The following is a 57,671-nucleotide window of genomic DNA, read 5'->3' on the forward strand; positions in this document are numbered from 1 at the left end:
TTCGCCGTCGCCAAGCTGTGGACGGCGGGAATCGACGTGCCCAAGGCACTCGAATCGACGGACGTGACGTTCGGCTGGCCGGGGCTCGACGGTCAGCTCGTAGACGCCAAGGGGCAGGCCGTCAAGGCAACACAGTTCACGTTCAGCTGGCTTTCCTCGCCGGGGACGATGCTCCTGCTGACCGGGCTGATCGTCGCCCTCGTCTATGGAAAGAGCAGCTCCGGCGGAAAATACCCCTTCTCCTTCGGCAAGGGGATGACGACGCTATGGAAGACGGTCGTCGACCTCAAGCTCGCCATCCTCACCATCGCCGTCGTCATGGCGCTCGCATACGTCATGAACCTCTCGGGCCAAACGGTGGCCATCGGCACGTGGCTCGCCGCGGCGGGCGGCGCATTCGCCTTCCTCTCGCCCATCCTCGGGTGGGTCGGCACCGCCGTGACCGGTTCGGCGACGTCGGCCGGCGCCCTGTTCGCGAATCTCCAATCGACGGCGGGAGCAAAGGCCGGAATCAGCACTCAGCTGCTCTTGGCAGCCAACGAAATCGGAGGTGGCATCGGAAAAATAGTCAGCCCTCAGAACCTCGCAATCGCGGCCACGGCGATCAAGGAGCCCGGATCCGAATCGACGCTCCTGCGCAAAGCCGCCCCCTACTCGATCGCTTTCATCGCGCTGCTCGGCATGATCGTGGTGCTTGCTTCGAGTGGGACGCTGGGGTTCCTCATCACAAACTGACGCCAGGATTTCATCCGCACGGTAGGCAAGGGGCTTCCGCCCAGTCCAAGCCCCTCAACAGAAAAGGCAAACGTATGAAAATCGCACTGTTTTCAACGTGCATCGCGGACGTCATGTTTCCGCAGGCGGCGCAGGCGACCGTCCATTTGCTCGAACGTCTAGGGCACGAGGTCTACTTCCCCGAAGAGCAAGGCTGCTGCGGCCAAATGCACGTCAACACGGGTTACTATCCCGAGGCCATGCCGCTTATTCGCAACCACGTCAACACCTTCACCCCCGTGCTCGACGGGCAGTGGGACGCCATCGTCGCCCCATCGGGCTCGTGCACGGGATCGCTCCGGCATCAGGCGTCGCTCGTGGCGAGAGACCAGGGCGAGCCGCAGCTCGCGGTCTACGCGGAAGCGCTCGCCAAGAAGACCTACGATCTTCCCGAATTGCTCGTCAACGTGCTCGGAATGGTCGACGTCGGCGCCTATTTCCCTCACAGGGTCACGTATCACACCACGTGCCATTCCCTGCGGATGGCACGCATAGGCGACACCGCCACGCGGCTCATTGCCGCCGTCCGGGGCATCGACTACGTGCCGCTGCCCGATTCCGACGTCTGCTGCGGCTTCGGAGGGACCTTCTCGCTGAAGAACCCCGAGGTCTCGGCTGCGATGCTCTCCGACAAGATGGCGAACATCATCTCGACGGGCGCAGAGATCGTCGTGGCAGGCGACTATTCGTGCCTGATGAACATCGGCGGAGGCCTGGCGCGCTCCGGCTCCGGCATCAGATCGATGCATCTGGCCGAAGTCCTCGCTGGAACCGAGGAATCCCCCTGGTTCGCCCCCGCAACCAACACGAAGGTAGGTGCATGATGGGAGCCGTCTCTGATTTCGCCAAGAGATTCCGCCCCTCGACGTGGACGGAGAAAGACGCCGAAGAGGCGAAGCTCGGCTGGCATCCGGGCCACCCGATTCCCGACGATCCGCTGCAGTGGGGCGAGCATTTTCCCCGGGCTGCTCACGAGACCCTCAAGAACACCCAGATGCGGCGCAACCTCGGATATGCGACGGGCAAGATCCGGGCCAAGCGCAATCTGCGGGTCGAGGAAATGCCCGATTGGGAAGGCCTTCGCGAGGCGGCGTCGAACATCAAAAGGGCCGTAACGGCCGACTGGGTGAGGCTCCTCGAGCAATTCGAAGAAAACGTCACCAAGCGCGGCGGCGTGGTCCACTGGGCGCGCGACGCCGAAGAGGCCAACGCAATCGCGCTCAACCTCATTTCCGCCAAGGGAGTGGACGAAGTTGTCAAGGTCAAGTCGATGGCAACCCAAGAAATCAACCTCAACGAGCATCTGGAAGAGCACGGGATCAAAGCGTGGGAGACTGACCTGGCCGAGATGATCGTCCAACTCTCGGAAGACATGCCCTCGCACATCGTCGTCCCCGCGATCCATCGCAACCGCGCCGAAGTGAAAGCCATCTTCGAGGCGAGGATGGAGGCGGCTCAGGGTCTGAGCGACGAACCGCGCGTCCTCGCCATGGCCGCTCGCGCGCACCTGCGCAAAAAGTTCCTGACGGCAAAGGTCGCACTCTCGGGCGCAAACATCGGGGTGGCCGAAACCGGCACGGTGGGAATCTTCGAGTCGGAAGGCAACGGCAGAATGTGCCTGACCCTTCCCGAAACCCTCATCACGATCATGGGAATCGAGAAGCTCGTGCCGCGGTATCGCGACATCGAGGTCATCGGCCAGCTTCTGCCGAGGTCGGCGACCGGCGAGCGCATGAACCCGTACACGTCGTTCTGGACGGGCGTCACCGAAGGCGACGGGCCGCAGGAGTTCCACATCATCCTTCTCGACAACGGGCGCACCAACGTGCTGGCCGACGAGGTCGGGCGCGAGGCCCTCAAGTGCATCCGCTGCGCCGCCTGCATGAACATCTGCCCCGTATACCGCCACACGGGCGGGCACGCCTACGGCTCGGTGTATCCGGGCCCGATCGGCGCCGTCCTCACACCGCAGCTGCTAGAGGCCTACGATCGCAGCGATCCAGCGTCCAGTCTGCCTTTCGCCTGCTCCCTGTGCGGTGCGTGCGGAGACGTCTGCCCGGTCAAGATCGACCTTCCGAACATCCTCGTCCATCTGCGCCACAAGTCGGTCGAAGCCAACCGCGGCGGCATTCCGAACATCTGGGACGTGGGCATGGCCGTCTCGTCGAAGGTCATGCGTTCGGGCAAGGCGATGGAGGCCGCGGGCAAAAGCGTCCAGGCTGGGCGTCTGATCGCCGGACCCAACCTGAAGATCAGCCGCGTTCCGCTTCCGGTTGCGAAAGCATGGACGAGGGTGCGCGACGTTCCGGCGCCGCCCGCCCAAAGCTTCAGGCAATGGTGGAAGGCGCGCGAAGAAGAGGAGGGCGGACGATGAAGGCGGCCAAAAGCGCACGCGAGGAGATCTTCCGCCGAATCCGAGCGGCGGGACCCATCCCCGTGCCTGAGATTCCGCGAGACTATCGCACAAGAGGCGACGGATCGGACGTCGTGGCCGAGATGGAGGAGAAGCTCGTCGATTACACGGCGAAGGTCACCCATGCGGCCACCGCCGCCGACGTGCCGGCCGCCATCGCCGAGGCGCTGTCGGACGCGGCGAGCGTCGTCGTGCCGCCCGGGCTTGACCCCGCCTGGGCGGAGGCGGCCGCGAAGGGCCGCGAGATTCACGTCGACGAGCCGCCTTTGACCAATGCCGAGCTGGACCGGATCGACGCCGTCGTCACCGCCTCGCGCGTGGCCGTTGCCCTTTCGGGCACGATCATGCTCGACGGCGCGCCGGACATGGGCAGGCGCGCGATCTCCCTGGTCCCCGACACCCACGTGGTGGTGCTCAAGGCCTCGGACATCAAGGCGACGGTCCCCGAGGCCGTCGCCGTGCTCGGCGAGAATCCGACGCGTCCGACCACGTGGATCGCCGGCCCCTCGGCGACCTCGGACATTGAGCTGGTGCGCGTCGACGGCGTCCACGGCCCGCGCAATCTTCGCGTTATCATCGTCGACGATGGAGAAGACAACTCAAATAACTGACGTCGTCGCCTTCCACGGCGAAGGCCCGGCTTGGCATGCCTCGTGGGGCGGGCTGCGGATCGTCGACATGCTCGCGGGCGACATCCTCACGATCGGCTCAGACGGAAGCGTCGATCGGCTGCCGACCGGTTCGTCAGTCGCGGCCTTCGTGCGGCCTCGCGCGGGCGGCGGGTACGTCGTGGGCGTCGAGCGCGGTATCGCCCTGGCCGATTCGGCCTTCGGCGCGCCCGTCCCGCAAGCCGAGATGTGGGCGGACCCCGGCGTTCGCATGAACGAGGGCGGCGTCGACCTTTCGGGCAGGCTGTACGCCGGGTCCATGCCGTACGACAAGACCCCGGGCGGCGCCAAGCTCTACCGCATCGGGGCCGACGGCGCCGTCGACGTCGTGCTAGATTCCGTCACCACGTCCAACGGCATCGACTTCACGGCCGACGGAAGGTTCGCCTACTACAACGACACCGCCACGGGCGGAACGAGCGTATTCGACGTCGACGAATCGGGAAGCCTCGTCAACCGCAGACTTTTCCACGACGGCGACGGCGGACGGCCCGACGGCCTCTGCGTCGATTCCGAGGGCAATGTGTGGTGCGCGATGAACCGGGTCGGCAAAGTGCGCCTCTACTCCCCCGAAGCCGAGGTGCTCGGCGAGTGGGAGCTTCCCGTGCGCGGGGTGACGGCGGTGACCCTCGGCGGGGAGGACCTTCGCGACGTTTTCATCACGACGTCGCGCGAGACGGCCGACGAGCCGGGCGCGGGCGCAGTCTTCCACATGCGGGCGGAGGTCGCGGGCCAGCCGCTGCGCGCATTCGCCGGCTGAGCGAGCGGAGGCGGCGAACAGACGGACCGCACACGCGCCCACAGAGCGACCGCGCATGCGCCCCTTCAGGCCGACTGCGCGTGCGTCCGCAGACCGACCGCGCGCGGAGATTGGGATTGAAAGCGAGGACAGAATCGCCGTCATCAGCCTCGCAAGAAAACGCATGACGCCTCCGGACCCATGGCGTCCTCGCAGACTTGATGCGCGTCGTCGTCGCGCAAACGGGATCAAAGAAACGGGGCGCGGGCTGCCTTCCAGCAAAACCCGCGCCCCGCCTTTCGCGGACGCTGCGTTTCAGTGCGGAGGCGCTTCAGCGGCCGCCGCTGTCTGTTGCTTCGCCCTTACTGTCCGTTGCTGTCGCCCTCGGCGGTGATCCAGTAGCCGCGCTGCTTCCACACGGAGGCGAGGCCGTTGCCATGGACCCAGCCCTCGTAGTTGCGAGTGTGCTGTGCGATGGCGAAGGTCCGGTACGTTCCATACTCGTCGCTGACGACGTCAGCCTGCTCGGTCACGAATGCGGTGTGGTAGACCTTGCCGTTCGAGTAAGCCAAAGCCACGAAGGATCCGCGGTGGACGCGAGAGGCAAACTCGGTCCAGCTGGTGGTTCCCTGGTTGAGACCCCAGTGGCGGGCAAAGGCGTTGGCCACAGCCCACGAGTAGGTGTGCCTGGTGGAGTTGCCCCACGGGTGCGGGTGCCAGTAGGCGTCGGTGGGCTGCCCGCCGGCCGCGAGAATCTGGGAGGCGAAGTTCGTGCAGTCTGCGTGCTCGAAGTACTTGTACTGCTGAGTGTTCGGCGTGAAGGCGTACTTCTTGGCGTAGGCAACGGCCGCATCGACATTGGGAACCGTGAGCTTTTTCGTCTGAGGCTGCGTTGGGGCGGCAGGCGTTGTACTCGGGCTGGTCTGCTGCTGCTCGCCATTCGGAGCGGTCGGCGAAGCGCTCTGACTGGGCTGGCTCCCATCGGGATTGGACGGCGTTGCACTCGGGCTGGTCTGCTGCTGCTCGCCATTCGGAGCGGTCGGCGAAGCGCTCTGGCTCGGCTGGCTCCCATCGGGGCTGGACGGCGCCGCGCTCGGGCTGGTCTGCTCGCCATTCGGAGCGGTCGGCGAAGCGCTCTGGCTCGGCTGGCTTCCATCGGGGCTGGTCGGCGTCGCACTCGGGCTCGGCTGGCTTCCATCGGGGATGGTCGGCGTCGCACTCGGGCTCGGCTGCGACCCTCCAGGGTTCATCTTCAGGCCGCCGGTCATCGAATCGAGCTTCTGGGTGAGGGTGACGTTCTTCTTGGAAGCCGCCGGAATCGTGCTGTCCAGAATGCCTCCGGTCCGGATGATCGCCGAGACGTTCTTGGTCTTCGTCGCGTAAACGAGCTTGGGAAGCACCTGCTCCGTCTTCGCGTTGTCGGCGGGAGCCGCAAGGGTGGAGGAGAAATCGGCGACGGCGAAAATCTCATCCGAAGACACAGGGGTGTTCGCAGCCATGACCTGATCCGAAAGGGCATTGACGTACTGCGTGGCGGTCTGCTCCGAAAGGTCCGGGAGCTTGAAGTGCGCACGGATCTTTGCAATGGAGGCTGCATGTGTCGTTTTAAAGCGCGCAAGAGCCGCCGAGGGGTTCGTGTATTGCGGGGTCGCTTCGAGGGTGTATTCCCTCCCGTCAATGGCAAAACGGTAAGAATCCCGCGTGGTCTTGAAACCCGCAATCGAGCGGGCGGGGGCCTTCCTCGTGACCAAATATCCCCTCACGCCGTAGGACCTCTTGGGAGTGTTCGTATTGCCTTGGGATCCATCGGCCCCTCCTTGGGAATCGCCGGGCGAGCCTGCCGAGCTCCCCGAGTTTCCCGGAGCGGGCGTGGGATCCTCGCCTACGCGGAGACCGATGGATTTCCCCGCGGAGGAAGAAACCGGACCCGAAGCGCCGACGTCGGCGACGGCGGGGGCCACGGAGATCAGGGAAAGGAAAGAGGCGATCGCGGACACATGTCGAATCCTGCGTTTCATGTAGATTGCCTTCCGTTCAAAGGATGGTGGTGAGCTTTTCAGCCTTACCTGCGTGAGATCGTGATTTACTTGGCCTACCGCAAGGCGGCTCATGGACTTCAACCATTTCATGGATCGGAAAATGGATGAAGGGACTAAAGTCCTAGGTAGAGGATAAGCTGGAACACAAGGAAAAATCGGGATACGACATCGTTTCGCTAAGAGCGGGATACCACTTTTGATCGGAAGTAAGAGCTGAATATCGATCGAAATATTCGTTATTTATATGCACATCTTTCGGTACGGTTTCTACGACTGCATCCATTAACACATCAGAAAGTTCGGAACGACGCAATTGTCTCTTTCACACAACCTACTAGTTAGAAAAATTATTACGGCGCAAGTCCACGTCGATTACTTGCAAATACCCTCAAACGACCGCTTTGGCGTACTCAGGCATCGTTGTTGCCCGGGGAGCCCGATCAGGCGACAGGCTTTTCTTTGACTGCAATCCTTTGACTGTGAGCTCTTTAGACTCGGTCGCCGTCCGAGCCGCAGCTAGACGATTTCGTTGCGCCCACGCGGAGGCCGCTTGAAGCCGTCAGCAGAGTCGGCGTCTGCGCCTTCGACCTTGCTCTTCACCTTGAGAAGGGCTTCTTTGTAAGCGCCGAGCCGCAGAAGATAGTCCGATCGACCTTCGGCGACGCTCCGTGCCGCTTGTTCCGCTTTGCCTTCCAGACCGCCGCCCACGAAGGCGCCTGCACTCGCAGCGATCTCGCTTTCGCCTTTTGATTCGCGGACCTGTTCGACGGCGGAGTCAAACTTCCACAGCATCGAATCCACGACTTGAGGGTCGTACCGGAGCCTATCGACCATAGTCATTCCTTTCCCTTGGTTTGAGTGGCGACAAAAGAACTTGTCGGGGCGGCGCTGGGCGAACCAGGCGGGGAGTAGGGGGCCCACGTTTCGGGCGGATTGCCATCCTCATGCCGCCCAGTGGTTCGCAGCCGCTCCGGGACAGCCTCCGTCCCAGCTGGCCACCCTTCATACACTTCGCCTTTCGCGCACCCCGTATCTATGCGAACAAAACTCTTCACCCTGTACCTAATAAGGATGCGAGCTCCATCTGGGCGTGCAAACACAGCCGATTGCCCTCCGTTCTTTCCCGGAGCTTCCGTTTTTGGAGATCCGAATCCTAGAGGTTTCGCCAACTTGTACATACGGCTTAAGGCCGCCTTCCATTTCTCTGGCGTCAACGGCCCGGCAATGGCGAGGTCATATCTCTCCGAGGCGTACCCACTTGGGCAATGCACTCCGAAATTCTCACCGATCTGGGCATGAACTCGAAGCGGCTCCCATTCGCCGACGCCGAACTTTTTCGACAACATGTCGTAAAACGACAACAGGAGGCCGATAGTCTGACGCCGTTCCTCGACAATCGACAGACTGCTCACCCGTGTGGGCGTAACATCGCCGTTCACGTTCTCATCCTTTCCAGAGACACAGGAAGACAAAAATAGGAGAAGAGCCCCGACAAGGCCGCCAACTGTCGACGGAACACGGCGCATCGTCAACGCTCCGGGAAGTAGATGCCGTTGCCCGCGACAACGCTGGCGATATTCTTCACCGAGGTCCGCATCTGCCCGTTTTCGGCATTGTTCATGTATTCAGAGTGCCCTTTTGATCCGGAATAGTGCACACCGTCAGCATCGGTGGCTTTGTCTGTGCTGAAATGCTCGTAGTTGAGGTTATTATGAGGTTCCGGCGTGGACGGGCCGAAGCTCTGATGCCATCCAGACCACGCCACCTTGTCGTCTTCTGCACCGCCAATGCTTGTGTGACCGGGAACCATGTTGAGCTCCGAGTTCGTCACCGCCTCGAATCCCGGCGATCCGTAGGCGATAAAGTCATCTGGAGCGGTAGTCTGCCTAAGGGCCTTCCCCGCTACCGTTGATCCGTACGAATGACCCGTTACGACCATATGGGGATCGCCTGCATGAGTCGCCTGAAGCCCATCGCACAAACCTGCTAGCTTGCGCGCGCCGATATCCGCTTGTTTCGACCCCAGAACACTTCGATCGGGATTCAAGGACTCTCCCATCGACGGCGCATCGTAATTGAGGTTGTAGACCCCAGCGACTTTCTCGCCTGGACGCCCCGAAGCTCTCAGCTCTTCCCTGCTCGCATCAAGAACCGTATTCATATCCCTGATTCCTCCGCCCCATCGACCGTCACTTTGGACGATGCTTCCATAAACACTGGAGTTCATGCCCGGAGTGTGCACTTGCAGGTGCTTCGCATGATCGACGTCGCCAATCCCCACAGCAGCCCGCAAATGACCGTCCTTGGGAGAATCAAAAGCCATGAGGCTGTAATCGGCCGAGCTCTTGTCAAGAAGCGCATCCAGTTCGGCGGGGCTCTTAGGGCAGGGAAACTTCAGAGACAGAGCATTGAGCTCAGCTCTGCGCTGGAGCAACGCCCGCAGCTCTTTGCTGCGCCGATCAGGGCTTAGAGGATCGCTCTCGCTCAGCTCATGCCGAGGACCCTGCCGGTTCCACGGGCTGTTGTCTCTGACCTCTTTGGCAGCTTTCCTTTCCTCTCTCTGTTTTTCCTTTAGTTCGCGCTCGAGCTCCTCGACCCTGCGGTTGACCGCATCCCGCTCGGCCTCCAGACGAAGAACATTCGCCTTGTGCCTAGCCATGGTTGGAATGCCATCGAGATTGCCAATCCAGTCGGGGTGCTCCTTGATAATTTTCTTCTGATCCTCCACGGACATCGCCGTCCACCAGTCGTTGACCTCCTCAACGCCCCATTTCGAATTGGGTTTCTTCACGCCCCACCCGAAGATCTCAGGCTTTGGCCCCACCGCCATTTTCTTAATGTGCGCCAGACTGTCGTATAGATCGCCCGCCGCGTTAAGCAGGTCCTTCCCTTTCTGGAGGCAGACGTTGACGAACCTTTGAAGCCTGCGCCCCGGATCGGTTTCTTCGTTCAACAAACTCGCTCCGCTGGTCATGAGTTCGTCGAGGTTGATCTGACAATTGGGGTCAATATTGCGAACTTTGCCGTCGGATGTGAGAACTCCTCCTGCTGCGTGAATGATGGAGGAAACCTTCTTCGCTTGGATGACGAGCTTGGACACCGCCTGGGCAAGCTGCTCGAAATCGGTCTGCGCTTTCTGGTACGCCGCGCTCACATCCGAAGCATCGTCGGCCAGCGCCCTCCGCCTACGCATTTCGGCCTCGACGAACTCCCCCGAGAGATCGGCGTTGTTGATGTCAAGGATCTGATCACCCACATCTTTGTATCTCTTTGCCAGCCCAGACGCTTCCGAGGCGGCGCTATCCAGCGGCGCCCCACTCCACCGCTCGAGTTCGTGAAACGAGACCATGGACCTGTTTTCCTTCCAATGCGTGATGTTTCGGCTATGGCAAAGTCGCTTGGCTTAAGTATGCCACAGCCCGCGAAAAGGCGGGGGCGTTTTCAGAGTTTCAAAATATGAAACCGCGAAAACAATCTGTGGAATTTAATTCTGTCTCGCCCCCCTCTAAAGAGCGCCCTCTCAAAGCCGGTCTAAATCACTGTTCCGATTCCCGTAATTTCAAGGAGCCCATGACGCGCATCTCGACAGATTCGCAACTTTGGAATTATTCAAGAATTCTTTCGCTCGATGCGTCTCGGTTGTCGGGCCGCATTATGGCCCGCACCCGGGCACCGTCAAATGTCGGCGGATTCGCCTTCCCAGCGCGGCTCAGGTCCCGCTCACCAGAGCCGCTCAAACTCCGCCTCGCCAGCGCGGCAGGGCGCCAAGCGGGAAAACCGCATCCGCTCGGCGCCCCGCGCCATTCGTCAGAGGCGGAGGCGACGCGTCTTCGTCGCGAGCCGTTCCATTGCGTTCGGTGAGTTCGACGTCGGCCCATCCGACCAGCAACTCCCCGAAGCATGCACTCGTCGACAACCGCCCCTACTCCGTCAGCAGCTCCCTCGATGTGACCGTGCGCGTCTCGCGAGCCAGGACCATGACGAGCAGGGCGGTTATAACAAGCAGCGCCATGCCCAGGCCGGCGACCATGGGGACCGGCATCTCTGCATCCAGCCGCTCGACTCCCAGGGACCGAAGCAAACCCTCGAATAAGGGAATGGCGGTCACACTTCCGATCGCGATCCCGATCGCGCCGCCTATTGCAACGGGCGGAAGATAGCAGGCGAGCATTTGGCGCATGAGCTGGGCATTGGTGAATCCCGCAGCCTTGAGCACTCCGAAAGTGCGCCGCGAGCGCACCATCGCCGAACCGACCACCAGGCCGATCACCAGCATCGTCACTAACCCTGCCACGCCGAAGATCGCGAAGGACATCGTCTTGCTCATCGCGAGGTAGGGAGCGACGTAGGATTCGGAGATCGCATACGAGTTGACGACGTAGTCGTACCGCCCCTTCATCTCGGTTCTCACTTTGCCGACGAAGGCGTCGATGTTTTGACCTTCCTTGAGGACGGCGGTCGCGTACTTTGGCTGGTAGGCGGCGTTCATGCGCTTGGCGCCGTCGATGGTGACCGAGGCGACCATGCCCATGCGCACAACGGTCTGCGTCAAACCCGTCACGAGGTAAGTCGCCTTTCCTCCTTGAAAATCGACGGTCACTTCGTCGCCGACGTCCACGCCAAGGCTCTTCGCGAACTTGCCGCCAAGGGATATTTCATTGGCGGACTTCGGATATCTGCCCTTGTAGACGGACCGGCTGCCCTTCGAGGAGGGATAGGAATCGGCGACCGAAAGTGACACCGTGCGCCCGGACACGTCGGCGTTCCTGGTGTTGTCGAAGATCTGAACACGCTCGACTCCGGGCATCGCCCCCAAGTCTTTGCGCACGGCCTCGACCGAGCCGCCTTTCAGCACCGAGACGGTGACGTCCTGCCGGTCCCCGATGAAAATGCCGACCACCTTGCGGGAATCTTTGAACAGGGCCGAGTACAGTGCCACGGAAAAGACGGAGGCGAAAGCAACCATCGCGATCACAATGACCACCATGATCGTCTGAGCCCGGGCCTGAAGAGCGGACTTCACACCGAGCACGAGCGTCAGCGGCCCGCGGGCCTTTCGCAGGGGCAAATGATTGGAGTGGAATGAGTGTGTGGCCTCCCCGCCGCGCAAGGCCTCGACGGGAGGTATCTTTCGCACTTTTCTGGCGACCGCGAGGGCGGTGACGCCGACGACCGCCAGCATCGCTCCCGCTGCCGCGCCCACTCCCGCGAAGCCGACCTTCGGAGACCACTGCAATCCGGACTGGGACTCGACCAGCTGGCGTATCGCCGGGAAGAGGGCGACGCCGACCGCGGCCCCCGCAAGGGAAGCCGCCAAGGCGACGATCGCGAAGGGCAGAGCGAGCAGCCGGGCAATGTGGCCAGAACGGAAGCCGAGGGCCTTCTGCGTCCCCAACGCAGGCATCTCGCGGACGATGACCGAGCGGATGGCGAATCTGACAATGACCGCCACCACGGAGGCGACGATCGCCGCGAAAAGAATGAAGGAGAAAATGAGGACGTTGGCGGGGATCATCAGCACCGAAGAAAGCAGCTTCCACCCGACGCTCACGAGAACCGGGCTTGCAGTCCCGCTTTGCACCGCAGCCTTCGTCACCTTCGAAGAAATCTCGGCTGCGACGTCGTCCGCCTGCGACACGTCTTTAACGAGCGCCCTCAGCTGCCAGACGCGGTTCATTCCCGGAGCCGACGCCAAAGCGGCGGCCTCGGAGGCCTTCACCCGAAACTCGACCTGGATCGAGCCCAGCACGCCGCTCACAGGATTCTCGTGGAATCCCTGAATGTGATACCGATGTTTGACTTCGCCTACGGTTATCGCAAAGGGATCTCCGAGCTCGTATCCTCCGGCCGTCTTGAAGGAATACGGCAGCCATATGGGGTCGGCGTGACGCTTGGAATCCTCGGCCACAACTCCGCTTCGCCCAATGCGCGTGTCTTTGTCTTGTTCAAGGATCGTAACGGCGCTGATCTGCTCCTTGCCGTCGTACTCGAAGGTCGCACCTGCCCGCAGCGTCTGAAGAAGTATGTGATCCTTGACCCGGCCGTCTTCCCTGGCGATTCTCTCGGCGTCGCGGGCGCCTTTTTCGTTCTCGAGCAGGATGAAAATATGCTCGGTGTTGAGCTTGGCTGTGGCGTCGTCCAAAGTCGCCGGATACTGGAGGATCAGAACGGCCGCCAGGTGCAGCATCGCTGACGCGATGGCCACGAGCAGGCCGACGATGACGAACTGTCCGGCCGATCTGCGCAGGCTTCGTTTGAGGAACATGCGGCGCATTGTCACCACCCCATTTCCTCGAGGAACGCGGCGAGACGGTCGCGGCGGTCCTTGTCCGCGGTCTCGAAGGCGCCCAAGTTCAATTCGCCCTGGATCGTCCCGTCGCGCAGGTAGAGGATGCGGTCTCCGCGCAAAGCCGAGTTGAGGTCGTGGGTCACCATGGCCACCGTCTGGCCGGCGCGGTTGACTCGGCTGAAAAGATCGAGAATGCGCAGCGAGTTTTCGGAGTTGAGCTGCCCGGTGGGTTCGTCGGCGAAGACGACGTCGGGTTCGTTGACAAGGGCCCGGACGATGGCGGCCCTCTGGCCCTCCCCGCCCGAAACCATCCCCGGAAACTTCTTTCTGGTCGCCTCGTCGACGCCCACGAGGTCAAACAGCGCATCGACGCGGGCGGCCACGGCCTTTCGCTTGCCGACGAGCAGCCCCGGCGCCATCGCATTGTCCGTGAGGGACATCGAGTCGAGAAGGTTGATCTGTTGGAAGACGAAGCCGCAGTGGGTCCGCCGGAAGACCGCCAGCTTGTCCTGGCTGAGCTCTGTGAGGTCCTCGCCGTCGAACACCACGCTTCCCAGGGACGGCTTGTCCATGCCCGAAAGCGCGTAAAGGAGGGTGGATTTTCCTGCGCCGGAGGGCCCCATGATTACGGTGAAGCCGCCGCGGCGGATCGTCAGGTCAAGGTTCTTCAGCACATGCTGCTGGGTCCCCTTGTGCGAGAAAGTCTTCGAAAGCTTCTTCGTCACAATCACGTCCTTGGAGTGCGACGTTTTCCTCTCAGATTGCGCCGTGTCATTGTTCTTTTCGCGTACCGCATTGCGGTTCTCTGTTGCGCTCATGCTTCCAAGGTACGCAACAACCGATTACGAAGCCTTTTCGCAATTCTTAACTGTTTCTTAACTCTGCCGGCAAGATTCTAAACGGTGCGCGCCCCATATTTCAGCGCGCCTTGCCATTGCGCCCGGAGAGAAGGGCCGCTCGATCGGCAGAACCGAGCCTTGCGCCCCGCCCGCATGCCTCACCTGGCGAGCGGGATTTCAAGGACGACGGCGAAGCCGGGGTCGGCCAGGCGGCACGAAAGCGCCCCGCCCATGCGCTCCATGAGGCAGCTTGACGTGTAGAGGCCGAGTCCCTCGCCGGGCACCCCCTTCACGTTCGAACCCCGCACGCCCTTGCCCAAGATCGCCTCGATCTCTCCGCGGTCCACGCCCGGGCCGCGGTCGCGGACGACGATGAGAAGGAAGTGCTCGTCGACGCTTGCTTTTACTTCGATGGGCGTGCCGGCGTACTTGCGCGAGTTGGCGACGACGTTGTCGAAGACTTGCCGCATGCGCAACCGGTCGACGGAAACCAGGCAGTGCGGCAGGGAAAAGTCCCCCATCGCCTCGTCCGCGTCTGCCGCCCTCAACCACCTTTCTACGTCCTCGCTGCCGACAGGAACGGGGGCGACCCGAAGGGAGGCGATTTCCTCGCGGTTGGCCCGGGCGACGTCCGCCATGAGCTCTTCGATCTGACCGGCCTTCTGACGAATGACCTCGATCTTCTCGCGTTTGGATTCGCTGGCCTCCGTCGCCTCGAGGAGCTCCGCAGTGGCGGCGATCGAGGCGACAGGCGTGCGAATGTCGTGCCCCAGCTCGGCCACAAGCTGTTTCTTCGACTCCTTCGCCGCGGCTTCGGCCCTACGCGCCCGGCCGAGCTCGTCGCGCATGATGTCGAATGCCTCGGTGAACGGACCGAACACGTTGTTCCGATCCATCCGCAAGGGGACGTCGAGATTGCCTTGTGCCACCTCGCGCGCAAAGAAACTCAACTGTTTGAAGGGCCGCAGGAGGCGCCGCCTGGACACCGCGACGACGAGAAGGCAAAACGAGGCCACTGCGAGGATCGTTCCGCCCGCCAGCCGGAGCGCCGCCCTCCGGGCCTCTTCCTCCTTTTCCACCCATCCGTTGTAAATCCACATGCGCCCAACGTGCCTCCCTCCCGCGACAAGCTCGAAACCGACCGCGCCCGTCCGCATAGCGTCGCGATCGCCGTCGATCCTTCTGCCGCGCGAGTACACGAGCGATCCGTCGTCTCCAACGACGGTGACCCGGGGAAAACGCCGACCGGTCCGGGCGTCGGCCGCGCGGGCGTCGGGCCAGGACTTTTCGACCGCTTCGACGAGCTCGTTGGCGGGCACGACGTCGGACTTGAAACCCTTGGCGGGCTCGGAACCGAACAGAATCGCAAGAGCGGCGGCTGCCGCGACGACGACAGCGGCGACGGCGCCCTTCATCGGCCGCCCTTTCCCCGGCTGTCCGCTCCCTGGCTTTTTCCGCCGTTCGCCCTCAGGCCTTTCCTTCTTCGGCCGCCTGCTAGCCTAGCCGGAATCGCCGAGGCGTCCCGCGTCGTCACAGCGTTTCTCCGGCCTTCGCGGGCCTTTCTCCTGCTCTCGCGGGCGTTTCTCCTGCTCTCGCGGGCGTTTCTCCTGCCTTCAAGGACGCCCCGCCCTCGCGAAAACGGTATCCCCTCCCCCACACCGTGCAGATGTACGCCGGATTTTCGGGGTCGGGCTCGATTCGCCTGCGGAGGCGGCGCACGTGGACCGCCAAAGTGCCGTCGCCCGTGACGGCGCCGCCCCACACCTTGTTCAACAGCTCCCGTTTTTCGACGATCCTCCCCCGGTTGGCCACAAGGTAGGCGAGCAGGTCAAACTCCATCGCCGCGAGCTGGATCTCCGCGCCGTCGACGCTCACCCGGGAGGATTCGAGGTCGACGGCGAGCCATCCGTCGTCGTAGACGCCGGCCTCACGCCCGCCCCCAGATCCCGAGGCCGACCTCGCCAGAGCCCGCCGCACCTTCGCCACAAGGAGGGCCAGCGAATAGGGTTTGACGATGTAATCGTCCCCTCCCAGCGTCAGGGCGAGAATCTGATCGTCTTCGCCCGTGCGCGCCGAAATGAAGACGACCGGGGTGTCTCTGTCTTTGCGGAGCCTGCGGCAGAACTCGAATCCGCTGGCCCCCGGAAGGTTGACGTCCAACAGTATGAGCCGCGGATCCAGTTTCGACACGGCCGTGAGGGCTTCCTCGGCGCTGCCCACAGCGCGGGCCTCGATCTGCGACAAATTGAGGTACTCGACCGTCGAGGCCGCAAGCGCCGCTTCGTCTTCGACCATCAGCACATCGATTTGCTCCGCCATTCGTCAACCCTAAAGCCGCGCGGCGAGCCCGGGCAAGGCGCGCAGCTGGCCGACCGCCTTCGCCCTTCCCGCGGGGACAGCACGGCAGCGCGGCTACGGCGTTTGGGATGTCGGCAGCCTTCACCCTTCGCGCGGGGACAGTACCCTTTCGAGCGCCGCCGTCGAACGCTCGTACCTGGATTCGCCGGTGATGACGAAATCGACGATCGCTCCGAAGTAGCTGTCCATGAGCAGGCGAACGACGTCGGCCGTCGGCAGCGCCGGATCGACGACGCCGCAGGCCTTCCACCGATCGACCAGGACGGTGAGAGCTTTCCGAAACTCCGAGTGCCTGCGCCGCATGTCCTGGTTGAGGCCGGGGTTGCGAATGGTCTCCGCCCACGCGTTCACGGCCAAACGCACCGAGCGCAGCATCCATTCCGGGGGCTCTGCGCCGTCGGTCCGGCCCATCTCCTCGAATATCCGCAGAGCCTCGTCCGTGTGGACGTCGTCGGCGACGTCCTCGCCTCCGGAGGCTCGCCCGCCTTCGCCAGGCCTCTGCCTGCCCTCTTCGGATGTCTGTTCGCCTTCGTCGGGAGCGTCTTCCTCGTCACTTCGAAACCTTTCGCGCTCCACCTTCTCCATATGCTGCCAGAAAGCCAAGGCGACTTCTGCGTACACCTCCCTCAAGGAGGGAGGATTCTCACGTTTTGCGAGAATCGCGATTCTCGCAAACACGGCGTCGGTTCGCTCTTTGCACACCGTCACGATCAGCTCGTTTTTTCCGCCCGGAAAGTAGTTGTAGACGGTGCTCGTGGACATGCCGACGGCGTCGACGACGTCGTCCATCGAGGTCGCATGAAAGCCGTTCTCGGCGAAGCACGCTTCCGCGGCCACGACTATCCGCTCGCGTTGGCGCTTCTGGTGGCCGGCGCTGACTCTGGGCATGTTTCAAGGGTACCCTGACCCGTAAATCGAAACGAGCGTTGTTGCTAACGGCCTGCATGCGGCGTAAGCTCGCATGAGTAAAACGATCGTTTCGATTTGAAAGCGTTCACATGTCTGCCATCACTCAAGAGTCCACCGCCACAAGCGGCGGGAAAACCAAGAACAAAGCCGCGATCCTCACGAGCATCATCACAACCCAGCTGATGATCGTGCTCGACATGACGATCATCGCCGTGGCGCTGCCAAGCATGCAGAGCAGCCTCGACATGACCGACGCCCAACGCCCGTGGATCGTCACAGCGTACACGCTGGCCTTCGGCGGCCTCGTGCTCTTCGGCGGGCGCCTCGTCGGAATCATCGGGATCCGACGGGCCTACCCGATCGGCCTCATGGGATTCTCGATAGCCAGCCTTGTGGGCGGCCTGGCGCCGTCCTTCGCCGTGCTGGCCGGCGCACGCGCCGCCCAGGGCGTCTTCGGCGCCTTGCTCGCCCCCACCATTCTGGCCTTCATCAACAACTCCTTCGTCAATCCCAAGGAGCGCGCCGGCGCCTTCGCGCTCATAGGCGCCACCGGAGGGATCGGCGCCGCAGTGGGCCTCCTCCTGGGAGGGGCGCTGACCGACCTCCTCAACTGGCGATGGGCGATGTTCGTCAACATTTTCATCGCCGCCTTCGCTCTCGTCACCAGCCGCAAGACGCTCCCGCCTACTCACAAGAACAGTTCCGGGGCTTCGATCACGGACGACTTTTTCGGCCTCGTGTTGGGGTGCATGGGACTCTTCAGCGTCGTCTTCGGCCTCGACCGCGCCGAACGCACATCGTGGGGTTCGGCATCGACCGTCACGTTCATCAGCGTCGGCTGCGCCCTGCTTGTCCTTTTCGTCATCCGGGAAACGACGGCCCGCAAGCCCGTGTTGCCCCTGTGGATCGTCGCGAATCCGGCGCGCAGCGCCTCGTACGGCACGCAGTTCACCTTCGGCGCGGCCCAAATGGGCACGGCCGTCTTCATGACGTATTACCTGCAGGAGCACCTTGGATACTCACCGATGAAGACGGGCGTGGCCATGCTCCCGATGGTCGCCGGCATCGTCGTCGCCGCGGCGATCTCCGGCAAGCTAATTTTGCCGCGCCTGGGAGCGCAAGCCGCATTCCCCCTCGGGCTCGGCCTTTCCGCCGCGGGCGCGGGAATCCTGTCGCTCATGGACGTCGATTCGTCGTTCGCACAAGCGGCCCTTCCCGGCCTCATAGTCTTCGGCCTCGGCATGGGCGTCGCCGTGCCCATCGCGTTCAATACGGGCACGCGAGGCATCGGCCCGTCGCACATCGGCCTGGCCTCGGCGACGCTCAACGCGAGCCAGCAGGTGGGGTCCTCCTTCGGCGTCGCGATCCTCTCGACTTACGCGACGCACCTGGGCAAGTCGTACGCCACCGATCACATGGACGGTTTCCGATCGAAGGTCGCGACCGCCCTCTTCAGTGCCCAGACCAGTCCGCAATCCCCGGACGGCAAGAGGATCATCGCCTCCATGCGGGCCGAGTTCGCCGACGAGGCCCAGGTCAACGCCTATTCGGGAGGCTTCGTGCTGCTTGCCATTCTCATTGCCAGCGTCGCAGCCGTCATCGCGATAGGCGCCATCGCGTTGAGAATCGCGCGGCGCCGCACGGGCGCCGGAACCGCGAGCGCCACTGCCCCGACGCCCAGCACGGCGCCTGTGACGGCACGCATCGAGATCAGCGAGCCGAGCGCCGCCTCGCGGGATTCCGCGTCGGCCTTTGCGGCTGGGGCCTCGCCGGCTTCTCAGGCTTCGCCCGACGTCGAAGATTTGTCAGCCTCCGAGGGCGTCGCGTCCGCCGCCGAAGCCACACCCGCCGCCGAAGCCTTGCCCGCTGCGTCCCCGACGCCCCTCGCGGCAACCTCGGCCGGGCCCGCGACGACGCCGAACAACGAGCCCCCGACGCCAGAAGCAGAGGGAACCGAGCCAAGCGCGGGGGCGCCGAACCCGGAAGTCCCCGCTGACCAACGCCAAAGCCAAGGCGACGTTCCAGCCCTGGACATCGAGATCGAGAGCCCCGCGCTCGACGCGCTGGCAGCTTCACGCTCGGCTTCGTCGGCCGCGGACACACCCGACGATCTGACCGTGCGTTACTCCGAAGAAGTCGGACAGACGTCGGACGGATCGACGGCGCGGACCATTGCCATAACGGTCACGGGCACTGCCCTGGCGACGGCCGCGTTTGCGCTGAAGGTCGTGCGCCGCAGGCGTTCGAAGTGACTCACGTCGGGCCCGGCGTCACGCACCGGGCCCGACGTCTCATTTTTTGCCCATGGGGATGTCCGCGACCATGTCCGACGACGGAGCAGACGAACCTGAAGCCGGCTCCATCGTCAGCATGACCGATTCCCCCTCGTCCGGCATAGCAGACAAAAACGCGTACCGCGCCTTGCTTCCCGAAGGGTACATGCCCATCGAGGTCATTCGCCTGCCCTTGACCGACCAGGCTTGAACGGCTTTTCCGCGTGGAATCTGCATCCCCGCGGGCATCACCAGCGCCGCGGAATGCTCCTTGTACGACCACACGAGCCGGATGGTGTGTCCATCGGCCATCTTGTGGGACGTCTGGCTGTAATCGGACGCCTGGTTCAGGGCATTGAACTTTGTTTCATCGGACATTCCGCGCATCGTCCACGCCCTGCCCGCGGCGAAGCCCCCGGCGGCGAGGAAGACGGCGGCGGCCGCCCCCGCGAGCCTTCGCACCCATGTTCTTCGCCTGGGAAGCTCGACGACGTCGGCGCGGGCATTCTCTGAGCCGCCCGAAGAAATGCGCGCCATGAGCTCCGCCTTGACGTTAGCGGGCGGCTGCAGCGGCTCGCCGTCGAAGGCGGCCGCGCCCAGCAGTTCGGCTTCGGGAGTGCCGAAGGCGATGTCGTCGCGTTCGGTCATCGGTCCTCCACAACCTCGCGCAGCTGCGCGATTCCATTCCTGATATGGGTCTTGAGGGTGCCCAACGGCATATTCAAAGCCTGCGCCGCCTGCACGTGGGTCATCGACTGGAAGAAGACCGCGTCTATGCAGGAGCGGACCGGCTGGTCGAGGTCGGCGACGGCCCGTGCGACCTCGCCGCGCCGCTCGCGAGAAAAGACGGCCTCGGCCACGGAATCGCATTCGACGTCGAACTTGGCCGAAGAAGCCTCGCGAAGACGCCGGGACTCGTTCGACCGAATGCAGTCGATGGCCCGCCTCCGAGCAAGGACGGCCAGCCACGCCTTGGCGCTGCCCTTCGCGGGGTCGAAGGACGACGCGCGCTTCCACACCTGCCAGAAGGCCTCCTGCAGAACGTCTTCGGCCAGGTCGGCGTCGACGACGATGCGGCGAATGAGGGCCAAAAGATGGCCGGCGGCACGGTCGTAGAGGAGGCCGAAGGCCTCGCCGTCGCCCTTCGCGACCGCGGCGAGCAAGCGGTCGAGATCGTTGTGAGCATCGTGCACGGCAACTATGCTAACGGCTCGACCGGCGACTCGCCGTCCAACGCTCTTCGCAGCCGGCATCGCTCCCGCCGTTGGACGCGTTGCCATCCTTCTGGCCGCCGCTGTCCCTACGACCCGCATCGCTCACCCGAATGTGAAGGAGTGGAGACGAACACCGCCGCTTGCCGCGACCGTGAGGGTGCCCCTCTTGGCGGCGTCGCCGGGAAGAAGGTCGATCGCGTTGGGAATTCCTTCGACTTTTCTTGTGTAGCTGCGCCCCTGGAAGGTGTAGGTTATTTCGCCTTTGCCCGATGCGACGAGGTAGACGCGACGCGAATGAAGCCCCAGTTTCACGCTTGCGCCTTCGGAAGCGGGCGCGGCCGATTCGCCGTCGGCCGTCCATTTGCCTGAAAGGTTGAACTTGCCCGGTTTCGGGTCGTCTGACAGGCCGTAGTCGACGGTGCCCTCGGCAAAGGGAACCTTGCCGTCGTAGTAACGCGCCCTGTCCGGGAAAAGATAAGTCTCCGGATTCGCCTCCTCGGCCCGAGCGGCGTCGGCCTTCGAATCGTCCTTGTTGGAGAAAACCGGATCGGGAAGCTTCTTTCCCGGGTTTTGCTTGGCGAGCAGTTCTCGGATGAGCCTCTCCGTCCTCGCTTCGCCGTTTTCGCCGTAGTGGATGTGCCGAACCTTGCCCTGCGCGTCCACGAGGTAGTGCGCGGGCCAATAGTGGTTGTCGAAAGCGTTCCACGTCTTCAGATCCGAATCGACGGCGACGGGATAGGTGATTCCGAGCTTTTGCGCGCCGCCCTTGACGTTTTCCGGCTCTTTTTCAAAGGCGTACTCCGGCGAATGGACCCCGACCGCCTGAAAACCGTAGTCCCGGTAGGCCTTGTAGAGTTTCTCGATCCCCGGCGCCGAGCGCTGGCAGTTGATGCACGAGTACGCCCAGAAGTCGACGAGCCGCACTCCGCCGGCGGGCACATTGTGCTCGAGGGCGCGGCCGCCGGGGGTGTTGAACCAGGCGGCAATCCCGGTTATCGCGGGCTGCCGCCCGCAGTCGGCGAGTTCGGGCGAATCCGGCGAGCACGTGAACTTTCCCGGCTGCTCGCCGTGGAGATACTTGTCTGCGGCCCTTTGGAGGTTCGCCGTGTAATCGGGGAGGGCCCGCTGGATTCTCGCCGGCAGATCGAAGACGATGCCCGCCGCCAAGGCGATCATCGCGCCTCCCGCTGCCATCCGAATGCCGCGCTGTCGCTTCCGATAGCCCTTGACGCGCTCGGTCACGCCCCGCCCTGCGAGGGCGAAGAAGAAGAGGGGAACGGCGACGCCGACGGCGAAGGAGATCGCCAGCGCCGCAGTTTCGGCGCCGACTCTCCCCGTCGAGCCCGCCACGCTGATCGCGGCGAGCACCGGTCCCGCGCATGGAACGTAGGCGGTTCCGAGCACGAGGCCGAAGACGAATCCGTTGGAACGCTTGTCCACCTGTTTCATGCGTATGCGCGCGAACGGCTTTTCCAGCCATTCCTCGACCTTCGGGATCATAAGCGAGACACCGATGAGCGCGAGGAGGGCGACGCCTGCCCACCGAATGAAATCTTGGGGAAGCCCAAGAAGGCTGAGGACAGTCGATCCGAGCAGAGTCACGGTCGTGAAGGAGACGACCAGCCCGAGCGTGACGAGCAGGGGATATTTCCTCGACGGCGATTTGCCGTCGGAAGATGCGCCGGTCGCGCCCGCGAGGAAGATGATGGGGAGCATCGGCAGTATGCACGGCGATACGCCCGTGATCAGGCCGCCGAACAAGCCGATGAGAATCTGCGAGAACATGATTTCCTTTTCGCCGCCGTTTGTATTTCACCGTTGGTTCGACGCCGACGCCGCCCACAGATGTGTGCAACATTTCACACATCTGGCAGGTCCTGTGGCACCGAACAGCGATTGAAGGCGGAACAATCCGCCCTGCAAACCACCACTCGAACAAAGGAATGCCCATGGCTCGCAAATTCTTCGCATCGACCGCTCTGGCCTCCGTCGCCCTTGTCGCAGGCTTGGGCTTGGCGGCGTGCGGCGCCGACGATCAGCCCTCCGACAAGATGTCGACGACGCAAAACGAGAAGATGTCGGACAAGGACAAGACATCCGGCAATGACAAGATGTCGGACAAGGACAAAACGACCGACAAAGACAAGCCGTCCGACAAAGACAAGATGACCGACAAGGACAAGATGACCGACAAGAACAAGATGACCGACAAGGACAAGATGACCGACAAGGACAAGATGACCGACAAGAACAAGATGACCGACAAGGACAAGATGACCGATGGGTCCATGAAGGACAAAGGAACAGACGGCTCGATGAAGAACGGCTCCATGACCGACCGGTGACGGCGTCTGGAAAAGGAGGCGTCGCATACAGCCAATCGAATCGGAGACGACGCGTGGCGTGGGGCCGCGATCTCGCGTACCCACGCCACGTACGACGGCAGCGCCGGTTCGGCGCTGCCGTCCGATGCTTTTGCGTCGCTCGCCCCGCGGGGCGCTGCCTTATAAGCCCTTTGACGAGCCCTTCATCGTCACTTGCCCTGCGGGCGCACGAACGGGAACGTGATCGTCTCGCGGATGCCGAGGCCCGTCATGGCCGTCAAAAGCCGATCGACGCCCATCCCCATGCCGCCGCACGGCGGGAAACCCTGCTCGAGGGCCTCGATGAATTCTTCGTCGAGCTGCATGGCTTCGGGATCGCCGTTGGCGGCCTCCAAAGACTGCGCTACCAAACGCTCGCGTTGGATCACCGGGTCGGCAAGCTCGGAGTATGCCGTCGCCAGCTCTATTCCGCGCACGTACAGGTCCCATTTCTCGGTCAGTCCGGGCTTCGAACGGTGAGGCCGGGTAAGGGGCGACGTGTCCTCCGGGAAGTCGAGCACAAAGGTCGGCTCCCACAGTTTCGAGCCGACGAGCTCTTCGAAGATCTCCTCGGCGATTTTCCCCGCGACCCAGTAGGGCGCCACGGAGATGCCGTGGCGGTCGGCAATTGCCTCAAGCTTTTCGCGCGGAGTTTCGACGGTGACCTCCTCGCCCACCGCTTCGGAGATCGAGGTGTACAGATCGATGCGCGCCCACTGGCCGCCCAGTTCGTATTCCGTTCCGTCGGATAGGGTCACCGTTGTCGTCCCGAGGGTGTCGAGGCAGGCGCGCTGAACCAGCGACTGGGTCAGCTCCGCCATCGTGTCGTACGTCGCGTACGCCTCGTACGCCTCAATCGCCGTGAATTCGGGGGAATGGCTCGAATCGGCGCCTTCGTTGCGGAAGTTTCGGTTGATTTCGAAGACTTTGTCGACGCCCCCCACCACTGCCCTCTTAAGGTAGAGCTCGGTGGCGATGCGCAGGTAAAGATCCTGGTTGTAGGCGTTGATGTGGGTGATGAACGGGCGGGCGGCCGCGCCTCCGTGGATGGTCTGGAGCATGGGGGTCTCAAGCTCGAGGTAGCCGCGATCGTCGAAGTTGGCGCGCAAAGACTTCGTGACACCCGCACGAAGGCGCACCATGTCGCGGGCCGCCGGGCGCATGATGAGGTCGAGATGGCGCATGCGCACGCGCGACTCCTCGGAAAGGGTGACGTCTTCGCCGTCGGCGTTCGTGTACACCTTCGGCAGGGGGCGGATGGCCTTGGAGGCAATCTGCCAGGAGCGGGCGAACACGGAGAGCTCGCCGCGCTTGGACGTTCCGATGTACCCCTCCACGAAAAGGTGGTCGCCGAGGTCGACGTCGGCCTTGAACCTGGCGAAGGCCTCCTCGCCGACGTTGGCCAGCGACAGAAGCACCTGGATGCGGTTTCCCGGGCCGTCCTGAAGGGTCGCGAAGGCGATTTTCCCGGACGAGCGCGAGAGCATGACGCGTCCGGCTATCCCCACGGCGACGTCGGCCAGTTCGACGCCTGCTTCGAGGCTGCCGTATTTCTCTCGCAGCTCGGGAATCGTCGTTGTGACGGGAAGCTCGACCGGATACGGTTCGATGCCTTCGTCGATCATCTTCTGGCGTTTGGCGAGCCGAATGCTGATCTGGCCGGGAAGGTCGTCGTTCTGCGGCGCCGCGGCGGGCGTCTCGTTGGTAGTCACGGACAATAGACTACAGCGTGGAGCTCGCCCGTGCGGATTTGCCTTCGTCCCGGTTTGGCTTCATGGCGCGCCCCAGGCGTGGATTGCGCGCGGATTCGGCCCTTCGGACCGCCCAGCGCCCGGTCGCGCCACGCCCCAGACTTCGCCGAAGCGCCCCGACGAAAGGCGCGGCGAGGCGGCTACGCGGCCTGCTCGAGCTGCGTTGCAGACCCGGCCCGCGATTCGGACATTCACAGGGAAACGCCCGAATCGCGGATGCGGCGGCGCCCTTCCCCAAGAAGCACAGCCTACGCGGCAGGAGCGATCACATACGCCAGCGCGCACCACACTTGCAAGGATGCCGCTGGGCGAATGACCGCAGAGTCGCCGTCGAAGACGACTCTGAAATAACCTTTGGACGTGTCGAGCACGCAGACCGGCCCTCGGGTTCCCGCGGTCTCCGTCGCCGGCCTCGAATAGACGGCCCACAGCTTCCAATCGCCCTCGCGCAGCGATTCGCGCACCTCCGGCCAGAACGTGCTCATTTCGTCGGCGAGTCTGTCGCGCACGCTGCCGACGGGAGACTTGACGCTCGGCCCGCTCGCAGAATCGGCGCCTGCACCGCCTTCGGAGGGTTCGAGCAGCCCCAAAACCCATTCTTTGGGCACGCGCGTCGTCGCCGTCGGATGGGCAACCGGGCGGGGGCCGACGTCGAGCAGGTCGACCATGACCACGGGGAACTCGGCGGTCTCGTAGCTGGACAGGGCGACGCTGTCGTCGAGCGTTTGAGCCACGCACGATTCCCTGTTCTCGTCGATCCACGCCACGGCGTTGCGCCGGATGCCGCCTTCGTTCATGAGAAGCTCGACGTGCCCCACGGGCTCACGATAAGGGGCTACGAGTTTGCGGGCGACGTCGGTCAGGCAGCCGTCCTCGAAAAAGCCGAGGCGCGCAAGTTCGGCCATGCCGCCTTCGTGAAGGCCGTCCCCGGCGAGGAAGGACCGCAGATCGTCCCACGCCTTTTGGGGGACGATGACGTTGGCGCTGGCTTGCATTAGAATCCCTCCGGTTGAAAACTCGCAACGATGTTCGCGAAGACCCCGGCCATCGGACCGAAATCCGGGGTCGCCGCGATGAGCGCCAGAACGTACCCCGAAGGCAGCTCGTCGGGGGTGGCGAAGTAGAGAATTTGCGTGAGGCTTTTCTGCTCGATGCAATACGTGAACACGGCGACGGCTGCTGGATATCCCGCCAGCACGGTCTCCCCGACGTCGATTATGCGGTGCGTCGGATCCTCGCGCATTCCTCCCTCGAGCATCGCGGCCATGCCGGCCTCGGGCCCCCCTTCGAGGTGTGGCAGGCGCCTGACGATGACGGTGGGGGCATAGCCGTATCCCGTCATGGGGCCGTGGGCCAAGACTTCCATCTCGGGGTCGTCGGACGCGTCGACTTGGCGCCAATCAAAGGGAAGGGTGATCATGGCCTACACCCAAAACACCGGTCGAATGCCGAGGCCGAGCCGTCGCGAACCGGCGGGGCCTTCGAAACAACGAATTCGCTCAGACTCCGCATGCGCATACATGCCAGCCATTTTCCTCTTTCTCTTTGCGTGCCGCATCCGAAGTCGGCGGGATGAATGTCGCAAATCGATTCCGCAGGCCGCTGGACAACCAAACTGCAATGACGTTACAGAATCCTTAAAATGCTTCCAGAGCGCCGCTCAAAGCAAGATCAACTCCTTTTCCTCACTCGCGACGACTCTCTCTCGGTTAAAACTGAACAACACGCTCCTCCCTTTTCGTTTCATTGGCTTTATCCTGCAATTCGTCGAACTGCGCGAGCGCGGCCCGCGCAGTCTCGGGATCGTCCCACACCGCCGTCCGAAGCTGTTTCTCGCGCCAAGCCTTACGTCCTTCTTGAATCGCAGTGAGCCAGTCATCCCCGCTATCGACACCGAATTCAACGATTAAGAGTTCGACGACGTCCTCCAAGCAAGGGCGAAAGCGCGGCCCTCCCAGAGGGAAATGAAGTTCGGCGAGATGCTTGACCTTTTTGGGGTCCATCAGCCCCTTTTCACGCGCATTTGAGCTTTGGGCTCTATTCGATCTGGACCGTTCGGATACATACAACAGCTTGACGATTTCATCTCTATGGCCGTGAACATGGAGGTGCGCGGAAGGGGTCGAATCGGATGGAGCGTCTAAATACTCGTAGCGGAAGAGCGGATTGCCGCTCTTGCTTGGCAGCACGCAAAATGAAGACGATTCAACTTTTAAGAACGAGTGCGTTCCGTTCAACGTAAAGCGATACTTAATTGCAAGATACAATAAAGGACGGTGGTCACACGACAGTTCAATTGGCTCCGACGTCTCCAGAACAACGCGCCCCGTCCCGTCTTTTTCACTTAGTCTCACATCAAGATTAGTGGTTTTGACGGGGAGGGCTTTTACTATCGTTGACTTGATTTCTTCGGCAAATTCGCGGGCGACCGTTTCGAGAGTTTTAGTCACCGAAGACGCCTGCAAGAAACTCAAGGTCTTGGAGCTCTTCGAGTAGCTTACGGTCTCGGAACGTCAGATCCCCTTCATCCCGGCGCTCCTGGAACTCCGATTCGTCAACGATCTGTTGGATTTCACGACGCCGCTCGGCAATGTCTTTGCGGGTCATTTTCGTGATAGGCACAGTCATCGAACAAACCCCCTAAGGATTGACCACGTCATTCTATGGCCTCATCATAGCCCACTTTTCTGAGTTCTATCTATACCCCGAAGTGTGCGCGGCGCTCCGACGTCGATGAGACGGCCGACCCGCCTCCCCGCGGTCTCCTGTATAGTTATTTGACCTACTTTCATGCAAAGAGACAAGGACAGCCATGGCAGGCAGAAGAACGCCGGAGGAGATCCAGGGGATTCTCCACCAGCCGAACCACCTGGCGCCGACGGGTCCGATCGGGGTGCCGCTCGGCGCATTGGGTGCTTTGGGGGATGACTACAACTGTCATTTCAGCAATGAACCTCGGCAAATCTCCACACGTAGACGCCCAAGGCTGCGTGCGGACCGCTCGCTTCGAGCAGCTTTCGCTGCCTCTTCAATGGGCGACCGTCATTTGCCTCTTCGGTTTCTCTCTGATTCTGCTTCTAGTCGCCATCCGCGACGCCGTTCGGCGTCCGACGCTTTCCTTTGACGACGAAGGGGATAATAAGGCGAAGTGGATAATAAACGGCTACGTTTTGACCTCGAAACCGGTGCCGATAAAGTGAAGCGACGTCGTCTGCATTGACGAAGCCCAAAAGAAGGCCTCAAATTTCACGCCCGTCTCGCGCCGCTGTCACACATGCTCCATGCTCGTTTCGCGTCGTCTTCACGCCGGTTTCGCCGCGAAACGCACCCTTAGAAACACGTGGGTCTCTTTACCCCCAAGGGGATCGACCCGCCCCGCTTAGGATGGACATATGCATCTCACGCTACCTGATTCCTGGCAGGTCCGCGATGTGCCGGACGAATATCAGGCTGCCAAGTACATCGCCATGGGCCCCCGAGGCTACCTGGGCTACTCGCCCTCCGCCGTCGTCACGTACGAGGAGGGCGTCAGCGGCACGCTCGACGATTGGGCCGCCGCCATGATCGAAGAGTCGTCCCAGACGATTCCAGGCTTGCACGTCATCGACGTCGGCGGATTGGAGATAGCGGGCCACCCCGCGATCGTCCACGCCCTGTCGATGACCGTCGAAACCGTCAACGTCACCCAGATGCAGTTCGCGCTGCTGACTGGAGGCAGGCGCTCGGCCAGGAGACCCGGCTACGTCGTGACGGTCACGTGCGCCTCCGCCGACCTGCCCACGATCGGCGACTCCCTCATCGACATGGCCACCAGCTTCGAGCCTTCAGGAGGCGAACAATGAGCAGCGACACGATCAGCGTCGTCTTCCCCACCGACGAATGGGAGGCCTTGAAGGACCTTCTCGACGGCGAGGGCGCGCCCCTCGACCTCATGGGCGACCTTGAGCAGCGCGGCTTCCTCGAAAACGGGGCACTCTCGCAGTCGGCCGCGAAGCTTCTGCAGGCCTATCAGCAGGCCGCGGGAGCGGTGCGTCTGTACGTGTGCGACGCCGGAGTGGTGCGCGAAGCCCGCACGTGGGTGGCCAAGGACCGCAGCGTTCTGCTCGACATCACGGACGGCGAAGTGACGGTTCTGCGGCGGCAGGAGCCGGGCCAGTTTCCGCTCACGCTGCTGGAGATGCTCGGCATCGGCCCTCGACCCCGCCTCCCGGAGGGCGCCCTTCCTGGATTTTCCGCGAGAATCATCCGCGACCTCCTGCGCCCGAGCGACAGCGACCGCAACGCCAAAGCCCGCGACGACCTCGCCGAGACGCTCAGAGGGGTGTGGCCGGCCGCCAGCGAGGCGATCAAAAAGGACGACTGGCGGCTGTGGCTCATTCAGTCCTTCGACGTCGCCGTCGGCGAACCCCAGGCGCGCACCACGGTGTGCGTCCTCGACACGTCGGCCGGCATGGTCGGGATCACGGTCGACGGCGACACTGCGGTTCCCGTGGCCGTGACGTCGCTTGAAGTGTGGCGTGCCGTGGCGGCGGCAATCGCGCCGTGGTCGTGACCGCAATGTAACCGTGACCTCACGAGGCGGGCACGACGCGAGCGCAGCATAACCGTAACGGAACCGCGGTTCGGCAGGCGGTTACTTCCGGAACGAGGCAATAGGTTCGCCCGAGCTGCGCAGCCCGTGGCCCGGCGGCGCTTGGCCGGGCTCGCCCCCTATCTCGACGATGGCGTTGTCCGCGTCGACGAAGACGACGCGCGGCTCGTAGCTGCGCGCGGACGCGTCGTCGAGCAGAGAGTACGAGATGACGATGACGACGTGGCCTGTCTTCACCAGGTGCGCGGCGGCGCCGTTGATCTGGCACACTCGGCTCCCCCGCGCACCGGGAATCACATAGGTCGTGAGGCGGCTGCCGTTCGTCACGTCGACCACGTCAACCTCTTGGCCGGGAAGAATATCGGCGGCGTCAAGCAGATCGGCGTCGATCGTTATCGATCCGACGTAATGCAAATCCGCACCCGTGACGGTGACGCGATGGATCTTGCCGGTCATCATTCGGCGCATACGAAACTCAGCCACGAAGTTCAACCTCCATATTGTCGATGAGGCGCGTGGGCCCAACCCAGGCCGCGACGGCCAACAAGCCGCGCCCGTGCTTCGAGGGCGCGCCGCCCGCCTGCATGGTCACGGAGCCATCGGAAGGCGAAGCCTCAGCCCCTCCCGCGGAGAAGGTCTGGCCGTCGATGGCCGCAAAAGTCTCTGGGTCGACGAGAGCAAGGTAGTCGATTTTGACTCCCGGCGCTTCGCGCAGGTGCCGTTCGGCGACGTCGCGCACCTCCTTCGGGGACAGTCCGCGTTGGGCGGCGTCGGCCCCCACCGCGAGAGCCTGGTTGAGAGCCAAAGCCTCAATGCGTTCGGTGGGCGAAAGATAGGAGTTGCGCGAGGACAGGGCGAGGCCGTCGACGTCGCGCTCGATCGGGACCGCCCGTATTTCGACCGGCATGTCCAGATCGGCGGCCATCGTGCGGATCAGAGCGAGCTGCTGCGCGTCCTTCTGCCCGAAGAAGGCGATGTCCGGGCGAACGAGGTTGAGCACCTTGTGGACGACCTGGAGCACGCCCGCGAAATGCGTGGGGCGAGTCTTTCCCTCGAGGACTGCGGCCATCGGCCCGGGATCGATACGGACAAGGGGGTCGCGCGGATAGACGTCCTCGGCCTCGGGAGCGTAAACGGCCTGGACGCCGACCGCCTCGAGAAAGGCCAGATCGGCCTCAAGGTCGCGCGGGTAGGCTTCGTAGTCTTCGCCCGGCCCGAATTGCAGGGGGTTGACGAAGATCGAGACGACCACATTGTCCGCCGCCTTCTTCGCGGCCCGAACGAGCGCAAGGTGCCCTTCGTGAAGCGCGCCCATCGTCATGACAAGCGCACTCGTGCCTTTGAGGGCGCCGAGGGCTTCCGCAAGATCCGCTTTAGTGCGTGCAACTTTAGTCACGCCTACCAGTTTACCGGCCGACGACGGAACCTTCGCAGCCGTGGCCTGAGCGGGAGGCTCACTGGCCGTCGAAGCCCGCACGCCCCCTTAAAATTGTAATAACCCGTATCCGAAAAATCAGGGGACGAACAGCCCTTTTAATGTGACGGTCTTAGAGAGACGATTGAACCATCGGCGCACAAATGGAAAATCCTAGAAAAATTCAGAGTTGATTTGTCAACGCCGCACGTATCCAATAAAACAAAACAAACAAGGAGATAGAAAAATGAGAAAACGACGCCTTACATTGGCCGCGTCAATATGCACAGCAGCGATGCTGTTCCCCGGCAGCCCGGCAAACGCGGGCCCGTCTCCGACCGGAACAAGCCCGTCCGCCGTCAAGGCAGGCTCCGCGAATATGGACGATCTTCCGCATAAAGCAGCCAATTCAGTGGCGGCGATGGAAAAGCAGGTCAACATCGACGCTTTCATCGCCAAAAAGGACAAACCCGATTCGCGGCTAAAGGGACTTCCCGTGAAGCCCGCGGCCCAGAAAAGCGCGGACGGTGTTGCAGCATCCGCCCAGGAAATGGCTCAATCCATGGCAAACGGCCCCAAAGGGGCACGCTTTGTCGACAAGGTCCGCGTCAAGGTCAATGATGTTGCTGTAAAAAAGCAAAGCAACGGAAGTCTCGTCGTCACCGCACAGATCGAAATTTCTCGACATATCGCGAAGGACGACGTCAACTGGGAAGGAATTATTCCCCACGAAATCAAAATAGACGCCCGCGGATGCATCTATGGCCTCGTAGTCAAAGATCGCGACTATTACGACAAGCACCTCGTCAGCTACCTTCCCAAACCCCAAAAAGACGCGTCAAATTCTCCAGAGGGCAGGCGAGATGACAAATCGCAGTACACGGGAGAAAAGTTGGCGCAAGGTCAGCAGCGGAAGGCGCCGGCCGTCGTACCACTCACTTTGACGCAAAAACAAAAGAAGAAAGCGGTGGAGTACGCTCGCAAGTACGCCAAATCCCCGAACCGTAAGTATCACTACTATAAGGAAAACGAAGGCGGGGATTGCACCAACTTTGTGTCGCAAGCCATGGAAGCAGGCGGATGGGAGCAGGTCTACCATTCACGCTTCGACTATAAAGACGACAACGCCTGGTGGTACGGCGGAGGACTGCCTTTCAGCTATCCCCGCAACAGCTGGACTTGGTCCGGTGCCGAAAACTTCTTCCGCATGGCGAACGGCAGTGGTGGGCTGAAAAGAACGACCTTGCTAAACAATTTCTATGAATTGCAGCCGGGAGACATCTTGCAATACAAAGCCAAAGGCGCTACCGAGATGACCCACACGATGATCGTCACCAAGGTTGAAAATGGCGAACCTTATCTGAGCTATCACACCGACGATCAGATCGACCAGCCATTGTCTTCCATGCCTAAAGGCGAAAAGAAGTGGTATCCGCAGCGCACTTAGCGGCGATCACGCGGTATATTTCGTTGAGCTCATCGAAATCAACGGCGCGCAGAGGATGAAATGCCTCTGAGGCGCTCCGCGAAAATACAAACATTCCAGTCGGCGGCCGCGGGGATTGTCCCCTGCGGCCGCCGCGTCATACTCAACTGCTCAGCCAGCGATTCTACTCAGCGCGGTTAACATCCTCGCCTCCGTCCTCGGCTGTTCCATCGCCGCCGGGCGCTGCCCTTGTTGTCGCTCGCCGATTCGTGAGTCCGCCGAGTTCCAACCGACGCTCCCGTCCGAACCGGCCACAAGCTCGAACAGGCGGCCTAGTCCGATGTGGCCGGGCCCAAGCCCCTCAGTCCGGCTCGGCGGAATACGAACCGTCGCCGCCGTCCGAAGCCCTCGAGCGCGAGTCGACGCTTCCGTCAGGCTCCGCCGAGCCCGGCGTCGCCAAACCTGAAGCGCCGCCGTCCAGCTCGGCCAGCAGGCGATCGATCGCCGGAGGCTCCCGCAGGCTTCGGGCCGCGACCCGCGCCGCCGTCGCCCTCGCGAGCGCGCGGTAAGCGGGCGGTATGTCGGCGAAATCCCCCGTCGCCGCGAGCGCATCGAGCGAGGCGAGGTGCTCGCGCACGGTGCCGACGTCGCCGCGCGCAACCGGCCCGGTCAGCGCCGATTCGCCGGAGCTGAGCGTGCCGTCGAGGGCGGCCTGAAGGAGGGGTGCGAGGTAGGCGCCCGGAGCCTCGACCCCGAGGGCCTCCAGCACCCGCATCGACTGGGCGACGAGGGTGACGAGGTGGTTTGCGCCGTGGGCGAGGGCCGCGTGATAGAGGCCCCTGTCTTCCTCTGCGACGACGACCGGCGTGCCGCCCGTCTCGGTCACGAGCGCCTGGCCGATGGGCAGCAGCGTGGCGGGGGCGGTGACGGCGAAGGGGCAGCCGACGAGGCGGGCGACGTCGAGCGAGGTTCCGGTGAAGGTCATGGCCGGGTGGATGGCGAGGGCAAGGGCCCCCGCGCGTGCCGCAGGTTCGAGCACGGATACGCCGTAGCGGCCCGCGACGTGGATCGCCAACTGCCCGGCGGTGAAGCAGCCGAGCTTGGCCAAGCCTTCGACGAGCGGGCCGAGTTCGTCGTCGGGAACGGCGAAAAGCAGCACCTCGGCCCGGCGGGCGACCTCCTCGACGCTCAGGGCGGGGACTCCGGGCAGCATGGCGCCGAGGCGGTCCAGGCTGGCCTCGGAGGGCGCGTGGGCGCCGACGATCGTATGCCCGGCGGCGCGCAAGGCGCTGCCGAGAGCGCTTCCGACGCGCCCGGCTGAAACGATGCCGATCGACAGGCGTGTGGCCATTCGCCGCCTTCCTCTCAAGCGTTCGACTGCAGGCGCCTACTCGCAGGCGTTTGTCCGCAAGCGCTTCCTCTCGGGCGCACACAAGGGGCCTTCGCGAGCATTCGCGCCTTGCGTCAGCAGTCTACTATTCGCGCCCGGTCAAGGCGGCGCGTAGGCGCGGCCTTTCATATCGCGGCCGTCGGCCTCCGACTGTCTTAGCCCTCGACCGGCCCCCACCCGGGAGTGAGAGCCGCCGCAAGCGTGCGTCCGCCGCGATCGGGGGCCTGATCGAACTGCCGGGAGATCCCGAGCCGCTCCCGCCAGCCCTCGATCGATTCGCGGTCGCCCTCGGCCCTCCGGTCGCGCCCAAGCTGGGACTGCCGCTCGCACAGCGACCTGGCGTCAGCCAAACGGAGGTGCTTTTGCACGGTCTCGATTGCCATGGCGGCCGTGCTCAGCCGCAGCGAGGCCAGACCGAGCGCGCGCTGGACCAACCCCTGGGAAAGCCTGAGCCCTTGGAAGCGCGCATGCCACACGATTCGCAGCGAACGGCCGAAAAACCGGCCCCAGCGCAGCACGGCGACCGTCCGGGTGAGGGCCTCGGCGTTGCGAACCCACCCGAAGGGGTCGAGCACCTGAGAGGCGCGCGGGGCCGCGACGAAAAGCTCGGAGGGCCCTTTGCCCTCGAAGGCGTCTTTGAGAAAGGCCTCGGGATCGTCGACTCCGAGGTCCGGGATGAGCGCCCACAGAACCCGTTCGACGTCGCGCATGCTCCCCGCGGTGACGAGCTCCGTGGGTTTGGCGCCGTCCTCGTTCAATGTGAACCTGGTCTTGGCGGCTTCGACCTCGACGCTCCACCAGCCAAAGCGGCGCCAAAGCAGGCGCTGGCGGACTCGCACGGTCTGGACCCGCATGGGAAGGACCGTGGTGGCCTTCTGCGACGCGAGGCCGGAACGAAGCCGCAAACCGTCAGGGGTCAGGGACAGCGCGGCGCCCCACTTTCGCGAAAGGGCGCCGATGCCGCCCCACACCGCGCCGAGGAGAACGAGCGCCACGGGCAGGAGGGCGACCTGCTTGTCGAAGGCGAGAAGGACGATGGAGGAGGCCGCCGAGAGAATCCCGATGAAGAAGACCGGCGAAAGCATCAGCGAGGCGAGGAGCCTGCCCGGCTGGAGCTCGTAGACCCGGGGCTCGTCGAAAAGTTCTGAGGCCCCTTCACGCCACTGCAGGACCCTGACGGGACGGTCGGCGCGTGCGTCGTCGGCCGCCTTGAGAATCGCCCCTCGCAAACCTTCGCACTGCTCCTTGGTCAGCCACCCGAGGCGCATCCCCTTTCCTGCTGCCGCCGATTCGACGGTGACGGAACCGAGTCCGAGCATGCGGGCGAGCAGGCTCCTTTGAACCTCGACGCTTTGAATCCTGCCCCATTTCACGTGGACGCGTTTCTTCAGCACGACGCCGGACCGCAGGCGGATGCCGTCGGAACCGAGGGAGAACGCTTGGACATGCCACACGACGACGGCGACGGCGGACGAAACGACGCTCACCGCGAGGAAAGCCAGAAGGGCCCATCCGACGGCCCGCATCCCGAGATCGCGAACAGCACCCCATAGAGTGCCGATGTTCTGCCTCTCGATCCAATCGCGAGAGAACCACGCTGCCGCGACAAGAATGCTCAGCCACATTCGCAGCACGCTTGCCAACGGGGTGAGAGCGTGGAACCGCCGCCATTCGCCTGAGGCGACTGCGTCCGTCCGGTCTTCTGCCGCCGAGGGCCGCCCTTCGCCCACGGGCCTCTTCGCGTTCACAACCCCTCCATCCGCGCCTGGCTGACCTCCATGAGCCTCGCTCTCAAGCGCTCGGCCTCCCCGACGGGCAAGCCGGGAATGGAGGGATTGACGTTGACCGAGGCGGTGACGAACACAAGTTTGGCCAAACCATACCTCCGCAGAAAAGGACCCGACGCGACGACCAGCTGCTGCATGCGGCCATAGGGGACGACGACGAGAGAAGGCCACAGGACTCCCCTGCATACCACCAGGTCGTCGTCGCCCTCGTAGTAGCCGATGGCCAGCGCCCGCCGGGAGGCAATAAAGACTCCCGCCATTTCGACGAGGAGGCAAAGCGGGACGAGAGACCATAGCCACGGCCATTCAGCCCCGGAATATAGAGCGAGGGCGATCACCGCGGCGAGGGAGCACGCCAAAACGAGCAGGCCTTGCAGCCGGAGAACTTTTGCATAGGCGCGCCCCACCCCGCTGAACGTGATCGTCGGCGACAGGGGGGTCGACGTGGTCGCCTCTCCGCCGCCTTCGTTCACATCACGATTCACTCTAGCATGCAAGAACACATATATAGTCTAAATCACTTCGCACGTCGACGCGAGGAGTAATGCTGCCCATGGTCGCTTCCGCACACGACGAGCCGCGCCCCTTCAACCTGGACATATCGCTTGAGAACTCGGGCATTCCCCGGGGGTAAGGCAACAGAGCTCCGGGGACGCGGCGTCAAACCCTCGGGGATGAGAAACCAAACCTCCGGCGAAGCGACGTCGAAACTGCGAAAAGGGACCCCGATCCCTCCGGGACGCGGCCTTGCCCAGCATGGCAGGCTCACGCGGCGGTCGGCTTTGCTTGAGGGCCGGGGCCGTCGTCGTCGGAATCAACGACGCACCACCTTTCCACGACCCAGCCGGTCCAGGTCAAGACGGCGCTGGAGACGGCTGCGAGCACCGCGGCGAGGACTTGCTCGCGAACGTACGAGGTTTCGCCGGTCCTCCAGAACAGCGCCGCACACAGGCCGAAGAAGCCCGCCAGCCAGGCCCCGCATCTGGAACACGCCTGAGCAAGGACGGCCACGCGGGCCGCCTGCAGGGGCGAGATTCTCCGCCGCGTTCTCCGCTGATCTTTCTTCTCCGGTTGGTCCTTTTCCCGCATGGCTTTGACCCTGCGGCCCCAGGCGAAGAGGAAGGCCGAAAAGCCGAGGATGAGCACGCCGAGGGGAAGCGGAATGGGCCAGGGGGCGTGGCCGCCGCTGAGGGCAAAGGCGCAAAAGACGAGCCCGCAGCCGAGGCCGAACGCCAGGCTGAAAGCCAGATTGCGGATGGATGTCAGGCTCATGCTTCGCCTCCTTTCCGAGTTTCCTCGCAGCAGCGGGTCGCCCCGGCGGTCAGGCCGTCAACGCCGCAGCTTCTCAATGAGGCTGGCTATCGGCACGCCGTCTAACGTCGCCTCGGGCTCTATCTGCGCCCACGGCTCGAGGACGAACAGGCGCTCGCCCGCGCGAGGATGAGGAAGAGTCAACCTGGGATTGACGCTTGCGACGCCCTCGACGTCGACGATGTCAAGGTCGATTGTCCGCGGCCCCCATCGCCGCTCGCGCACCCTGCCGCCGCGAACCTCGATCCGTTGGAGCTCGGCCAGCAGGGCCAGCGGCGACATCGCCGTGGTCACCGTGGCCACAGCGTTAGTGTATCGCGGCTGCGGCTCCTGTCCCGGTGCGAGCAGGGGGTCTGTGGACAAGTAATCGGAAACCGCGGTCAGGTGCAGGTCGAGGGCGCCGAGCGCCTCAACGGCGGCGTCGAGATGGGCGCGTCCGTCCCCCAGATTCGACCCCAGTGCGAGGACGGCGCGGCGTATCGTCCCGCCGTCCACAAGGGGGCCGTTTCGGCGAACTGTCACAGAGACGTCGGAGAACGGCACGCCGACGGGGGCTTCCGGCTTGTGGACGGTGACGGCGGCTCTGAGGGCTCCGCGCGCAAGCACGCGCTCGGCGATGCGGTCCGCGAGGGTTTCGACGAGATCAGCGCTTTCGCCCTCGACGACGGCCAGGGCGTCGGCTGCGACGTCGGCGTAGGAAACCGTGCATTCGATCGAGTCGGCGGCGGCGGGCTCGACCTCCATTTCGACGTCGACGACGAACGGCTGCGCACGCAGCTTTTCCTCGGCGAGCACTCCGTGCGCGCCGTACCCTCTCACTCCCTCGATGCGAATCGTGTCGGTCACGGGTAGGCGCCCGCCGTGCGCAAACGCGCGACCGTTTCGACGGCCGCCCTGGATGCCGCGACTTCGTGGACCCGCACGCCCCACACGCCAAGCTCGGCGAAGTAGGCGGTGAGGGCCGCCGTCGCGTCGTCGCGCTGGGCGGGGCCGGAGCGGCCGTTGTGGATCTCGGCCAGGAAACGCTTGCGGGAGACCCCTACGAGGACCGGCATGCCGAGCTCCATGATCGGCGCCATGTTGGCGGCGAGGTCCCAATCGTCGTTCCCGACCTTGGCGAAGCCGAAGCCCGGGTCGACGACGATCTGCGAAGCATCGACCCCGGACGAGACGGCCCTGGCGACGGAGGCGGTCAGCTCGTCGGCGACCTCGGCCCCGATGTCGCCGTAGTTCGCCAAGGAGTTCATGGTGCGGGCGTTCCCCCTGCCGTGCTGGAGGATGTACAGGCAACTGCTTGACGCGACGGCGCTGAACATGTTCGGGTCGCCGGCGCCTCCGGTCACGTCGTTGACGATCTCGGCCCCGGCGTCGATGGCCCGGCGCGCAGTGTCCGCATGATACGTGTCGACGGACACCACGATGTCCGTCTTTCCCAGAGCCGCCACAACCGCGCCGATGCGGTTCCATTCTTCGCGGGCGGAAAGGGCCGTAGCGCCCGGACGCGTGGACTCGCCTCCGACGTCGACGATGTCCGCGCCTTGGCGCACCATGCGGTAAGCCCTCTCGACGGCGACGTCGGTGTCGACGTAAAGGCCGCCGTCGGAGAAAGAATCGGGCGTGACGTTGAGGATGCCCATGACGAGGGAACGGTCCGTGGGCAGCGTTGCTGGCAACATGTTGGCTCTCCTTACCCTTGGATGAGGCTCAGGGCCTCGCTGCGGGTTGCCTGGTTGCGGAGAACTCCGCGCACTGCCGATGTTACAGTACGCGAGCCGGGTTTGTTCACCCCGCGCATCGACATGCACATGTGCTCCGCTTCAATGACGACGAGCACTCCCCTTGCCCCGAGGCGGCTTTCCAGTGCCTCTGCCACCTGGGTGGCAATCCGCTCTTGCACCTGGGGCCTGCGGGCGTACCCGTCTACGAGCCTCGCGATCTTCGACAGGCCGGTCACTTTGCCGTCGGCGTTCGGGATGTACGCGACGTGGGCATGTCCGTGGAACGGCAGCAGGTGGTGTTCGCACGTCGAATAGAAGGGGATGTCCTTGACGATGATCATCTCCTGATGCCCGATGTCGAACTTCGCCTCGAGTGCGTCGGCGGGGTCCTGGCGCAATCCCGAGAAAATCTCCTTGAAGGATCGGGCCATGCGCGCCGGGGTGTCGACGAGCCCGTCGCGCTCGGGGTTCTCCCCGACGGCGCGAAGCAGCGCGCGAATCGCCTCCTCGACCGCGGCCTCGTCGTAGCCGCCGTTCGCGCGAGCGGAGCCTTCGCGGTCCTTTTGCCCCCGCTCCGCGCGGTCCGCAGAGCTCCGGCCCTTGCCTCTCTCCGGCGCCGGGGACTTGCCCTCAGCCATCGTTCGGCTCAGCCTTCCCGCTCGGGCCGGCGCCGCGGTCGGAATCGGCATCGTCTGCAGGATCCTCGGGAGACGCTCCCGAGAGCGGCCTGTCGGCGGCCGTCCGCGAATGCCCTGAGCGGGGCTCGAGCGGGCTGGGAGCCGAAAGAGGATCGCCGGGCGCCGAAAGAAGATCGGGCGACGCGGATGACGAGAGCGGGCTCGGACCGGACAGCGGATCGACCTTGGGCAGCCGGTCCGTCGCGGACAACGGATCGACCTTCGGCAGCTGGTCGGTCGCCGACAGAGGATCGACCTTCGGCAACTGGTCGGTCGCGGGCAAACCGTCCCGGGCGTCAGAGGAGCCGACCTCGTTTGCCGGATTGCTCGACGCCGGATCGCTCAGAGAATCGGGCGCCGCATCGGCCGGGGAGTCGGGCAGTTTCGGGTCGCCTGGGAGGTTCGGCGTCAAGCTGTCCAGGGGGGCGCCGGGCGCCGCGTCGGCCGAAACTTCGGGGATCGGCACGTCGCCCAAGGGATCGGGGCTTTGCGCCGAGGGAGCCGCCGGAACCGAGGGGGACAAAACCGTTCCCGGCTCGCCGACCGTCGGAGGCTTGACCGCGGCCTCCTCAGGCTTGCCGTCCCCTTCGGGGATTGCGGGAGCCCCTTCGGGGACGGCTGCAGCCGAACTGTCCGCATTCGCGGGATCGGCAAAAGCCGAACCGCCGGCGTTTGCAGCCGCAGACGGAGCGTCGGAACTGACAGGCGCAGACGGAGCGGGCGCGGCCGGGCTGGGCGCGGCCGGAGTGTCGGAATCGACGGGCGCGGCCGCATGCCTTCCCTTGACAGGCTGAGGGGAGCGGATCTCGATCGGCGGTATCTCCGTGGCCGCCAAAAGCTCAGCCGGGACCTCGAAGACATGCCACCTTTCGCGCACGGGAGCCTTGACGACGTCGGCGAAGATCTCCTTGAGCTCGGACTCGAGCACGGTCTCCTTTTCCATGAGCCGCGAGGCCAGAATGTCGAGGATTCCCCGGTTTTGCGCCAGAATCGCCCAGGCCTCGCGGTGGGCGTTCTCGACGAGCCCGCGTGCCTCGACGTCGATCGCGCTGACCATTCCGTCCGAATGGACTTCTCCGCCGCCGCCCATGGTCCGCTCGAGGGGGTCGGCGTCTTCGGCCGCGAGACGGATGATCCCGACCTCGGCGCTCATGCCGTACTCGGTGACCATGCTTCGCGCTATGCTCGTGGCCTTCTGGATGTCGTTCGACGCGCCGGTGGTCGGATCGTGGAAGACGATCTCCTCGGCGACGCGCCCGCCCATGGCGTAAGTCAGCTGATCGAGCAGGTCGTTGCGGGAGACGGAGTAGCGGTCCTCGGTGGGCAGGACCATCGTGTAGCCGAGGGCGCGCCCGCGCGGCAGGATCGTCACCTTGGTCACCGGATCGGCGTTGTGCAGAGCCGCCGCCGTCAGCGCGTGGCCAGCCTCGTGGTAGGCGGTCAACAGCTTGTCTTGGTCGTTCATCGGCCGCGAGCGCCGCTGCGGGCCGGCCATGACGCGGTCGATGGCCTCGTCGACGTCGGGCACGCCGATCGCCCGGCGCCCGAACCGGGCGGCCAGCAATGCGGCCTCGTTGAGGATGTTCTCCAGGTCCGCTCCCGTGTACCCGGGCGTGCGCCGGGCGACCATCGCCAGGTCGACGTCGGGTGCGAAAGGCTTGCCCTTGGCGTGAACCTTGAGGATGGCCTCGCGCCCCCTGAGGTCGGGGGCGTCCACGGAGATCTGGCGGTCGAATCGGCCGGGGCGCAGCAGAGCCGGGTCGAGCACGTCGGGCCGGTTCGTCGCCGCGATGAGGATGACGTTGGAGTGTGAGTCGAAGCCGTCGAGCTCGACGAGGAGCTGGTTGAGGGTCTGCTCGCGTTCGTCGTTGCCGCCGCCGATTCCCACGCCGCGGCCGCGGCCCACGGCGTCGATCTCGTCGACGAAGACTATCGCCGGCGCATTTTCCTTCGCCTTGTTGAACAGGTCGCGAACGCGCGAGGCGCCCACGCCCACGAACATTTCGACGAATTCGGAGGCCGAGATCGAATAGAAGGGCACCCCGGCCTCGCCCGCCACGGCCCTGGCCAGGAGGGTCTTGCCCGTTCCTGGAGGCCCGTAAAGGAGGACTCCGCGGGGAATTTCCGCTCCGAGCGCGTGAAAGCGTTCGGGCGCGGTGAGAAACTCGGTGATCTCCCGCAGCTCGGCGACGGCCTCGTCCTCCCCGGCGACGTCGTTGAAGGTGACGTCGGGCTTGTCCGGGTCGAGCTGCTTGCGGTCCTTGATCCTGCCGAAGGCGCCCATCCCCGATTGCATCCGAGGCAAAAGGATCATGAAGGCCACGATGATGATGAGCATCGGAACGGCCATCGTCAGGATCGAAGACCAGATCGAGGCCTGCGGGACGATCGAGTCGTATCCGAGCTTCGGCTTCGCCTGTTCGGTCAGCCTCGCAATTTGCTCGGCCTGCGGCTCGACGTAGGAAAATTGGACGCGCTTGCCGACGTCGTGGCTCTTTCCCTTCTCGTCGGTCGCCTTCGTCGGCTGCGAGAGCCACAGACGGACCTGCTGCGTCCCCTCGGTGATCTGCACCCGCTCGACCTGTTTGCCTTTGAGAAGCGAGATTCCCTCAGAAGTTTTGACGGCTGAGAAGTGCTCGCCGCCGAAGAAGAGCCACAGGCCCGAAGCGACGACGCCGACGAAGAAGAATGCGGTGAACATTCGACGCATGGACCGCTTCTTGCGATCCTTTGCGTCTTTGGGCGTTTCCTTTTGGCCGTTTTTGACGCCGTCGGCGCTCCCTCTCTCAGGGCGCGAGGCCCCCGCGCTGCGCCGTCGCGGCGCGTCCGCGTCGGTTCTCCCGCTTCCGCCGGTCGATTGCTCGGCGCGGCCGGGCTCGTCGCCGTTCGATTCGTCCGCCCGCTCTTCCGCGGATTCGGCTTCGATCTGCATCTTCTGCACGGCTGCCCTTCGGCTTCGGGGCGAAGGCGCGGGTGCGGGCACGCCTTCGTTGCGTTCTTCTTCGGTCACATTAGCCTCCATAAACGTGCGGCGCGAGCGTTCCCACGAAGGGGAGGTGGCGGTATCGCTCGGCATAGTCGAGTCCATATCCCACAACGAACTCGTTCGGAATGTCAAAACCGACGTAGTCCACGTCGATCGCGACCTTGGCAGCCTCGGGCTTGCGCAGAGTGGTCGCTATGCGCACCGATTCGGGGCCTCTGGAGAGCAAGTTGGATCTCAGCCAGGAAAGGGTGAGCCCCGAGTCGATGATGTCTTCGACGATGAGCACGTTGCGTCCCTGAATGTCGGTGTCGAGGTCCTTGAGAATGCGGACGACGCCGGACGACTTCGTCCCCGAGCCGTAGGAGGAGACGGCCATCCAGTCCATTTCCAGCGGAATGCGGATCTTCCGCGAAAGGTCGGCCATTGTCATGACGGCCCCGCGCAGCACTCCGACGAGCAGGAGGTCTCTGCCTCGATACTCCTCGTCGATTTGCGCAGCGAGCTGCGCAAGACGCGCGTCTATCTGCTCTGCGGTCAGCAGGATCTTCTCAAGGTCCCCGCCCATGTCAGCTGCTTCCACAGTTCTCCTCCCGATTCGCTGGAACTGCCCCATCGAATGTTATCCGACCTTCGTCGATTGTCACCCTCATTCCTGGAAGGTCGAGGCTCGACCTTCCGCGCCGCCGCGAAACGAGGGAATCGAGGGTGGCGATGTGCCACGAAGTGAGTTCTCCGGGCCTGGCCCCTCCGTCGATGGCGCGGCGGCGAAGGATTCTGGTGCGAAGGGCCGGGGGCAGGCCGGCCAGTTCTCGCACGGACGGCTCGGCGCCGAGCTTCGCGTCGATCTCTTCGGCGAACCCGTCGAGCGCGCTGAGGTCCTCTCGGATCATCGCGGCCGTTCGCGCGAGCGCCTCCACCACGCCGGGGCCGAGAGAGTCCTCGAGCGCCGGCATGCAGCGATGCCTGACGGCGGCCCGGCGCAAAAGGGATCCGTCGGCGGCGCGCACCGGCGAATCGACGTCGTTCGTGGGGTCCTCGACCCATTCGACGCCCTCTGACGCCAGCGCCTGGCGAAGGTCGGCGCGGCGAAGCCCCAGAAAAGGTCTGACGAGCGGGACGTCGGGGGCCCCGGGGCACGCGCCGACAGCGGGCATGCCCGCGATTGAGCGGGGCCCGGAGCCGCGGCCCAAGCCCATCAGGACTGTTTCGGCCTGATCGTCGGCGGTGTGACCGCATACGACCGCGGCCCGGCCGGGCATCGACCTGGCCGCTTCGGCCAAGGCGGCGTACCTGGCCGCGCGGGCGGCCGACTCGAGGCCGCCGCCGCCTTTCGATTCGACCCGCGCCACGCCGGCGGACTCAACGCCCATGGCTTCGAGCGCGCTGCGCACGCTCGCCGCCTCGTCGGCGGAACCCTCGCGCCATCCGTGGTCCACGGTGAGACTCGAGGCAACGATCCCCTCGCGCCGGCACACGAAAACCGCCGCCTGGGCGAGGGCCATTGAGTCGGAGCCCCCGGAGACGGCCAGAAGCACGCTCGAACCGGCGCCCACGCCGGCGGCGCCGAACGCTTCCTCCACCGCGCGCCGCGTGCGGGCGAGAGCTGGATTCGGTCCTCCCATCAGGCCCCGACGCGCTGAATCCACGCGCTGGGCGCGTCGATTTCCTCAGGGGTGGGAGCGTGGAGCGGACTCTCCCACACCTTGTTGAATCCGGCATGCCCGACGACGTCGACGACCGCGTCGACGAAGGCGGAGCCCCTGCGATACTGGGCCGCCTTGAGATCGAGGCCGAACGCCTTCGAAAGAGCGGACTTCAGCGGATTCTTAGCCGCCCGGCGCCGTTCCATCGAGGAGACGAGCCGCCGCTTGGACGGCATAAGCGAGAGGGGAACGGCGTTCATGACGAACTCCGCGTGGCCTTCGAGCAGGCTCATCATGGACATTGCCTCGGCGGCCGATCCGCTTTCGAAATCGACGTCGTCCTGCTCGAGCAGCGAACGGAGGCGGGAGACGAGGTAGTCGACGATCCACGGCGCCGCCGCGAACTGCGCGGCGTGGGTCAGCTCGTGAACCGAAATCCAGAGGGAAAGGTCGCGCCGGTCGAGCGAGTATTTCGCGGCGAAGGCCGCCGCGTTCGGGGCGACGAGCAGAAGGCGCTTCGCCAAAGGGTCATACTGGCCGAGCACTCTTGCTGCGAGCACGCTGGCCCCGAGCGCCAACTCGGCGGACCCGAAGAAATCCGCAAGCTTTCCTGTCCCTGCCGCGAGCGCGGGCCCGAGGAGGCCGCCGGCAGAATCGGCGGCGGCCTTCGCCCACCCGGCTCTGTCGACGACGAATACCGGTATCTCCTGCGCAGCGGCCGCCGCCTCGGAAAGGCCGGTGACGTCGGCGACGATCTCAGGAGCGCGGCGAGCCTGCGAGTGCAGTTGGTCCACGACCGCGCGCGCCTGGGTCGCGGACACGGACGGACCCGCGCCGGAAAGCCAGCGAGCTACGGAGCGTGACATTTCGGGGTTGATCGTCGCCATGGAGACAACCGTATCCCCCGCGATCGAGCAGGCGCCATCGCCGACCCCGCCTTTTCGCCGCCAGCGCAGCATTCCGCCGAGCCTCAGGCCCCCGCCAGGGACACGACGAAGCCGTCGATCGCATGCCTGGCGGACGTGAACGAACCGTCGGGGATCCCGTCAATCAGAATCGAGAACGTCAGCAGCCTGCCGTTCTTCGTTTCGAGGAAACCGGAAAGCGAGGCGGCATTGGACAGCGTTCCAGTCTTCGCGCGCACTTTGCCGGCCGCCGCGCTGCCGTGCATCCTGTCGTCCAGCGTGCCGTCGAGCGCGGAAACCGGGAAGCCCGACGCGATCGATTCGAGGGCGCAGCCGTAGCACGAGGCGACCTTCCCCACGATTTCGTTCAGCAGGGAGGCGCTCAGCCGGTTTTTCGGCGAAAGCCCCGAGTTGTCGTCGATGACGACGCCGGAGGCCTTCACCCCGATCTTCTTCAAATCGGCCAGCGTGGCTCGGCCGGCGCCCTCGAAGCTCGCCGGCTCGCCTGATTTGACCGCGATGAGGTGGCCCAGGATCTCCGCCGTCGTGTTGTCCGAATGCTTGAGCATGAAGTCGACGAGGTCGCGGACGGGGGCGGACTCCACGGAAGCCGCTTCCCGCGCCTGCTTCGGGGCCTGGCCGCGGGGGACGGAGCCTGAAACGGGAACCCCGCGGGCGGCCAGCTCCTTGGCGAAGGCCTGCCCCGCCTGGACGTCGGGATTCGCGGTGTAGGCCTTGCCGGAGTTGCGCGATTGGTTGACGGCCAGGGGGCGCAGCTCCATGACGAAGGATGCGTTCCCGCCTGTGACGCTGGGGTTGCGCTGGGGCCCGGAAAAGAGCGAGGAATCGACGACCACCTCGGTGACTCCGGCTTTGCGGGCGGCGTCGGCGGCCTTGTCGGCGAGCTCGCCGATTCCCGCCCTTCCGTTGACGGCCGCGGGGTTCGCTCCCCCGGCGCCGAGGAGCGCGTCGCCCCCGCCGACCAGGTAGAGCCTCTTGCCCTCGATCTTCGCCGTCGTCTTCAGCGTTGTCTCGGGCCCCAGAACCCGCAGGGCGACGGCCGCCGTCACGATTTTCATGTTCGACGCCGGCGCCCGGGGCGTGTCGGGCTCCAGCTGGGCGATCGTCTTGCCGCTGGCGGCGTCGGCCACCACGACGGAGACGTGTCCGTGCGCTTCGGGAGAGGCGGCGAGCGAGCCCAGCGCAGACGTGACCGCCGCGTTGTCTACCTTGGCGTCCTCCTTCCACGTCGGGAGCGCCTCAGGGGCGGAAGCGGAGGAAACGCTGGGATAGGGAAGCGCTTCGCTCTCTGTGGGCCGCGTGGTGAGAAAGCCCGGGGTAACATCGTATGCATCGGCAACGACGTAGCCGCCGAGGGCCACAGCCAGAGCCGTCGCGAGGACCGTCATCCGTTTCACTATGCAAGTTTCGCATGGTCCGGCGGCCATCGCACGCCGGGCGACCGACGAAGGAGTGCGCACATGATGGAATTCGATGTCACCATCGAGATCCCCAAGGGCAACCGCAACAAGTACGAACTCGACCACCACACCGGCCGCATTCGCCTCGATCGCATGCTTTTCACCTCGACGCGCTACCCGGACGACTACGGATTCATCGACGACACCCTCGGCGAGGACGGAGACCCCCTCGACGCCCTCGTGCTCCTTGACGAGCCGACTTTTCCGGGGTGCGTCATACGCTGCCGCGCGCTGGGCATGTTCCGAATGCGCGACGAGAAGGGCGGAGACGACAAGGTCCTGTGCGTTCCCGCGGGCGACCAGCGCGCCTCCTGGCGCACGGAGATCGACGACGTCTCCGAGTTCCACCGCCTGGAAATTCAGCATTTCTTCGAGGTGTACAAGGACCTCGAACCCGGAAAGTCGGTCGAGGGCGCGCATTGGGTCGGCCGCGAAGAGGCCGAGGCGGAAATCAAGGCGTCCTTCCAACGCGCCCTCGACGAGCACTACTACGACCACTGCTGAGACTTGGCGAGGCGGCGGCATGCCGACCGCCGCTGAAGCGCGGCATGCCGCCGAGGGGAAGCGCGAGGCGCGCGACTAGGCCAAATCCACCGGCTCCCGGAGCGATCGCGGGAGCCGCGCGACGGCGGCGATCCCGAGGCCTGCGAGCACCGTGGCGGCGACGGCCATCGCCGCGGCGAACCCTGCACGTTGGACGGCGAATCCGGTCAGGAGCGGACCGCCCGCCAGTCCGCCGGCGTAGGCGAGATTGTAGAGGGCGAAGGACCCGCCCAGCGTGGGCGGGACGGAACGGCTCCCCTGCTGGCTTATGAGCGTGGTCGAGGGCGTCAGGAGCAGCGCGGAGGACGCGCCGAGGAGGACCATGCCGGCGCTTGTCTGCCACATTTCGTCGGCTGCGCCGATCACCACGAGCGCCGTCGCGGCGGCGACCACGCCGCTTCCGACGAAGAGCCGAGGCGAAACCGCTGCGACGAAGCGCCCAACGATCGGATTGGCTGTGATCGAGGCGAGCACCGCAAGCCCGAAGAGCAGCCCGACGGTCAGCGAACTGGCTTTCAGGTGCACCGGCAGCACCGGCTCGACCCCGGAGAGCACGGCCGCGCCGACGACGACGGCGAGCACGATCGAGAAGGACCCCGGCACCCTCAGCACGGCGAGGGGGCCTGCGACGTCGTCGGTGACCCGGGGCGATCCTTTCACCAGTATGATCCGCATGGCGCCGTCGACGACGGCCACGGCGGCGGCGAACAAAAAGGGGGACGCGGTGCCGAAATGCTCAACGAGGAGCCCTGCCAGCGGCGGGCCGACGAGCACGCCGAGGGTGATCGTCGACAGCGCGACGCCCATTGACTGGCCGCGCTTTTCCATCGGCGTGGTCGCAGCGATGAGGCAGAGTGCGGCCACCCAGGACATGCCGCCCGCGATGCCCTGGGCAAGGCGGGCGACCATCAGCAGCCAGTAGGGGCCGCCGGTCGCGAAAAGCAGCGTCGCGGCGGCCAGGCCGCCCAGACCGATCAGCAGCGGAGTCCGAGGGCCGTGCCGGTCGACGACGCGGCCGGCGAACAAGGTGGCGACGATCATCGCCGCGGCGTAGGAGGCGAACAACACTCCCGTGGCAGCAGACCCCGCCCCGACTACTGCGGGAAGGCGCGGCAAAACCGGAACGGCCAAACCATGCACGAGCATGTCCGTGAACAGGGCGGCCGACGACACGACGAGCGCTCGCGCCGGCGTGGTTCCCCCGGTCGGGGGATCGTGTGGAACAGTCATGAGAATCAAAGTCTTTCTAGGAGAGCAACCCCCTCACCAGAGCAGCGACCGCTGCGTCGAGGCCTTGGGGCTGCGGAAGGTCTTGTGGCCGGGTCACCGCCGTAACGGTGAACCCTTGCAGCAACACGAGCGTCAGACTCGCGATCTGATCGGGCGGCAACGCGCCCGCCGGGAGCGAGGCGGAGGCGAGCAATTCGGCGATTCGCGCGTGCCAACGGTCCAACCCCGAGCTTTTCTCAGGCCATCCAGAGGCTTTCTCGCCCCATTCGGGGGTCTTCTCGCCTAACGCAAAGTTTTCCTCGGCAGAGTCGGCGTCTTTCCCGCCTGCCCCGGGGGCTTGCTCGCCAGGATTCGAGGCCTTCGCGGGAATGCGTCCGAACCCTTGCGGCGCGACGAACACGGTCGTGTAGGCCAGCGCCCTGAACATCAGGTTTTCAGAGAGCAGCTGTATATACGCGGTGAACAGGCCGGACAACCACGACGCCGCCTCGACGTCGCCGTCCGACTCCGCGAAAAGCCGTTCGCCGTATTCGGACCACCCCCACGAGAGCGCTTCGCGCAGCAACGCGCGCTTGTCGCCGAAATGGTGGTGCAGCGCGCCGCGCGTCACCCCCGCACGCTCGGAGATCGCCTCGAACGTCGCCCCCCTCCACCCCTTTTCTTCGAAAACCATCAGCGCCGCCTTGCACAGCGACAGACGCGTTCGCTTCGCGTCTTCAGCAGAACGTCTCATACATACAGGTTAACACGTATGTATGAGGGGCGCACATATGCGGCAACCTGTTTTGAGAGTCAAAGGGCCACGGGCGTCAAAAGTCGTGGCCCTCTGGACGTCCCGTGCGCGACGAGACTCCCAGGCCTCTGCCGCCACGCGTCTGCGGGCGATGCTGCGAGAACGTCGGCCGCGATGGCCAGAAACAATCCGCCGCCAGGCGTCTGCGGGCGAGGCTCCCGCACGGCCATGGACCTGGAGAACCAGAGCTCCGCCGCCAGGCGTCTGCGGGCAAGGCCCATCTGCAGCAAGATCCCTTTCCAACAAGAATGATTTGCAAAAGGGGCGGGCCGTCGGCCCGCCCCTTCGCGCGTGCTTCGCCTCCGTTGGCCGCCTCCCGCGAGGCCCGGGCCATGAGCCCCCGGCCCGCCCTCGGCATTGAATGCCGTGCCCGGCGTCGCGAGCCTTCGACGGCGCCGCCACACGCCCGCCGACCGCGCGCCAACTATGCCCATACGCGCGGCCGGCGGCCGATCTCTCCCAAACGGCAACGGGACCGGACGTTCGCGGCCGACCGTTGATTTGCGCCGGCTGTCCGCCCGTCAGCCGATGATGCGCAGGTAGACCGGGCTCCCCCACACCTTGCGCTCCTGGGTTCCCATCGAGGGATTCCAGGCGGCGATGTGCATGTTATTGCCCGTGTAAATTCCGGTGTGCCCCGGCCACCACATGAGGTCGCCAGGCTGGCGCTGCGAGGCGGGAACCACCTTGTAGCCCTTCCAGAATTGGCCGAGGTAGCCGCCCGTCCGCCGCGGAGTCTCGCGCCCGAAGTGGGCGTAGACGTAATGCGTAAAGCCGACGCAGTCCCATCCGCTTGAGGGATTCGTTCCGCCCCACACGTACCTGACTCCGGCGAATTGGCGCGCGTAGGCGACGATCTGCGCGCCGACGGCGGAGGAAGACCCGCCGCCCGCCTGGGCCTGCTTTTGCCGAGCGGCCTCAGCGGCGGCCCGCTCTTGGGCCTGCTTCTGAGCCGCAGCTTGGGCTGCCGCCCTTTGCTCCGCAGCCTTCTGAGCCGCGGCCTGCTGGGCTTGGCGCTGCGCGGCCGCTGCCTGAGCGCGGCGCTGGGCAGCTGCAGCTCGCTGCTGTTCCGCCGCCCGCTGTTGAGCGGCCTGCTTTTCCGCGGCCGCCTGCTGCGCCTGACGTTGCGCCGCGGCGGCTTGGGCCCGCCTTTGCGCTGCGGCTTGGGCCTGCCGCTGCCTTTCCGCCTCGGCGCGCTTCGAGGCTTGGCTCTGCTCTCGCGCCTCGGCCTGGGGCGCCTTTTCTCGCGCGGCGGGTGCGGCCGGCGCTTGCTCCTGCCCCGAAGGCTTTTCTGGGGCGGGAGCCTTTTCCTGCGCGGGCGTCGGCTGAGAAGCCGCTTGCGAGCCCGCAGCCTGGGAGGCAGAAGGATCGGCGGCAGTCGGCTTTTCGCCGCCTTCCGCCGCGGGGGCGGCTTGGGCCGCGCTTGAGGATTCGGCCTGTTGCGGGCCGGCCTGCTGCCCGTCGGCCTGCTGGGGCGAAGTCTGCTGGGCCGCCTCCTGGGAGGCCGCCCGCAACGCCCGCTCGTTCGCGGTCTGGACGACCCGCTGCGACTCCTGCTCGGCCTCAGCCTTGGCCGCAGCCTCCTTTTCGTCCTGCTGCCTGCGCACCAGCTCCGCCGTCGTCCCCTTTTGAGCAGCCAACTTCGAGATCAAACGATCGCGCTCCGCCGAAATGGTCCGGATCTCGGTTTCCGCATTGGAAGCCACGCGCGAAGCCTCGGCTGACGCCTCGTCGGCCTTCTGCGCCACGTCCTTCTCGGCCGCCGCCTTGTCGTCGGCCTTCTTTTGCAGCGTCGCAGCCTCAAACCGCGCGCTCTTGAAACGTTGGAGGTCTCGGTTCGTCTTGTTTGCGAGGATTCTGTAAGCACGTGCCTTTTCCCGCGCTTGCCGGTAGTCTGCCGCGCCCAGGCTGAAGCGCCCTCCTGCCACCGCCCGGGCGCCGTGCTTGTAGATCGACGTCGAGATTCCCGACAGCTGCCTGCGCGCGGCGTCGACCTGCTTGTCCGCGGAGTCTACGGCGTCCTGGGCGCCCATCGCCTCCCCGATCGACGTCGAAAGCCGCTGCTGAGCGGCAATGGACGCCGCTTCGGCCTTGGCGGCATCCACCTTGAGCCTGTTCGCCTTCACGCCTATCTGGGTCAAACGGGCCTCCGTGTTGGAGATGTCCGCCTTTGTGCGCTGCTCGGCCTCCTTCGAAGCAGCGATGTCGGCGTCGCCCCCGTCGTCGGCGCGAGCCGGAAGGACGACGGCGGCCGAAAGCGCCAACGCAATCGCCCCCGACGCGCCCTTGTACCACTTGCGAATACTCACGTATTCCTCCGGTTCCTTTGTGTCCGAGCGGAAGCCCGCCTCCCGAGCTTCTCATCACGAACATTGTTCACAATGATCACAAATATATAACATCGATCGTTCCAATAGCACATTGGTAACACTTTTCACATGAATGACACGCGGGCAATTGGACCCGACGACGCCGAAGCGGCGCTTGCCGCCGCAGCCCAGAATTGCTCGCCGCCCACTGGCCACCCACCCCGAAAACCGAAAGCCTCCCGCAACGGAAGGCCTCACAACGTCAAGATCGTCGCCTCCGCCATCTCGACCGGACGCCCTCATCTCGACCGGCTGTCCTCCAACCTGGCCCGCCGCCCTCAAGCCTGACCGACCACTTTCAGCTTGACCCGCCGCCTTCAGCTTGACCTGCCCTCCCCCGGGGCGTCTATGCTTGGTGTCATGTTCATGCGAATGCCCAACTAGCGCACGCCCTGCTCACCAGCCCGGCGCTGCGCTGCAAGCCATCCGCACACTGTCCCACGCGGGCTTGCTCGGCAGCTGAACATAAGCGAAAACTATGCGACCGTCGTCGCACTGCCGTGTCGACTTGCCCCGGAACTCAAAAGGAGCAGAAATGACCGACAAGAAATGGGGCTTCGACACCCTACAGATCCACGCGGGCCAAACCCCCGATTCCGACTACGGCTCTCGCGCCCTTCCCATTCACCAGACGACGTCCTTCGTTTTTCCCGACGCGGAAACGGCGGCCGGGCGCTTCGCTCTGACGACGCCGGGAAACATTTATACACGCATCACCAATCCCACGCAGGCGGTCCTCGAGGAAAGGCTCGCGGCCCTCGAAGGCGGTGCAGCGGCGCTCCTCGTCGCTTCGGGGCAGGCCTCAGAATTTTACACATTCCTCAACCTCGCCCAGGCAGGCGACGAGATCGTCGCGTCGCCGTCGCTGTACGGCGGCACGTACAACCTCCTGAAAGTCACCCTCGCCCAGGTCGGCATCGTCGTCAGGTTCGTCGAGAATCCGGACGACCCCGAATCGTGGCGCGCGCTCGTCAACGACCGCACCCGCGCCCTGTACGGCGAGAGCATCCCCAATCCCAAGGGCGACATCCTCGACATCGAGGCCCTTTCGGAAATTGCGCACCAGAACGGCATTCCGTTGGTCGTCGACAACACGATCGGCACGCCTTACAACGTCAGGCCCTTTGAACACGGCGCGGACATCGTGGTCGAGTCGACGACGAAATTCCTCAGCGGCCACGGCACGTCGCTCGGCGGGGCCATCATCGAGAAGGGCGACTTCGACTGGGCGAACGGCAAGTTCCCGCTGCTGTCCGAGCCGGACGAGAGTTACAACGGCCTGACATTCGCCTCCATCGGGCCCGGCGCGTTCGTCACGAGGATTCGCGCGGTGCTGCTGCGCGACACCGGCGCCGTCGTCTCCCCCTTCAACGCCTTCCTTCTGGCTCAGGGGCTGGAGACCCTTTCGCTCAGGGTGGAGCGGCATCTGTCCAACGCGAAGGCCGTCGTCGAATTCCTGGACAGGCACGAGGGCGTCGAATCCGTCCGCCATTCCAGCCTCGTCTCCTCGCCTTACTACGAGCTCGCGCAAAAATACGCGCCGAGGGGCGCGGGATCGGTTTTCACCTTCGAAATCAAAGGCGGCGCCGACGCCGGAAAGCGCTTCATCGAGGCGCTCAAGCTGTTTTCCAATGTGGCGAACGTCGGGGACGTGCGCTCGCTGGCGATTCATCCGGCTTCGACCACTCACTCGCAGATGACCGAGGAGGAGCTGCTGGCGGCTGGAATCACCTCGGGGACGGTTCGCCTCTCGATCGGCATCGAATCGATCGAGGACATCCTGGCCGACCTCGATCAGGCGATCGCGGCGGCGACGGCCTGAGCACAGCGATGTCACGACCGATCGCCAACCGCCAGGCCGACCGCCCGCTTCAGGCCGACCGCCCGCTTCAGGCCGACGGGCGCAAGTCGGCCCATCGCCGATCGTCGGCCCGGCCGTCGATCTTCGGCCAACCGGCGTCCGTCGGCCCATCGCGGGCCGCGGGCCGAGGCGCCCCCACAAACGGAAGCCAGCAGATGCCAATTAACTTGCCGAATTTCCTGGTCGGGCACCCGCCGCTCGACCACGTCACCGACGCCGAACCCATCGGAGACTTTGACACCGGCTATTATCCGCGCCCGCGCCTGACGATTCCGGTCACCGGAGCGTGGCGCGAGGGGGACGACCCGGGCGAGCGCCAGTTTGCCGACATCGGCCCCGTCGAGCTGGAGCTAGGCGGGCGGCTGCCGAACGTGCGCATGGCCTACGAAACGTGGGGGAAGCTGAACGAGGACGCCTCCAACGCCATCCTCCTGTGCCACGCTCTGACGGGGGATTCGCACGCGACGAGCCGCGACGGGAAGTCGGGGTGGTGGAAGGACATCGTCGGACCCGGCCTCGCCATCGACACCGACCGGTACTTCGTGGTGTGCCCCAACGTTCTGGGCGGATGCCAGGGAACCACCGGCCCGGCCGACCTGGCGCCCGACGGCAGACCCTGGGGGCCCCGATTCCCCGAGGCGACAATCCGCGACATGTGCGCGGCGGAGGCGAAACTCGCCGACCTGCTCGGGGTCGAACGCTGGGCGCTGGTCGCCGGCGCCAGCTTCGGGGGGAATCGGACGATGGAGTGGGCGGCGTCGTTCCCGGAAAGGGTTGGGGCAATCGCCGTGCTCGTTTCGGGGCCGGCTTCCACGGCCGAGCAGGTGGCCTTCGCGCATTTCCAGCTCAAGGCCGTTCAGGGCGATCCAAAATGGCGGGGAGGAAACTATTACGACGCGCCAGAGGGCGACGGCCCCGCCTTCGGCCTCGGATTCGCGCGGGAAATCGCCCACCTGACCTATCGCTGCGCACCCGAGCTCGATACGCGTTTCAGCCGCAACGCCCAGGAGGGCGAGGATCCCCTTCACGGCGGGCGCTACGCCGTCGAGAGCTACCTCGATTACCACGCCTATAAGCTGGCCATGCGTTTTGACGCCAATTCCTACCTCGTCATCACGCGTTCGTTCATGACGCATGACATCGGGCGGGGCCGCAGCGGCGTGGACAAGGTGCTCGAAAATATGACGATTCCTGCTCTCGTCGTAGAGGTCGACTCCGATCGGCTTTTCTATCCCAAGGACATGCGGATGCTGGCGGCCGCCCTGCCCGGCTGCAAGGGCGTGGCAACCGTCCATTCGCGCCACGGCCACGACGGATTCCTCATCGAAAACGACCAGGTCACGGCGATTTTGAGGGAATTTCTGGGCGAGCTCGACGAGGGTCGGGTTTAGCCCGGCCGTCCAAGCGCCAATGCGCGGGCCGATGCGCCTTCCAAGGCGTCGACGACGCGCTAGAAGTTCGACGACGACGATAGAACATGGCGGCGATTCCAGAGCTGTTGTCCGCGCCTAAGGCCTGCCACCGCCCGTCTAGAGGTCCGATCTAGAGCTGTTGTCCGCCTAAGGCCTGCCACCGCCCGTCTAGAGGTCCGATCTAGAGCTGCTTGCCCGCCCGTCTAGAGGTCTCCTGCCGATCTAGGGCTGCTGCCCGAGCGTCTAGATCTGTTGCTCGCCCGTCTAGGGCTGCTTGCCCGAGCAAGCCAGGGCGGTGCGTGGCAGGATATAGCCATGGCAGAAAGATGGGAGCCGGATTTCCTGGGGCCTGGTTTCTTCGCTCGAACGTTCTCCCTTCCCGACGACGACGAGGGCGCCGTCGTCACGACCGTCGTGCGCTATCGGCCCGAAGCGTCCAATTTCGACGCAGGCAAAGCGCACCATGCGCGCGCCGGCGTCGCCCAGTATTCATCAAAGAAGACCGCCAATCCCGGCGTTGCTCAGCAACCAGGAGAGAACGCCGATCTCAGCGTTGCAGCGCATTCACCGGAGAAGACCGCCGCCCCTGACGCTGCACAGCAACCAGGAGAGAACGCCGGCCCCGGCTTCGAGCAGGAGCGCAGCGCAGAGCGGAAACGCGCCGTCGAAAGAGAACCCGATGCAGAACAGAAACGCATCGCCCAGCCGAAACGCGGCGCCGAGAGGGGACGCGACGCCGAAATAGAGCGCAGCCCCGAGCCGGAGGGCTGGAAGGCCAATCCTCGAAACCCGGCGTTCGCGTTTCTCGCCGTCCATGGGTGGAACGACTATTTTTACCAGACTGAGCTGGCGCGTTATGTCGATTCGATCGGCGGCGCGTTTTACGCGGTGGATCTGCGAAAGTTTGGCCGTTCGCTTCGAGAGGGGCAGACATTTGGCTACATTCGCAATTTCGACGAGTACGACGACGAGCTTCACATCTGCCACGACCTCATATACGAGGAGCTCGGGCCGAAAATTCCACTGGTCCTCTACGGCCATTCGACGGGCGGATTGGCTTGCGCACTCTGGGCTGACCGGCATCCCGGAGCGGCGGATGGGCTCGTCTTGAATTCGCCGTGGCTGGAGTACCACGGTTCCACAGGGATGCGGCAGGCGGGAGCCCCCGTCATCGAAGTTCTTGCCCGCACGTCCCCGACGGTTGTTTTGCCGACGGCCGAAGACGACTTCTACCAGCGGGCCCTCACGGCTTGGCGGCCTGATCCCGATGCCGAGGCTGTTCCCGGGCATGAGGGGTCGGACGACCCGTTTTGGACAACGGGATGGAATCCGAATCCCGAGTTTCGCACCGGATCGGGCGCGCCCGTGCGGCCGGGCTGGCTGTCGGCCGTTCTCAACGGCCATGCGCGCGTAGCCGCCGGCCTCGACGTCGGATGCCCGATCCTCGTCTTGACGTCCGCGCGATCGCTGACCGGAAACGCCTGGAGCGAGGATTTCCGGGCGGTCGACTCGGTGCTTGACGTCAAACAGATCTGGAAACGCGTGCCTGAGCTGGGGAGCCACACGACGCTCGTCAAGCTCGACGACGCCGTCCACGACGTCACTTTTTCCCGACGCGAGGTGCGGGAGCGGGCCTTCGAGGAAATTGGGCGATTTTTGAGGGCTTATGTGACGGACCCGGCGCGTATGTGACCCGCCTCCAGCTCAATCCGTCCCCGGCGTACAGTTCGGGACACCCGGCGCGCATGCGACCCGCTGCCGTTTCGACAATTGCCATCCTGATTCTCACTGCCCGCGGGGACAAGGTGTGAAGAGGAAAGTGCGCCCAGAGGGGTTGAACTGATTCTCACTGCCCGCGGGGAACAATGTGGCCAATCGCAATTCGGACGTGAATAAGGATGTCATGCTCTCTGCCCGCACGGAATAAGGAATGATTGACGAGATCCGAGTCCAGGAGGCGCACGCGATCCCTCCCAGCGCGTGTGATCCCCGCCAACGCGCGTGAGAAACGAAATCGCGTAACCGCCCTCCCTGTCAACACCCATGATCTCTGCCAGCGCGCGTGGTACAAACAGAGCAACGGCGGCCCGCATCCGGCAAGCCTGATGTGCATGCGACAAGGCTTTCCAAGGACTTCCTTCCAGCTCTTGTCGCACGGCGCGAGGAGACGCCACCTGCCACGAGACGACGTTGCTCGGCGCGAGAGGAACCTCATTTCGCGTGAGACGATGTCGCTCGGCGCGAGAAGACCTTATTTCGTGTGAGACGACGTCGCCGAACACGAGGGAAAATGGAGCTTCAGTATTGTGCTATTTGGACGGTTTGTTTGTGGGTGTTGAGGCAGTAGGCGGCTCCGGTGGCGGTGACCCAGCAGTCGATGCCGTGGGGGTGGCCGGAGATGGCGACGACACGTCCGCGGGCGTCCAGGGCCGTGAGCACAGCCGGGACGGTTCCGGTGGCCGGGTTGTAGGGGCCGGGCTCGACGTAGACAAGCCGGCCGGCCGCGGTCAGGGCGATCTTTCCCGACATGTCCGTGATGTTCGTGCTCGTGGCCAGGCGGACCGGGCCGGGGGCGTAGGCGCCGCCGGGGGCGCGGATGCCTCCCCAGCAATAGACCGAGGAGTCGTCCAGGGCCGCGCAGGATGTGGCGGTGCGCCGGTCGAAGAGTTTGACCGCCGGGCGCGGCAGGGGCACTGTCACCACCGAGTGGGGCGCGTGGCGGCCGATGTCGGCCGCCACGCCGAGTTCGCCGCGGCGGTTGGTTCCCCAGCAGTAGACCGATCCGGATGCGCCTCGGGCGCAGCTCGACCCTTCGGAGGCGGTGACCGTGTCGGCCTTTTCGGGCAAGGCCACCGCAGTCGAGTCCTCGGGGTAGACGTCGCCGGGCGGAGAGCCGACCTCCCCGGTGCTCTGGGCGTAGGAGTTGCCCGCCCAACACCGTGCCTGCCCCTCGACAACCGCACACAAATGATCCCCCGCACCGGCAACGTCTGTCACTGCCTCCGGCAAGAAAGTATTAGACAAGTACTCGTAACGGACGTTCCTGCCGAGCTGTCGCCTGTCGTTGAAGCCGCCGCACTTGAGAGCGTCCACCATGTTGGTTGTGCAGACGTTGTAGCCTGTGTGAATGACGTTTTCTACTCGTCTGCTTAAAGGAATCGAGGGGAGGTAGTTGCCCCACCTTTTTCGTTGGCCTTTTGTAAGGACAGGGCGAAAGCAGTATATGTCTTGGTTCTTGGTTTTCAGACATAGTTGATACTTGCCCACGGACACGGAGGCGAAGTCGCTTCGGTACGTGTTCAAACGGTCGGCTTCGGGCGCGACGCTTCTGGTCAAGGACACCGCGAGACAGACGACGAGTCCAAACGCTCCAAGGAAGCGCTTCACGAAAAACACGCTACCACCGGATCGCCCGCCGGACGCGTGGGGTTCGAAGATCTTCGCTGCCAATCGCCTCGTTGCCATCGATCAGTCCCCTCGCCCCTGTCGGCCAGTCGTCTCGAAG

At 64.5% G+C, this 57,671-nt stretch carries 48 protein-coding genes and 1 pseudogene (1 of these 49 only partly in view); 15 read left to right on the top strand and 34 right to left on the bottom strand.

All coding sequences use genetic code 11. The features are described from left to right. From A4H34_RS00240 to A4H34_RS00260, 5 genes are all read left to right on the top strand, one after another. Positions 1–735 carry the final stretch of an L-lactate permease gene (locus tag A4H34_RS00240; protein WP_009198549.1) on the top strand. Its footprint begins 924 nt before the window's first position, so only the last 735 of its 1,659 coding nucleotides appear in the window; the start codon falls outside the window, past its left edge; it ends in the stop codon at positions 733–735. A 74-nt stretch (positions 736–809) separates the two neighbouring features. Continuing rightward, positions 810–1,598, top strand: a complete 789-nt coding sequence (locus A4H34_RS00245; RefSeq protein WP_064230671.1) for a (Fe-S)-binding protein — start codon at positions 810–812, stop codon at positions 1,596–1,598. Further along, positions 1,595–3,148 carry a LutB/LldF family L-lactate oxidation iron-sulfur protein gene (locus A4H34_RS00250; protein WP_064230672.1) on the top strand — a complete coding sequence of 518 codons (1,554 nt, stop codon included), beginning with the start codon at positions 1,595–1,597 and terminating at the stop codon, positions 3,146–3,148. The genes A4H34_RS00245 and A4H34_RS00250 overlap by 4 nt, the downstream gene beginning before the upstream one ends. Continuing rightward, positions 3,145–3,798, top strand: coding sequence for a LutC/YkgG family protein (locus A4H34_RS00255; protein ID WP_064230673.1), 654 nt, complete (start codon positions 3,145–3,147; stop codon positions 3,796–3,798). The genes A4H34_RS00250 and A4H34_RS00255 overlap by 4 nt, the downstream gene beginning before the upstream one ends. After that, the gene (locus A4H34_RS00260; RefSeq protein WP_009198545.1) at positions 3,773–4,615 is read left to right on the top strand and encodes an SMP-30/gluconolactonase/LRE family protein; all 843 of its coding nucleotides are present in this window, start codon (positions 3,773–3,775) and stop codon (positions 4,613–4,615) included. The genes A4H34_RS00255 and A4H34_RS00260 overlap by 26 nt, the downstream gene beginning before the upstream one ends. Positions 4,616–4,956: 341 nt before the next feature. On the opposite strand, the gene A4H34_RS00265 is transcribed toward A4H34_RS00260, so the two are convergent. The 8 genes from A4H34_RS00265 to A4H34_RS00305 all read right to left on the bottom strand — a co-directional run bounded on the left by A4H34_RS00265 (position 4,957) and on the right by A4H34_RS00305 (position 17,007). Then, positions 4,957–6,612, bottom strand: coding sequence for an amidase domain-containing protein (locus A4H34_RS00265; protein ID WP_064230674.1), 1,656 nt, complete (start codon positions 6,610–6,612; stop codon positions 4,957–4,959). A gap of 537 nt (positions 6,613–7,149) precedes the next feature. Next, a complete protein-coding gene (locus tag A4H34_RS00270; protein WP_040322614.1) occupies positions 7,150–7,467 on the bottom strand; it encodes a hypothetical protein in 318 nt (105 codons plus the stop codon). A 694-nt stretch (positions 7,468–8,161) separates the two neighbouring features. Next, entirely contained in the window at positions 8,162–9,982 is a 1,821-nt protein-coding gene (locus tag A4H34_RS00275) for an alpha/beta hydrolase (protein ID WP_064230675.1), read from the bottom strand. 573 nt (positions 9,983–10,555) lie between these two features. Next, positions 10,556–12,907, bottom strand: coding sequence for an ABC transporter permease (locus A4H34_RS00285; protein ID WP_064230677.1), 2,352 nt, complete (start codon positions 12,905–12,907; stop codon positions 10,556–10,558). Between the two features lie 2 nt (positions 12,908–12,909). After that, positions 12,910–13,740, bottom strand: a complete 831-nt coding sequence (locus A4H34_RS00290) for an ABC transporter ATP-binding protein (RefSeq protein WP_082902946.1) — start codon at positions 13,738–13,740, stop codon at positions 12,910–12,912. Between the two features lie 179 nt (positions 13,741–13,919). After that, positions 13,920–15,176 carry a HAMP domain-containing sensor histidine kinase gene (locus A4H34_RS00295; protein ID WP_064230678.1) on the bottom strand — a complete coding sequence of 419 codons (1,257 nt, stop codon included), beginning with the start codon at positions 15,174–15,176 and terminating at the stop codon, positions 13,920–13,922. 115 nt (positions 15,177–15,291) lie between these two features. Continuing rightward, positions 15,292–16,080, bottom strand: a complete 789-nt coding sequence (locus tag A4H34_RS00300) for a response regulator transcription factor (RefSeq protein ID WP_064230679.1) — start codon at positions 16,078–16,080, stop codon at positions 15,292–15,294. Between the two features lie 120 nt (positions 16,081–16,200). Next, on the bottom strand, positions 16,201–17,007 hold the full coding sequence (locus tag A4H34_RS00305; protein ID WP_064230680.1) for a TetR/AcrR family transcriptional regulator: 807 nt from the start codon (positions 17,005–17,007) through the stop codon (positions 16,201–16,203). 110 nt (positions 17,008–17,117) lie between these two features. On the opposite strand from A4H34_RS00305, the gene A4H34_RS00310 reads away from it, so the two are divergent. Beyond that, positions 17,118–19,280: an MFS transporter gene (locus tag A4H34_RS00310; RefSeq protein WP_064230681.1), complete on the top strand. Its 2,163-nt coding sequence runs from the start codon at positions 17,118–17,120 to the stop codon at positions 19,278–19,280. A gap of 39 nt (positions 19,281–19,319) precedes the next feature. On the opposite strand, the gene A4H34_RS00315 is transcribed toward A4H34_RS00310, so the two are convergent. The 3 genes from A4H34_RS00315 to A4H34_RS00325 form a co-directional block, all read right to left on the bottom strand. Further along, on the bottom strand, positions 19,320–19,949 hold the full coding sequence (locus tag A4H34_RS00315; RefSeq protein WP_009198529.1) for an anti-sigma factor domain-containing protein: 630 nt from the start codon (positions 19,947–19,949) through the stop codon (positions 19,320–19,322). Next, on the bottom strand, positions 19,946–20,494 hold the full coding sequence (locus tag A4H34_RS00320; RefSeq protein WP_231870894.1) for a sigma-70 family RNA polymerase sigma factor: 549 nt from the start codon (positions 20,492–20,494) through the stop codon (positions 19,946–19,948). Before A4H34_RS00320 ends, A4H34_RS00315 begins: the two co-directional genes overlap by 4 nt. 123 nt (positions 20,495–20,617) lie before the next feature. Further along, a complete protein-coding gene (locus tag A4H34_RS00325) occupies positions 20,618–22,300 on the bottom strand; it encodes a cytochrome c biogenesis protein CcdA (protein ID WP_064230683.1) in 1,683 nt (560 codons plus the stop codon). A gap of 164 nt (positions 22,301–22,464) precedes the next feature. Here A4H34_RS00325 and A4H34_RS00330 point away from each other — a divergent pair, with 164 nt between their 5' ends. Further along, positions 22,465–22,860, top strand: coding sequence for a hypothetical protein (locus tag A4H34_RS00330; RefSeq protein ID WP_064230684.1), 396 nt, complete (start codon positions 22,465–22,467; stop codon positions 22,858–22,860). A 188-nt stretch (positions 22,861–23,048) separates the two neighbouring features. On the opposite strand, the gene lysS is transcribed toward A4H34_RS00330, so the two are convergent. From lysS to A4H34_RS00355, 5 genes are all read right to left on the bottom strand, one after another. After that, on the bottom strand, positions 23,049–24,590 hold the full coding sequence (lysS, locus tag A4H34_RS00335) for a lysine--tRNA ligase (protein ID WP_064231618.1): 1,542 nt from the start codon (positions 24,588–24,590) through the stop codon (positions 23,049–23,051). Between the two features lie 287 nt (positions 24,591–24,877). Then, the gene (locus A4H34_RS00340) at positions 24,878–25,624 is read right to left on the bottom strand and encodes a hypothetical protein (protein WP_064230685.1); all 747 of its coding nucleotides are present in this window, start codon (positions 25,622–25,624) and stop codon (positions 24,878–24,880) included. After that, positions 25,624–26,049: a hypothetical protein gene (locus tag A4H34_RS00345; RefSeq protein WP_064230686.1), complete on the bottom strand. Its 426-nt coding sequence runs from the start codon at positions 26,047–26,049 to the stop codon at positions 25,624–25,626. Before A4H34_RS00345 ends, A4H34_RS00340 begins: the two co-directional genes overlap by 1 nt. A 289-nt stretch (positions 26,050–26,338) precedes the next feature. Then, a complete protein-coding gene (locus A4H34_RS10790) occupies positions 26,339–27,079 on the bottom strand; it encodes a hypothetical protein (protein WP_156510194.1) in 741 nt (246 codons plus the stop codon). After that, complete coding sequence (locus tag A4H34_RS00355) at positions 27,072–27,236, bottom strand: hypothetical protein (RefSeq protein ID WP_156510195.1); 165 nt, start codon at positions 27,234–27,236, stop codon at positions 27,072–27,074. The genes A4H34_RS10790 and A4H34_RS00355 overlap by 8 nt, the downstream gene beginning before the upstream one ends. Positions 27,237–28,021: 785 nt before the next feature. On the opposite strand from A4H34_RS00355, the gene A4H34_RS00365 reads away from it, so the two are divergent. Further along, positions 28,022–28,471 (top strand): DcrB/PsbP domain-containing protein, encoded by a 450-nt coding sequence (locus A4H34_RS00365; protein WP_009198519.1) that lies wholly within the window; start codon positions 28,022–28,024, stop codon positions 28,469–28,471. Further along, complete coding sequence (locus tag A4H34_RS00370) at positions 28,468–29,181, top strand: hypothetical protein (RefSeq protein ID WP_064230689.1); 714 nt, start codon at positions 28,468–28,470, stop codon at positions 29,179–29,181. The genes A4H34_RS00365 and A4H34_RS00370 overlap by 4 nt, the downstream gene beginning before the upstream one ends. Before the next feature lie 81 nt (positions 29,182–29,262). Here the strand turns inward: A4H34_RS00370 and panD are convergent, their stop codons facing one another. Together panD and panC are read right to left on the bottom strand one after the other, a co-directional pair. Next, positions 29,263–29,679, bottom strand: a complete 417-nt coding sequence (panD, locus tag A4H34_RS00375) for an aspartate 1-decarboxylase (RefSeq protein ID WP_064230690.1) — start codon at positions 29,677–29,679, stop codon at positions 29,263–29,265. Positions 29,680–29,695: 16 nt separating this feature from the next. Next, entirely contained in the window at positions 29,696–30,625 is a 930-nt protein-coding gene (gene panC / locus A4H34_RS00380) for a pantoate--beta-alanine ligase (protein ID WP_064231619.1), read from the bottom strand. Positions 30,626–30,881: 256 nt separating this feature from the next. On the opposite strand from panC, the gene A4H34_RS00385 reads away from it, so the two are divergent. Next, positions 30,882–32,081 (top strand): amidase domain-containing protein, encoded by a 1,200-nt coding sequence (locus tag A4H34_RS00385; protein WP_082902947.1) that lies wholly within the window; start codon positions 30,882–30,884, stop codon positions 32,079–32,081. A 340-nt stretch (positions 32,082–32,421) separates the two neighbouring features. Here A4H34_RS00385 and A4H34_RS00390 read toward each other — a convergent pair whose 3' ends face one another. The 12 genes and pseudogenes from A4H34_RS00390 to dacB form a co-directional block, all read right to left on the bottom strand. After that, positions 32,422–33,411, bottom strand: a complete 990-nt coding sequence (locus A4H34_RS00390) for a Rossmann-like and DUF2520 domain-containing protein (protein WP_231870896.1) — start codon at positions 33,409–33,411, stop codon at positions 32,422–32,424. Positions 33,412–33,605: 194 nt separating this feature from the next. After that, the gene (locus A4H34_RS00395; protein WP_064230692.1) at positions 33,606–35,198 is read right to left on the bottom strand and encodes a PH domain-containing protein; all 1,593 of its coding nucleotides are present in this window, start codon (positions 35,196–35,198) and stop codon (positions 33,606–33,608) included. Then, positions 35,195–35,722 (bottom strand): PH domain-containing protein, encoded by a 528-nt coding sequence (locus A4H34_RS00400; RefSeq protein ID WP_138587097.1) that lies wholly within the window; start codon positions 35,720–35,722, stop codon positions 35,195–35,197. The genes A4H34_RS00395 and A4H34_RS00400 overlap by 4 nt, the downstream gene beginning before the upstream one ends. A gap of 280 nt (positions 35,723–36,002) precedes the next feature. Next, complete coding sequence (locus tag A4H34_RS00405; RefSeq protein WP_009198509.1) at positions 36,003–36,509, bottom strand: DUF3180 domain-containing protein; 507 nt, start codon at positions 36,507–36,509, stop codon at positions 36,003–36,005. Positions 36,510–36,566: 57 nt separating this feature from the next. After that, on the bottom strand, positions 36,567–37,394 hold the full coding sequence (folK, locus tag A4H34_RS00410) for a 2-amino-4-hydroxy-6-hydroxymethyldihydropteridine diphosphokinase (RefSeq protein WP_064230693.1): 828 nt from the start codon (positions 37,392–37,394) through the stop codon (positions 36,567–36,569). Continuing rightward, on the bottom strand, positions 37,391–38,224 hold the full coding sequence (folP, locus tag A4H34_RS00415) for a dihydropteroate synthase (protein ID WP_064230694.1): 834 nt from the start codon (positions 38,222–38,224) through the stop codon (positions 37,391–37,393). The genes folK and folP overlap by 4 nt, the downstream gene beginning before the upstream one ends. A gap of 11 nt (positions 38,225–38,235) precedes the next feature. Further along, positions 38,236–38,904 carry a GTP cyclohydrolase I FolE gene (gene folE, locus A4H34_RS00420; RefSeq protein WP_082903115.1) on the bottom strand — a complete coding sequence of 223 codons (669 nt, stop codon included), beginning with the start codon at positions 38,902–38,904 and terminating at the stop codon, positions 38,236–38,238. 937 nt (positions 38,905–39,841) lie between these two features. Further along, positions 39,842–41,653 (bottom strand): annotated as a pseudogene (gene ftsH / locus A4H34_RS11315) (ATP-dependent zinc metalloprotease FtsH); the annotation flags it as partial. 301 nt (positions 41,654–41,954) lie between these two features. Further along, positions 41,955–42,509 (bottom strand): hypoxanthine phosphoribosyltransferase, encoded by a 555-nt coding sequence (hpt, locus tag A4H34_RS00430; RefSeq protein WP_082902948.1) that lies wholly within the window; start codon positions 42,507–42,509, stop codon positions 41,955–41,957. Next, positions 42,496–43,551, bottom strand: a complete 1,056-nt coding sequence (gene tilS / locus A4H34_RS00435; RefSeq protein WP_009198503.1) for a tRNA lysidine(34) synthetase TilS — start codon at positions 43,549–43,551, stop codon at positions 42,496–42,498. The genes hpt and tilS overlap by 14 nt, the downstream gene beginning before the upstream one ends. Beyond that, the gene (locus A4H34_RS00440) at positions 43,551–44,459 is read right to left on the bottom strand and encodes a zinc-dependent metalloprotease (RefSeq protein ID WP_175407091.1); all 909 of its coding nucleotides are present in this window, start codon (positions 44,457–44,459) and stop codon (positions 43,551–43,553) included. The genes tilS and A4H34_RS00440 overlap by 1 nt, the downstream gene beginning before the upstream one ends. 83 nt (positions 44,460–44,542) lie before the next feature. Further along, positions 44,543–45,886, bottom strand: coding sequence for a D-alanyl-D-alanine carboxypeptidase/D-alanyl-D-alanine endopeptidase (dacB, locus tag A4H34_RS00445; RefSeq protein WP_064230697.1), 1,344 nt, complete (start codon positions 45,884–45,886; stop codon positions 44,543–44,545). A gap of 75 nt (positions 45,887–45,961) precedes the next feature. Here dacB and A4H34_RS00450 point away from each other — a divergent pair, with 75 nt between their 5' ends. Continuing rightward, a complete protein-coding gene (locus A4H34_RS00450) occupies positions 45,962–46,462 on the top strand; it encodes an inorganic diphosphatase (RefSeq protein WP_040323087.1) in 501 nt (166 codons plus the stop codon). A gap of 75 nt (positions 46,463–46,537) precedes the next feature. Here the strand turns inward: A4H34_RS00450 and A4H34_RS00455 are convergent, their stop codons facing one another. The 3 genes from A4H34_RS00455 to A4H34_RS00470 form a co-directional block, all read right to left on the bottom strand. After that, complete coding sequence (locus tag A4H34_RS00455; RefSeq protein WP_064231621.1) at positions 46,538–47,731, bottom strand: MFS transporter; 1,194 nt, start codon at positions 47,729–47,731, stop codon at positions 46,538–46,540. A 16-nt stretch (positions 47,732–47,747) separates the two neighbouring features. Then, positions 47,748–48,464 carry a TetR/AcrR family transcriptional regulator gene (locus tag A4H34_RS00460; protein WP_231870897.1) on the bottom strand — a complete coding sequence of 239 codons (717 nt, stop codon included), beginning with the start codon at positions 48,462–48,464 and terminating at the stop codon, positions 47,748–47,750. 581 nt (positions 48,465–49,045) lie between these two features. Beyond that, the gene (locus tag A4H34_RS00470) at positions 49,046–50,833 is read right to left on the bottom strand and encodes a C40 family peptidase (protein WP_064230700.1); all 1,788 of its coding nucleotides are present in this window, start codon (positions 50,831–50,833) and stop codon (positions 49,046–49,048) included. A 129-nt stretch (positions 50,834–50,962) separates the two neighbouring features. Here A4H34_RS00470 and A4H34_RS00475 point away from each other — a divergent pair, with 129 nt between their 5' ends. The 4 genes from A4H34_RS00475 (at position 50,963) to A4H34_RS00490 (ending at position 55,858) form a co-directional block, all read left to right on the top strand. Next, the gene (locus A4H34_RS00475; RefSeq protein ID WP_064230701.1) at positions 50,963–51,181 is read left to right on the top strand and encodes a hypothetical protein; all 219 of its coding nucleotides are present in this window, start codon (positions 50,963–50,965) and stop codon (positions 51,179–51,181) included. Between the two features lie 247 nt (positions 51,182–51,428). Beyond that, positions 51,429–52,715 (top strand): O-acetylhomoserine aminocarboxypropyltransferase/cysteine synthase family protein, encoded by a 1,287-nt coding sequence (locus A4H34_RS00480; protein ID WP_009198493.1) that lies wholly within the window; start codon positions 51,429–51,431, stop codon positions 52,713–52,715. A gap of 194 nt (positions 52,716–52,909) precedes the next feature. Continuing rightward, positions 52,910–54,145 carry a homoserine O-acetyltransferase MetX gene (gene metX, locus A4H34_RS00485; protein WP_064231622.1) on the top strand — a complete coding sequence of 412 codons (1,236 nt, stop codon included), beginning with the start codon at positions 52,910–52,912 and terminating at the stop codon, positions 54,143–54,145. Between the two features lie 336 nt (positions 54,146–54,481). Beyond that, positions 54,482–55,858 (top strand): alpha/beta hydrolase, encoded by a 1,377-nt coding sequence (locus A4H34_RS00490; RefSeq protein WP_064230702.1) that lies wholly within the window; start codon positions 54,482–54,484, stop codon positions 55,856–55,858. Positions 55,859–56,464: 606 nt separating this feature from the next. On the opposite strand, the gene A4H34_RS00495 is transcribed toward A4H34_RS00490, so the two are convergent. After that, a complete protein-coding gene (locus tag A4H34_RS00495; RefSeq protein WP_231870899.1) occupies positions 56,465–57,553 on the bottom strand; it encodes an RCC1 domain-containing protein in 1,089 nt (362 codons plus the stop codon). Positions 57,554–57,671 lie beyond the last annotated feature (118 nt).

Source organism: Peptidiphaga gingivicola (assembly GCF_001652275.1).
Lineage (GTDB): Bacteria > Actinomycetota > Actinomycetes > Actinomycetales > Actinomycetaceae > Peptidiphaga > Peptidiphaga gingivicola.

Excerpts from the sequence above, each read along its gene's own strand:
- A4H34_RS00475 (WP_064230701.1), top strand. The coding sequence starts at position 50,963 with ATGAATGACACGCGGGCAATTGGACCCGACGACGCCGAAGCGGCGCTT.
- A4H34_RS00480 (WP_009198493.1), top strand. The coding sequence starts at position 51,429 with ATGACCGACAAGAAATGGGGCTTCGACACCCTACAGATCCACGCGGGC.
- folP (WP_064230694.1), bottom strand. The coding sequence starts at position 38,224 with ATGTTGCCAGCAACGCTGCCCACGGACCGTTCCCTCGTCATGGGCATC.
- A4H34_RS00460 (WP_231870897.1), bottom strand. The coding sequence starts at position 48,464 with ATGAGACGTTCTGCTGAAGACGCGAAGCGAACGCGTCTGTCGCTGTGC.
- A4H34_RS00330 (WP_064230684.1), top strand. The coding sequence starts at position 22,465 with ATGGCTCGCAAATTCTTCGCATCGACCGCTCTGGCCTCCGTCGCCCTT.
- A4H34_RS00265 (WP_064230674.1), bottom strand. The coding sequence starts at position 6,612 with ATGAAACGCAGGATTCGACATGTGTCCGCGATCGCCTCTTTCCTTTCC.
- A4H34_RS00275 (WP_064230675.1), bottom strand. The coding sequence starts at position 9,982 with ATGGTCTCGTTTCACGAACTCGAGCGGTGGAGTGGGGCGCCGCTGGAT.
- metX (WP_064231622.1), top strand. The coding sequence starts at position 52,910 with ATGCCAATTAACTTGCCGAATTTCCTGGTCGGGCACCCGCCGCTCGAC.
- dacB (WP_064230697.1), bottom strand. The coding sequence starts at position 45,886 with ATGACGGTCCTCGCGACGGCTCTGGCTGTGGCCCTCGGCGGCTACGTC.
- A4H34_RS00290 (WP_082902946.1), bottom strand. The coding sequence starts at position 13,740 with ATGAGCGCAACAGAGAACCGCAATGCGGTACGCGAAAAGAACAATGAC.
- A4H34_RS00315 (WP_009198529.1), bottom strand. The coding sequence starts at position 19,949 with ATGACCGAACGCGACGACATCGCCTTCGGCACTCCCGAAGCCGAACTG.
- panD (WP_064230690.1), bottom strand. The coding sequence starts at position 29,679 with ATGATGACCGGCAAGATCCATCGCGTCACCGTCACGGGTGCGGATTTG.
- A4H34_RS00490 (WP_064230702.1), top strand. The coding sequence starts at position 54,482 with ATGGCAGAAAGATGGGAGCCGGATTTCCTGGGGCCTGGTTTCTTCGCT.
- A4H34_RS00245 (WP_064230671.1), top strand. The coding sequence starts at position 810 with ATGAAAATCGCACTGTTTTCAACGTGCATCGCGGACGTCATGTTTCCG.
- A4H34_RS00405 (WP_009198509.1), bottom strand. The coding sequence starts at position 36,509 with ATGAGCCTGACATCCATCCGCAATCTGGCTTTCAGCCTGGCGTTCGGC.
- A4H34_RS00340 (WP_064230685.1), bottom strand. The coding sequence starts at position 25,624 with ATGCAAGCCAGCGCCAACGTCATCGTCCCCCAAAAGGCGTGGGACGAT.
- A4H34_RS00310 (WP_064230681.1), top strand. The coding sequence starts at position 17,118 with ATGTCTGCCATCACTCAAGAGTCCACCGCCACAAGCGGCGGGAAAACC.
- A4H34_RS00385 (WP_082902947.1), top strand. The coding sequence starts at position 30,882 with ATGAGAAAACGACGCCTTACATTGGCCGCGTCAATATGCACAGCAGCG.
- A4H34_RS00325 (WP_064230683.1), bottom strand. The coding sequence starts at position 22,300 with ATGTTCTCGCAGATTCTCATCGGCTTGTTCGGCGGCCTGATCACGGGC.
- A4H34_RS00255 (WP_064230673.1), top strand. The coding sequence starts at position 3,145 with ATGAAGGCGGCCAAAAGCGCACGCGAGGAGATCTTCCGCCGAATCCGA.
- folE (WP_082903115.1), bottom strand. The coding sequence starts at position 38,904 with ATGGCTGAGGGCAAGTCCCCGGCGCCGGAGAGAGGCAAGGGCCGGAGC.
- A4H34_RS00440 (WP_175407091.1), bottom strand. The coding sequence starts at position 44,459 with ATGGCGACGATCAACCCCGAAATGTCACGCTCCGTAGCTCGCTGGCTT.
- A4H34_RS00305 (WP_064230680.1), bottom strand. The coding sequence starts at position 17,007 with ATGCCCAGAGTCAGCGCCGGCCACCAGAAGCGCCAACGCGAGCGGATA.
- A4H34_RS00250 (WP_064230672.1), top strand. The coding sequence starts at position 1,595 with ATGATGGGAGCCGTCTCTGATTTCGCCAAGAGATTCCGCCCCTCGACG.
- A4H34_RS00370 (WP_064230689.1), top strand. The coding sequence starts at position 28,468 with ATGAGCAGCGACACGATCAGCGTCGTCTTCCCCACCGACGAATGGGAG.
- A4H34_RS00270 (WP_040322614.1), bottom strand. The coding sequence starts at position 7,467 with ATGGTCGATAGGCTCCGGTACGACCCTCAAGTCGTGGATTCGATGCTG.
- A4H34_RS00345 (WP_064230686.1), bottom strand. The coding sequence starts at position 26,049 with ATGATCACCCTTCCCTTTGATTGGCGCCAAGTCGACGCGTCCGACGAC.
- A4H34_RS00285 (WP_064230677.1), bottom strand. The coding sequence starts at position 12,907 with ATGCGCCGCATGTTCCTCAAACGAAGCCTGCGCAGATCGGCCGGACAG.
- A4H34_RS00295 (WP_064230678.1), bottom strand. The coding sequence starts at position 15,176 with ATGAAGGGCGCCGTCGCCGCTGTCGTCGTCGCGGCAGCCGCCGCTCTT.
- A4H34_RS00450 (WP_040323087.1), top strand. The coding sequence starts at position 45,962 with ATGGAATTCGATGTCACCATCGAGATCCCCAAGGGCAACCGCAACAAG.
- A4H34_RS00260 (WP_009198545.1), top strand. The coding sequence starts at position 3,773 with ATGGAGAAGACAACTCAAATAACTGACGTCGTCGCCTTCCACGGCGAA.
- A4H34_RS00390 (WP_231870896.1), bottom strand. The coding sequence starts at position 33,411 with ATGGCCACACGCCTGTCGATCGGCATCGTTTCAGCCGGGCGCGTCGGA.
- A4H34_RS00365 (WP_009198519.1), top strand. The coding sequence starts at position 28,022 with ATGCATCTCACGCTACCTGATTCCTGGCAGGTCCGCGATGTGCCGGAC.
- A4H34_RS00300 (WP_064230679.1), bottom strand. The coding sequence starts at position 16,080 with ATGGCGGAGCAAATCGATGTGCTGATGGTCGAAGACGAAGCGGCGCTT.
- A4H34_RS00455 (WP_064231621.1), bottom strand. The coding sequence starts at position 47,731 with ATGACTGTTCCACACGATCCCCCGACCGGGGGAACCACGCCGGCGCGA.
- tilS (WP_009198503.1), bottom strand. The coding sequence starts at position 43,551 with ATGGGAGGACCGAATCCAGCTCTCGCCCGCACGCGGCGCGCGGTGGAG.
- A4H34_RS00355 (WP_156510195.1), bottom strand. The coding sequence starts at position 27,236 with ATGACCCGCAAAGACATTGCCGAGCGGCGTCGTGAAATCCAACAGATC.